This window comes from Billgrantia sp. NRB1 (assembly GCF_056921725.1).
This window is the reverse complement of record NZ_CM167783.1, coordinates 1,978,276-2,034,746: the sequence shown is the minus strand read 5'-3', so window position 1 is coordinate 2,034,746 and position 56,471 is coordinate 1,978,276. Positions and strand designations below refer to the sequence as shown.

At 67.1% G+C, this 56,471-nt stretch carries 52 protein-coding genes (2 of these 52 only partly in view); 14 read left to right on the top strand and 38 right to left on the bottom strand.

The window, feature by feature from the left end:
• Positions 1-421 carry the 5' portion of a diaminobutyrate acetyltransferase gene (gene ectA, locus ACZIYR_RS09285; protein ID WP_483528991.1) on the bottom strand. It extends 158 nt beyond the left edge of the window, so only the first 421 of its 579 coding nucleotides appear in the window; it begins with the start codon at positions 419-421; the stop codon falls past the left edge of the window.
• Positions 422-819: 398 nt separating this feature from the next.
• Positions 820-2,178, bottom strand: coding sequence for a glutathione-disulfide reductase (gene gorA / locus ACZIYR_RS09280; RefSeq protein ID WP_473033485.1), 1,359 nt, complete (start codon positions 2,176-2,178; stop codon positions 820-822).
• Between the two features lie 127 nt (positions 2,179-2,305).
• Between gorA and can the strand changes: the two genes are divergently transcribed.
• Both can and pepQ read left to right on the top strand, forming a co-directional pair.
• Positions 2,306-2,953, top strand: a complete 648-nt coding sequence (can, locus tag ACZIYR_RS09275; protein WP_473033483.1) for a carbonate dehydratase — start codon at positions 2,306-2,308, stop codon at positions 2,951-2,953.
• Between the two features lie 86 nt (positions 2,954-3,039).
• Complete coding sequence (gene pepQ, locus ACZIYR_RS09270) at positions 3,040-4,347, top strand: Xaa-Pro dipeptidase (RefSeq protein WP_483528990.1); 1,308 nt, start codon at positions 3,040-3,042, stop codon at positions 4,345-4,347.
• Here the strand turns inward: pepQ and msrA are convergent.
• The 6 genes from msrA to galU form a co-directional block, all read right to left on the bottom strand.
• Positions 4,322-4,942 (bottom strand): peptide-methionine (S)-S-oxide reductase MsrA, encoded by a 621-nt coding sequence (gene msrA, locus ACZIYR_RS09265; RefSeq protein ID WP_483528989.1) that lies wholly within the window; start codon positions 4,940-4,942, stop codon positions 4,322-4,324. The genes pepQ and msrA overlap by 26 nt on opposite strands.
• Positions 4,939-9,033: an autotransporter assembly complex protein TamB gene (gene tamB, locus ACZIYR_RS09260; protein WP_483528988.1), complete on the bottom strand. Its 4,095-nt coding sequence runs from the start codon at positions 9,031-9,033 to the stop codon at positions 4,939-4,941. The genes msrA and tamB overlap by 4 nt, the downstream gene beginning before the upstream one ends.
• Entirely contained in the window at positions 8,997-10,871 is a 1,875-nt protein-coding gene (tamA, locus tag ACZIYR_RS09255) for an autotransporter assembly complex protein TamA (protein ID WP_483528987.1), read from the bottom strand. Before tamA ends, tamB begins: the two co-directional genes overlap by 37 nt.
• A 105-nt stretch (positions 10,872-10,976) precedes the next feature.
• Positions 10,977-11,909, bottom strand: coding sequence for a coiled-coil domain-containing protein (locus ACZIYR_RS09250; RefSeq protein ID WP_473033474.1), 933 nt, complete (start codon positions 11,907-11,909; stop codon positions 10,977-10,979).
• A gap of 78 nt (positions 11,910-11,987) precedes the next feature.
• Positions 11,988-13,301, bottom strand: a complete 1,314-nt coding sequence (locus ACZIYR_RS09245; RefSeq protein WP_483528986.1) for a UDP binding domain-containing protein — start codon at positions 13,299-13,301, stop codon at positions 11,988-11,990.
• 5 nt (positions 13,302-13,306) lie between these two features.
• The gene (galU, locus tag ACZIYR_RS09240; protein ID WP_483528985.1) at positions 13,307-14,197 is read right to left on the bottom strand and encodes a UTP--glucose-1-phosphate uridylyltransferase GalU; all 891 of its coding nucleotides are present in this window, start codon (positions 14,195-14,197) and stop codon (positions 13,307-13,309) included.
• A 175-nt stretch (positions 14,198-14,372) separates the two neighbouring features.
• Between galU and ubiG the strand changes: the two genes are divergently transcribed.
• Both ubiG and ACZIYR_RS09230 read left to right on the top strand, forming a co-directional pair.
• Positions 14,373-15,113: a bifunctional 2-polyprenyl-6-hydroxyphenol methylase/3-demethylubiquinol 3-O-methyltransferase UbiG gene (ubiG, locus tag ACZIYR_RS09235; RefSeq protein WP_483528984.1), complete on the top strand. Its 741-nt coding sequence runs from the start codon at positions 14,373-14,375 to the stop codon at positions 15,111-15,113.
• Complete coding sequence (locus ACZIYR_RS09230) at positions 15,113-15,775, top strand: HAD-IA family hydrolase (RefSeq protein WP_473033472.1); 663 nt, start codon at positions 15,113-15,115, stop codon at positions 15,773-15,775. The genes ubiG and ACZIYR_RS09230 overlap by 1 nt, the downstream gene beginning before the upstream one ends.
• Positions 15,776-15,792: 17 nt before the next feature.
• Here the strand turns inward: ACZIYR_RS09230 and ACZIYR_RS09225 are convergent, their stop codons facing one another.
• The 13 genes from ACZIYR_RS09225 to ACZIYR_RS09165 form a co-directional block, all read right to left on the bottom strand.
• The gene (locus tag ACZIYR_RS09225) at positions 15,793-16,551 is read right to left on the bottom strand and encodes a YciK family oxidoreductase (RefSeq protein ID WP_483528983.1); all 759 of its coding nucleotides are present in this window, start codon (positions 16,549-16,551) and stop codon (positions 15,793-15,795) included.
• Positions 16,552-16,577: 26 nt separating this feature from the next.
• Positions 16,578-17,348, bottom strand: coding sequence for a tol-pal system protein YbgF (gene ybgF / locus ACZIYR_RS09220; protein WP_473033470.1), 771 nt, complete (start codon positions 17,346-17,348; stop codon positions 16,578-16,580).
• 35 nt (positions 17,349-17,383) lie between these two features.
• The gene (gene pal, locus ACZIYR_RS09215; RefSeq protein WP_473033469.1) at positions 17,384-17,923 is read right to left on the bottom strand and encodes a peptidoglycan-associated lipoprotein Pal; all 540 of its coding nucleotides are present in this window, start codon (positions 17,921-17,923) and stop codon (positions 17,384-17,386) included.
• Positions 17,924-17,967: 44 nt separating this feature from the next.
• On the bottom strand, positions 17,968-19,257 hold the full coding sequence (tolB, locus tag ACZIYR_RS09210) for a Tol-Pal system beta propeller repeat protein TolB (protein ID WP_473033468.1): 1,290 nt from the start codon (positions 19,255-19,257) through the stop codon (positions 17,968-17,970).
• Positions 19,257-20,507 carry a cell envelope integrity protein TolA gene (gene tolA / locus ACZIYR_RS09205; RefSeq protein WP_483528982.1) on the bottom strand — a complete coding sequence of 417 codons (1,251 nt, stop codon included), beginning with the start codon at positions 20,505-20,507 and terminating at the stop codon, positions 19,257-19,259. The genes tolB and tolA overlap by 1 nt, the downstream gene beginning before the upstream one ends.
• A 16-nt stretch (positions 20,508-20,523) precedes the next feature.
• Positions 20,524-20,961 (bottom strand): protein TolR, encoded by a 438-nt coding sequence (gene tolR, locus ACZIYR_RS09200; protein WP_483528981.1) that lies wholly within the window; start codon positions 20,959-20,961, stop codon positions 20,524-20,526.
• A gap of 11 nt (positions 20,962-20,972) precedes the next feature.
• Positions 20,973-21,662 (bottom strand): protein TolQ, encoded by a 690-nt coding sequence (gene tolQ, locus ACZIYR_RS09195; protein WP_483528980.1) that lies wholly within the window; start codon positions 21,660-21,662, stop codon positions 20,973-20,975.
• Positions 21,663-21,685: 23 nt separating this feature from the next.
• Positions 21,686-22,081: a tol-pal system-associated acyl-CoA thioesterase gene (gene ybgC, locus ACZIYR_RS09190; RefSeq protein ID WP_473033464.1), complete on the bottom strand. Its 396-nt coding sequence runs from the start codon at positions 22,079-22,081 to the stop codon at positions 21,686-21,688.
• A complete protein-coding gene (gene ruvB, locus ACZIYR_RS09185) occupies positions 22,078-23,115 on the bottom strand; it encodes a Holliday junction branch migration DNA helicase RuvB (RefSeq protein WP_483528979.1) in 1,038 nt (345 codons plus the stop codon). Before ruvB ends, ybgC begins: the two co-directional genes overlap by 4 nt.
• Positions 23,116-23,153: 38 nt before the next feature.
• The gene (gene ruvA / locus ACZIYR_RS09180) at positions 23,154-23,768 is read right to left on the bottom strand and encodes a Holliday junction branch migration protein RuvA (protein ID WP_473033461.1); all 615 of its coding nucleotides are present in this window, start codon (positions 23,766-23,768) and stop codon (positions 23,154-23,156) included.
• 144 nt (positions 23,769-23,912) lie between these two features.
• Positions 23,913-24,455 carry a crossover junction endodeoxyribonuclease RuvC gene (gene ruvC, locus ACZIYR_RS09175; RefSeq protein ID WP_473033460.1) on the bottom strand — a complete coding sequence of 181 codons (543 nt, stop codon included), beginning with the start codon at positions 24,453-24,455 and terminating at the stop codon, positions 23,913-23,915.
• 129 nt (positions 24,456-24,584) lie between these two features.
• Positions 24,585-26,366 carry an aspartate--tRNA ligase gene (aspS, locus tag ACZIYR_RS09170; RefSeq protein ID WP_483528978.1) on the bottom strand — a complete coding sequence of 594 codons (1,782 nt, stop codon included), beginning with the start codon at positions 26,364-26,366 and terminating at the stop codon, positions 24,585-24,587.
• A 51-nt stretch (positions 26,367-26,417) separates the two neighbouring features.
• Positions 26,418-26,696, bottom strand: coding sequence for an FmdB family zinc ribbon protein (locus ACZIYR_RS09165; protein WP_473033458.1), 279 nt, complete (start codon positions 26,694-26,696; stop codon positions 26,418-26,420).
• 153 nt (positions 26,697-26,849) lie between these two features.
• Here ACZIYR_RS09165 and ACZIYR_RS09160 point away from each other — a divergent pair, with 153 nt between their 5' ends.
• The 3 genes from ACZIYR_RS09160 to ACZIYR_RS09150 all read left to right on the top strand — a co-directional run bounded on the left by ACZIYR_RS09160 (position 26,850) and on the right by ACZIYR_RS09150 (position 29,885).
• Entirely contained in the window at positions 26,850-27,773 is a 924-nt protein-coding gene (locus ACZIYR_RS09160) for a D-2-hydroxyacid dehydrogenase (protein WP_483528977.1), read from the top strand.
• Positions 27,774-28,006: 233 nt separating this feature from the next.
• On the top strand, positions 28,007-28,912 hold the full coding sequence (locus tag ACZIYR_RS09155; RefSeq protein WP_483528976.1) for a ribokinase: 906 nt from the start codon (positions 28,007-28,009) through the stop codon (positions 28,910-28,912).
• 31 nt (positions 28,913-28,943) lie between these two features.
• Positions 28,944-29,885, top strand: a complete 942-nt coding sequence (locus ACZIYR_RS09150; protein ID WP_483528975.1) for a nucleoside hydrolase — start codon at positions 28,944-28,946, stop codon at positions 29,883-29,885.
• A gap of 25 nt (positions 29,886-29,910) precedes the next feature.
• On the opposite strand, the gene ACZIYR_RS09145 is transcribed toward ACZIYR_RS09150, so the two are convergent.
• Entirely contained in the window at positions 29,911-30,183 is a 273-nt protein-coding gene (locus tag ACZIYR_RS09145) for an acylphosphatase (RefSeq protein ID WP_473033455.1), read from the bottom strand.
• Between the two features lie 194 nt (positions 30,184-30,377).
• On the opposite strand from ACZIYR_RS09145, the gene ACZIYR_RS09140 reads away from it, so the two are divergent.
• Positions 30,378-31,418 (top strand): Glu/Leu/Phe/Val family dehydrogenase, encoded by a 1,041-nt coding sequence (locus ACZIYR_RS09140; protein WP_483528974.1) that lies wholly within the window; start codon positions 30,378-30,380, stop codon positions 31,416-31,418.
• A 43-nt stretch (positions 31,419-31,461) separates the two neighbouring features.
• On the opposite strand, the gene ACZIYR_RS09135 is transcribed toward ACZIYR_RS09140, so the two are convergent.
• Positions 31,462-32,391, bottom strand: a complete 930-nt coding sequence (locus ACZIYR_RS09135) for a YihY/virulence factor BrkB family protein (RefSeq protein ID WP_483528973.1) — start codon at positions 32,389-32,391, stop codon at positions 31,462-31,464.
• Between the two features lie 107 nt (positions 32,392-32,498).
• On the opposite strand from ACZIYR_RS09135, the gene ACZIYR_RS09130 reads away from it, so the two are divergent.
• Positions 32,499-33,575 (top strand): bifunctional nicotinamide-nucleotide adenylyltransferase/Nudix hydroxylase, encoded by a 1,077-nt coding sequence (locus tag ACZIYR_RS09130; protein ID WP_483528972.1) that lies wholly within the window; start codon positions 32,499-32,501, stop codon positions 33,573-33,575.
• 51 nt (positions 33,576-33,626) lie between these two features.
• Here the strand turns inward: ACZIYR_RS09130 and ACZIYR_RS09125 are convergent, their stop codons facing one another.
• From ACZIYR_RS09125 to ACZIYR_RS09095, 7 genes are all read right to left on the bottom strand, one after another.
• Positions 33,627-34,544 (bottom strand): LysR substrate-binding domain-containing protein, encoded by a 918-nt coding sequence (locus tag ACZIYR_RS09125; RefSeq protein ID WP_473033452.1) that lies wholly within the window; start codon positions 34,542-34,544, stop codon positions 33,627-33,629.
• Positions 34,545-34,668: 124 nt separating this feature from the next.
• Positions 34,669-36,087, bottom strand: a complete 1,419-nt coding sequence (cls, locus tag ACZIYR_RS09120; protein ID WP_483528971.1) for a cardiolipin synthase — start codon at positions 36,085-36,087, stop codon at positions 34,669-34,671.
• A gap of 151 nt (positions 36,088-36,238) precedes the next feature.
• The gene (locus ACZIYR_RS09115; protein ID WP_483528970.1) at positions 36,239-37,744 is read right to left on the bottom strand and encodes a fumarate hydratase; all 1,506 of its coding nucleotides are present in this window, start codon (positions 37,742-37,744) and stop codon (positions 36,239-36,241) included.
• Between the two features lie 177 nt (positions 37,745-37,921).
• Complete coding sequence (gene nei / locus ACZIYR_RS09110) at positions 37,922-38,746, bottom strand: endonuclease VIII (protein ID WP_483528969.1); 825 nt, start codon at positions 38,744-38,746, stop codon at positions 37,922-37,924.
• A 197-nt stretch (positions 38,747-38,943) separates the two neighbouring features.
• Positions 38,944-40,965: an excinuclease ABC subunit UvrB gene (uvrB, locus tag ACZIYR_RS09105; RefSeq protein ID WP_483528968.1), complete on the bottom strand. Its 2,022-nt coding sequence runs from the start codon at positions 40,963-40,965 to the stop codon at positions 38,944-38,946.
• A 39-nt stretch (positions 40,966-41,004) separates the two neighbouring features.
• Entirely contained in the window at positions 41,005-41,412 is a 408-nt protein-coding gene (locus ACZIYR_RS09100; RefSeq protein ID WP_483528967.1) for an OsmC family protein, read from the bottom strand.
• Entirely contained in the window at positions 41,413-41,610 is a 198-nt protein-coding gene (locus ACZIYR_RS09095; protein WP_483528966.1) for a hypothetical protein, read from the bottom strand.
• Positions 41,611-41,763: 153 nt separating this feature from the next.
• On the opposite strand from ACZIYR_RS09095, the gene ygfZ reads away from it, so the two are divergent.
• Complete coding sequence (gene ygfZ, locus ACZIYR_RS09090; protein ID WP_483528965.1) at positions 41,764-42,810, top strand: CAF17-like 4Fe-4S cluster assembly/insertion protein YgfZ; 1,047 nt, start codon at positions 41,764-41,766, stop codon at positions 42,808-42,810.
• A 5-nt stretch (positions 42,811-42,815) separates the two neighbouring features.
• Here the strand turns inward: ygfZ and ACZIYR_RS09085 are convergent, their stop codons facing one another.
• The 6 genes from ACZIYR_RS09085 to ACZIYR_RS09060 form a co-directional block, all read right to left on the bottom strand.
• A complete protein-coding gene (locus ACZIYR_RS09085) occupies positions 42,816-43,607 on the bottom strand; it encodes a TatD family hydrolase (RefSeq protein ID WP_483528964.1) in 792 nt (263 codons plus the stop codon).
• A 174-nt stretch (positions 43,608-43,781) separates the two neighbouring features.
• Positions 43,782-45,371 (bottom strand): peptide chain release factor 3, encoded by a 1,590-nt coding sequence (locus tag ACZIYR_RS09080; protein ID WP_483528963.1) that lies wholly within the window; start codon positions 45,369-45,371, stop codon positions 43,782-43,784.
• Between the two features lie 134 nt (positions 45,372-45,505).
• Positions 45,506-46,588, bottom strand: a complete 1,083-nt coding sequence (locus ACZIYR_RS09075) for a methylenetetrahydrofolate reductase (RefSeq protein WP_483528962.1) — start codon at positions 46,586-46,588, stop codon at positions 45,506-45,508.
• On the bottom strand, positions 46,585-47,067 hold the full coding sequence (locus ACZIYR_RS09070; RefSeq protein WP_483528961.1) for a methylenetetrahydrofolate reductase C-terminal domain-containing protein: 483 nt from the start codon (positions 47,065-47,067) through the stop codon (positions 46,585-46,587). The genes ACZIYR_RS09075 and ACZIYR_RS09070 overlap by 4 nt, the downstream gene beginning before the upstream one ends.
• Positions 47,068-47,232: 165 nt before the next feature.
• Positions 47,233-50,046 (bottom strand): formate dehydrogenase subunit alpha, encoded by a 2,814-nt coding sequence (fdhF, locus tag ACZIYR_RS09065; RefSeq protein WP_483528960.1) that lies wholly within the window; start codon positions 50,044-50,046, stop codon positions 47,233-47,235.
• Positions 50,047-50,050: 4 nt separating this feature from the next.
• The gene (locus ACZIYR_RS09060; protein ID WP_483528959.1) at positions 50,051-51,769 is read right to left on the bottom strand and encodes an NAD(P)H-dependent oxidoreductase subunit E; all 1,719 of its coding nucleotides are present in this window, start codon (positions 51,767-51,769) and stop codon (positions 50,051-50,053) included.
• A gap of 192 nt (positions 51,770-51,961) precedes the next feature.
• Between ACZIYR_RS09060 and ACZIYR_RS09055 the strand changes: the two genes are divergently transcribed.
• Both ACZIYR_RS09055 and ACZIYR_RS09050 read left to right on the top strand, forming a co-directional pair.
• A complete protein-coding gene (locus ACZIYR_RS09055; protein WP_483528958.1) occupies positions 51,962-53,224 on the top strand; it encodes an ATP-binding protein in 1,263 nt (420 codons plus the stop codon).
• Positions 53,225-53,248: 24 nt separating this feature from the next.
• Positions 53,249-53,788, top strand: a complete 540-nt coding sequence (locus ACZIYR_RS09050) for a response regulator transcription factor (RefSeq protein ID WP_473033435.1) — start codon at positions 53,249-53,251, stop codon at positions 53,786-53,788.
• A 95-nt stretch (positions 53,789-53,883) separates the two neighbouring features.
• Here ACZIYR_RS09050 and ACZIYR_RS09045 read toward each other — a convergent pair whose 3' ends face one another.
• On the bottom strand, positions 53,884-54,657 hold the full coding sequence (locus tag ACZIYR_RS09045) for a 3-hydroxybutyrate dehydrogenase (RefSeq protein WP_473033434.1): 774 nt from the start codon (positions 54,655-54,657) through the stop codon (positions 53,884-53,886).
• A gap of 92 nt (positions 54,658-54,749) precedes the next feature.
• A complete protein-coding gene (hybE, locus tag ACZIYR_RS09040; protein WP_473033433.1) occupies positions 54,750-55,184 on the bottom strand; it encodes a [NiFe]-hydrogenase assembly chaperone HybE in 435 nt (144 codons plus the stop codon).
• A 99-nt stretch (positions 55,185-55,283) separates the two neighbouring features.
• On the opposite strand from hybE, the gene ACZIYR_RS09035 reads away from it, so the two are divergent.
• Positions 55,284-56,105, top strand: coding sequence for an inositol monophosphatase family protein (locus ACZIYR_RS09035; RefSeq protein WP_483528957.1), 822 nt, complete (start codon positions 55,284-55,286; stop codon positions 56,103-56,105).
• A 106-nt stretch (positions 56,106-56,211) separates the two neighbouring features.
• Positions 56,212-56,471: the 5' portion of a GrxA family glutaredoxin gene (locus tag ACZIYR_RS09030; protein ID WP_473033432.1), read on the top strand. Its footprint extends 16 nt past the window's final position; the window shows 260 of its 276 coding nt (coding positions 1-260); the start codon lies at positions 56,212-56,214; its stop codon lies off the right edge, out of view.

The window sequence follows — 56,471 nt, the reverse complement described above, 5'->3', positions numbered from 1 at the left end:
GCGTGATGGTGGTCTCCAGGTGATGGACCTCGGCGAGTTCCGGGCGGCCCATGACGGCATCGACCAGCCGCCGGGCCAGGCCGGTGCCGCGCGCCTTCTCACCCACGGCAACCTGCCACAGGAAGTAGGTATCGGGGGCATTGCTCTTTACGTAGCCGGAAACGAAGCCGACGATTTCCCCCTCCTCGTTGGTCGCCACGGCGCAGGTATCACGAAACTGCGTGGCGAGCAGCAGATAGGCGTAGGCGGAATTCACGTCCAGCGGCGGACAAGACTTGACCAGCTCATAGATTCCCCAGCCATCATCCGGGTTGGGCTTGCGGATGAACAGCGGTGCGGCATCGCTGCCGACCACGGCATCGGCCACGCTGGGGCGTGCCAGGTCGGCAGAGGGGGTAAAAGGCTGCGGTGTCACGTTCATGATTAGGCTTCGCTGTAGCGATGTCGGTGAGCATGATATCAGGGGCTTGCGACCAAATCAAAATTGCCATTATGGCTGCTGCCCGCTTCCATAACGTCAGATTATGGAAGCGGGCTCGCCCCTGCCACATGATTAGTTTAGCCCAGTCTCGCCGGCACTCTGCCCCTCATCCTCAACGGGAACGGGCCCCCCGAAGGTGGCCCGTGACAACGGTACTGCTGGAAGACGCCGTCAATCCGCTGGCGCAGGACTCCCTTCGGCTCTGCCTGAAAACTGGCTGCGCTCGACCATACGGCGTTAAAAATCGGCTCAAAATACTCATTTACACCCCGTAAACTCCGTCTTTTCGCCGATTTTTGCCTTGTCTGGCCTTCTCTCGCCGACTTTTCGGACAAAGCCTAACGCGTCGGCGTTCGCAGGGTGACGAACTCTTCGGCACCGGTGGGGTGAATGCCCACGGTGGCATCGAAATCGGCCTTGGTGAGGCCGGCACGCACGGCGATGGCGATGCCTTGGATCACTTCGCCGGCCTCCTCGCCCACCATATGAGCGCCGACCACCACGTCGCTGGCATCGTCGACGATCAGCTTCATCAGGCAGCGCTCCTCGCTGCCGGAGAGCGTATGCTTCATGGGGCGAAAATCGGTGCGGTAGACGCGAATCGTTCCGTACTGCTCCCGGGCCTGCTCCTCGGAGAGCCCTACGGTGCCGATATTGGGATGGCAGAACACCGCGGTGGCGATCCTGGCGTAGTCCAATGGCGCCGGCTCGCACTGGCCGAAGTGGTATTCAACCATCTGCATGGCCTCGGCCAGGGCCACCGGGGTCAGCTCGGGCCCACCGGTGATATCGCCAAGGGCCAGGATCGAGGGCACCGACGTCTCGAACCGCTCATTGACCTGCACGCTCCCGTCGGCATTGAGGTCGACGCCCAGGGCGTCCAGCCCCAGCCCTGACAGGTTGGGTTTGCGCCCGGTGGCGGCGAGTACCGCATCCACCTCGAGCACCTCCCCACTGGTCAGGGTCACGCGCAGCGCTGTCTCGGTCTTATCGATGCGTTCGATATTGGTCCCGAAATGCAGCTTGACGCCCTTCTTGGCCATCTCATCGCGGGTGAATTCCCGCACCTCGTTGTCGAAACCGCGCAGGAAGAGATCGCCCCGATAGACCAGGTGGCTATCGCTACCCAGACCGTTGAAGATGCTGGCAAACTCCACGGCGATATAGCCGCCGCCCAGCACCAGGAATCGCGTCGGAAAGCGCTCCAGATCAAAGACTTCGTTGGAGGTCAGGGCGTGCTCGCTGCCGGGAAACGCCGGCACCCATGGCCAGCCGCCTACGGCAACGAGGATCTTCTCGGCCTTGATCGTCTCGCCAGCGATTTCCACACAATGAGCATCGACGACCCTGGCCCGACCGTTGATCAGGCGCACCCCGGCACCGTCGAGCAGTCGCGCATAGATCTGGTTGAGACGCTGAATCTCGCTGCTCTTGTTGTCGCGCAGCGTGGCCCAATCGAACGACGGCGGCGCCGGAAGCTGCCAGCCGAAGCCATTGGCATCCTCGAAGGCATCGTGGAAATGCGCGGCATAAGAGTAAAGCTTCTTGGGTACGCAGCCTACGTTCACGCAGGTACCACCCAGGTAGCGATCCTCGGCAATGGCTACGCGGGCCCCCGTGGCCGCCGCGGTACGGGCGGCGCGCACACCGCCGGAACCGGCGCCGATCACGAAGAGGTCATAGTCGAACTCGGACACGTCGTTCTCCTGAAGCCGTGGGTCTTTGGTGCAGCGATGGTACCATTACCGCAGCGTCGCAGCCGACCGCCTCCGCGGCGGCCGCGCTGCGGTCAACCGCCAATGCACGACACGACATGAGTGAGTCATGGAAGCAGAGATCGAGCAGCTCGTCACACGCAACCGCCAATGGGCCGAGGGCATTCGCCGCCAGGATCCGGCGTTCTTCGACCGCCTGGCCCAGCAGCAGAGCCCCAGCTACCTGTGGATCGGCTGCTCCGATAGCCGGGTGCCGGCCAACCAGATCATCGACTTGCCCCCCGGCGAGGTGTTCGTTCACCGCAACGTGGCTAACCTGCTTCACCACAATGACCTCAATGCCCTGTCAGTGGTGCAGTATGCGGTAGACGTGCTCAAGGTGCGCCATATCATGATCGTCGGCCACTACGGTTGCGGCGGGATTCGGGCCGCCGTGGCCGGTGGCGACAGCGGCATGGTCGATATCTGGCTGCATTCCGTGCGCGAACTCTATGCGCAGCACCGTGCCGAGCTGGACACCCTCGACCTGGATGAACGGGTCGACAGGATGTGCGAGCTCAACGTCAAGGCGCAGGTCACCACCCTCAGCCACACCAAGATCGTCCAGCATGCCTGGCAGCGCGGTCAGCCGCTGGCCATCCACGGTTGGGTCTTCGGGCTGCACGACGGCCATATCAAGGATCTGGACTGCACCATCGAGGGCCTGGAACAGACCACCGAACTCTACCGCATCGAGCGCCTGGCGCCGGGGGCCTGATCCCCTTCCCGTGCGCCATGGGCGTGACTCCTCGCGTTCCTTCCATGACTTTTGGGAAGGCACCACGGCGCCTTCCGGAGCCTTTTATGACCGACTTCTTCGCCGATGCTCAGGGGCATCATCTCGATGGTCTCGAAGAGGCATATGCACGCCTGCTCGAGGGCTTGGGCTACGACGGCGTGCTGCTCTACAGCGGCCACCCGCATCGCCACTTCGCCGACGACCAGGAGGCCAGCTTCGCCACCTACGGGCACTTTCTGCACTGGGTACCGCTGGCCGGGCTGTCCCGCAGCTGGCTGCTGGTACGTGCCGGGCAGCCTCCCACCCTCTATCTTCATGCCCCCCGGGACTTCTGGCATCTCGCCCCGCAGCTGCCTGACGAGGCCTGGGCCCAGCGGTTTGCCATCGTCCCCCGCGACACGGCATCGCCGCCGTCGCTGCCCCCAGGGCGCTTCGCCGTGCTGGGCGACGTGGACTCGGCCACGGCTCACGCCCTGGGCGCCGAGCTCAATCCGGCGCCGCTGACGGCGGTGCTGGATGAGCTGCGGGTGCGCAAGAGCGACTACGAGGTCGCCTGCCTGCGCGACGCCAACCGACTGGCCATGCGCGGCCACCGGGCGGCCCGCGATGCCTTCCTGGCCGGTGACAGCGAGCTCGACGTTCAGCTTGCCTACCTCAAGGCCTCACGCCAGCGGGAAAGCGAGGTCCCTTACGGCAATATCGTTGGCATCAACGCCCATGGCGGTGTGCTTCACTACCAGCACTATGATCGCGAGGCGCCCGAGCGTCAGCACAGCCTGCTGGTCGATGCCGGGCATCGGGTGCGTGGCTACTGCGCCGATATCACCCGCACCTGGTCCGGCCGGGATGCCGATGCCGCGTTCCTTCCGCTGGTCGAGGCTGTCACGGCCCTGCAGAAGCGTTTGATCGCCGCACTGCGCCCCGGCGTGAGCTATGTGGCGCTGCATCAGCGAATGCACGACGAACTGGGCGCGCTGCTCCTGGAGCACGGCCTGATACGCGGCTCGGCCGAGGCGGCGGTAGCCGGCGGCATCACGCGAGCCTTCTGCCCCCATGGTCTGGGCCATCTGCTGGGCCTGCAGGTGCACGACGTCGCCGGGCGCTGCAACCCCGACGGCAGCCCGCTGCCGCCACCCGACGCAGACCCCGCCCTGCGCCTGACCCGTGAGCTGGAAGCGGGCATGGTGATCACTATGGAACCGGGGCTCTATATCATCCCCATGCTGCTGGCGCCGCTGCGCGACCGGCCTGCCGGACGGGATATCGACTGGGGCCGAGTCGACCACCTGGCGCCCCACGGCGGCATTCGCATCGAGGATAACCTGCTAATCACCGCCACCGGGGCCGTCAACCTGACCCGATCGGACAGCTGACGCCGGTGCCCTTGAGGCCGCAGTAGCCCCCGGGATTCTTGTGCAGATACTGCTGGTGGTACTCCTCGGCGTAGTAGAAGGCCGTGAGCGGGGCGATCTCGGTCGTGATGGCCCCCTTCCCTGCCTGGGATAGCGAGCGCTGGTAAGCGTCACGGCTGCGCTCGGCCTCGGCCAGCTGGGCATCATCGTGGGTATAGATGGCCGAGCGGTACTGACTGCCCACGTCGTTGCCCTGCCGCATGCCCTGGGTCGGGTCATGGGCCTCCCAGAAGACCCGCAACAGGTCGGTGAGTGCCAGCTCGGCTGGGGCGTAGACCACCTGCACGACTTCGGCATGGCCGGTCCGGCCGCTACAGGTTTCTTCGTAAGTGGGGTTGGGCGTGGTGCCGCCGGCATAGCCGACGGCGGTCACGTAGACCCCAGGCAGCTGCCAGAACAGCCGCTCGGCACCCCAGAAACAGCCGAGTCCTAGCACGATGACGGCGTGTCCCGCCGGGAATGGCGGCAGCATCGAACGGCCGTTGACGGCATGCACCCCCGAGACGCTGAGCGGCGTGTCGCGGCCCGGCAGGGCACGGGAAGGATCGAGCCTCATGGTCTATCTCCTGTGGAAGTGGCGTCGGTCTGCGGGGGTCTTCCCGGCAGGCTGAAGGTATAGACCAGGTCGAGCGCCTGGGCCGCCCCGGAAACCGCCTGCAGGTAGAGGTTTCGCCACAGCGTATAGCGCAGGGTGAGCTCGGCGATGGGCGAGAAGATCCCCACTCCATAGCTTACCCGCAGATCCTCGGTGATATAGCCGCTGACCACCACCTGCTGGTCCTCGCCTGCGCCGGCGGTTTCCAGCGCCAGATCTTCGATGCCGAAGGCCTCGCCGATAGCTCCCACCGCACCACCGGTCTGCCCCAGGGTCAGGCCGATCAGTGCCGAGGTCAGAGCGCCGTCGGCGTCACCGTCACGAGGTGCCCGACCGCGTAGCAGGTAGGAAAGCGCCCGCGCCTCGTCCATGGCCGGCTCGGAGAAAATCTCCAGGCGCGGCTCGGCGGCGAAGCCCGAGACACGCAGCCCGGCGATCACCCCGTCCTCGGTGACATCGGGATTGCGGATGGCCTCGAAGTCCAGCAGCGGCTGATCCGGCGGCCCGCTGAAGAAGAGCTGCCCCTGGCGGATCAGCAGATCCTGCCCAAAGGCCCGGAAGCGCCCGTCCAGCAGATTGACGTCGCCAAACAGCTGAACCGGGCCGGCCTGCTGGCGCACCTCCAGAACGCCACGGAGCCCGGCCTGAAGGCCGTAGGCGTCCAGCTGCATATCGGGCCCCAGACGCAGATCGATGCGCACGTCCATGGCCATGCCCGCTTCGCGCAGGGCCGCCGCGGCCGTTTCGTCCATTCCAGCATCGTCATCGAGATCTGCCCGCTCGGCGGCGCGCAGTGCCCGCTCCTCGTCGCGGCGGGTGATGATGATCTCGTCGGGGCTCGGGCTGACCGCCGCGGCTGGGACCTCGCCCACCTCCAGCCGCGCCCAGGGCACCTGCACCGCACCGCGTACCTGCAGCAGGCTGGGGTCGATACGTACGCGAATATCCGGGGCTACCCGTAGCCGACCGAACTCCGGCGTGGTCACCAGCAGCGGCTGTCGGGTGCCGTCCAGATCGATGGCCAGCCGCCAGGCGTCCGGCGCCGGCCAGGCCGCATCGCCGACGATCTCCAGGCGGCCATCCTCGGTGACCAGCGTGCCGTCAATATCGCCGCGTTCGCCCGCCAGGCGGAGCCGAACCCGGCCATCCTCAACGCTAAGGGGAAGATCGAGACCGCTGGCGCGCAGCCCCTCCAGCGCGATGCTGCCGTCGAGCTGCGGCGCATCGCGGCTGCCGGTGATGCGTACGTCGCCGACCAAGCGCCCTTCCAGCACATCCATGCCGGTGACCATCGTCCGATAGCGCGATAGGCGAATATCCTCAAGGACCAGTCGGCCATCCAGGCCGCCACGCCCCAGGGGGTCGTCGAGGGCCAGCGCCAGGCCGATCCGCCCGGCGTCATCCAGCTGCAGTCCCAGGTCGAGATCGACGCGCGCCTGGCTGGCGTCCAGCTGTAGCGTCAGGCGGCTGTTCGGCAGCGTCCATGGCTGTCCGTAGGCGTCGAGTCCCTGCAACGACAGCGTGGTCACCAGATCCGCCTGGGCCCCCCACTGGGCCCCGCTCTGGCGCCACTCGGCGGTCAGGGAGAGACGCGTCTCCCCCTCGGCGCGCCACTCCGGTGGCAGCCACTGCTCGAGGATCTCCATGGACAAATCGCTGACGGAGAGCACCGCCCGGCCCTGCTCGGCGCTTGCCTGGAGGGGCTCATCGAGACACACCCTGCCTCCCTGCTCGCGACGTAGACAGAAGGGCTGCACCTGGGCGCTGCCGGCGCCGATATCGGCATCGAATGCCAGGGGCGCCTCGAGGCGGATATCACCGGCCTCGCTGTCCACCTCCAGCGGCGACAGCTGCCCGGCATAACGCTGGCGATCCGCGGAGAGCCCCGCCTCCAGTGCCAAGGCCGCCCGCGTCAGCGGCATGCCACGCCCGGCCACCGCCTCGAGGGTCAGGCGGTGTGCCGAGAGGCGACCATCGAGGGCCAGGGTCACGTCGCTGAAGCGCTGGCCAGCGGCGTCGAGCCCTGCGATGGCCAGGTTCAGGTCGAGGTCGGGGTCGTCGATGCCGCTGACGCGGCCCGAGAGCTCGAGGCTGCTGAGCCGATCCTCGGCAAACGCCAGGCCCTCGCCGCTCAGTGACAGATCGAGCTGCGGCGCCTCCAGGCTGCCGGCGGCGCTAAAGCGCCCCGCCAGGGTGCCGCCAAGCGCATCGTGAAGCGTGTCCAGGGCCGGCAGGTCGAGCTCGCCATCGAGGGCCAGCCGGGTCTCTGAGACCCGGCCTCGGGCGGTCAGGCGGTTATCCCCCTGGCGAACATCGAGCTCGTCGATGTCCCAGCGCATCTCGCTATCCCCCGCCAGTCGCGCCTGTAGCGAAAGTGGCAACGACTGCAGTTCACCGCCGATGGCAAGCCTTGGAACCCTCAGGTCCCACCCCTCGGGCGACTGGGAAAAGGCCAGGTCGACATCGCCGCTGAGCCGCCCCTGCACTGCATCGGTGAAGTCCCCGGGATCGAGGTTGTCCAGCCGCAGCACGGCTTCGACATCGAGCCCCTCGGCCCAGCTGGCCCGACCACGGCTGACCACCGAGGCGCGGCCCAGCGAGAGGGACAACGGTGTCCAGGTGAAGTGCTCGAAGTCGCCGCTCCCAGACAGCGCCACCCGGGTCAAGGGTACCTCCGGCCCCTCCACGCGCAGCGACAGCGCGGCCCGATAGGCCAGCAGGCTGCCTTCCAGGCGCAGGGCCAGATCCTCGGCCAGGTAGGGGACGGCCGGTGCCGTCTGCTCTTCCGGCGCGATGCTATCGTCGCCGCGCCGCGGCAGCGGCCACTGCAGCAGCTCGCTGGTCAACGAGGCCGTAAACGGCAGGGTCGGGTCCAGCGCATCCAGCTCGGCCGTCAGCTGGGCATCGACGGGGCCCCGGGCCTGCAAGGCCACCTCCAATGCCCCCAGGCTACCGTTCAGCCGCAGATCCAGGCGCTCGCCGGCCAGCTCCGGGAAGCGTTCGGGTAGCCACAGGGCCGCCTGGAGGTGAGCCTCCAGGGGGTAGTCGTCGCGCAGCGCTACCCGAGCCGACAGGCTGGCATCGGTATCGAGCGTGGCCAGTTCGAGAGGCGAGATCTCGACCACATGCCCCTGGGCCTCGAGGCTCACCGACAGGCGTTGAATGGCGTAGTCCAAGGGGCCAGCCACGGCCGCGTCCTCGACGATCAATTCCGGCACCCGCAGGTGCAGCGGCAGCTCGATCTCGGGGAGGACGAAGCGGTCGCGCTCCTCCAGCGGCACCGCGGCGAGGCCCTCCAGCTCTGCGGCGGCCACCGCCGGCAGCGGCGACTGCACGGCAATGGCGGCATCGATCGCCTCGGCCTCAAGCCTGGCTCCCTCATGCTCGGCCTCGCTGAGGGCGAGCCGCGCCCCGGCGGAGAGCGGCAGCTGGATGCCCAGGCCGCGAAGCCGCGTGGGGAGCAGGGTGACGGTCGACTCGCGGGCCTCGGCCCCGCTGCTGAAATCGTCGAAGACGATGCGGGTGCCGTCGGCCAGCCGCAGGTCGACGTCCACCAGCGACAGGGCACGAACCGCCACGGGAAAGGGCAGGCGAATCGCCTCCAGCGGCTCCTCCGCGGCCGGCGCCTCGACCGTTTCCTCGGGCTCACCGGCGCCGAGACGCAGTCGCGCGCCCTCCACGGCCAGCCGCTCGATGCACAGCTGCCCCCTCAACAGGCAGTCATCCGCCCAGGCCAGCTCCAGACGCTGCAGGCGCAGCGAGGCGGGACCGGCTTCGACGGCAAAATCGTGGAGCACCAGTCGGTCCAGCGGCGCCCCCTCGGCATCGGCCAGCTCATAGAAGCCGCGCTTGGCCCCCTCCTCCAGCAGCAGCCCGCTGCCCCAGGGCGACAGCGCGAGACCGAGGACCAGCAACACTAGCCCCAAACACCAGAGCGGCACGGCCACCAGCAGCCACAGCAGGGCCCGTAACAGGGCCCAGCTGCGGGGAAAGCGCACGCAGGGAAAGCGAGCTCTCAGAACTCCGGTCCAATGGCGAAATGAAGGCGCCACGCATTCTCCTCGTCGTCGAAGGGATGAGCCACGTCGAAACGTACCGGCCCGACCGGTGAGATCCAGCGAACGCCGAGACCAGCCCCGGTGTTGAGCGAGTCGGGGGCCCAGTCATCGAAGGCGTCACCGGTATCGACGAAGGCCGCGCCCCACCAGTCGCCGGTCACCCGCCGCTGAATCTCCGCGCTGGCAGTGAGCAGCTGTTGACCGCCTCGCAGCCGCCCCTCCTCGTTTCGCGGGGCCAGGCTCTCGTAGGCGTAGCCGCGTACGCTGCGATCCCCACCGGTGAAGAAGCGTAGCGAGGGCGGCACCTTGGAAAAATCATCGGTCTCGATCGCCCCCAGCCCAAGTCGAGTCAGGAAGCGATGGTTGTCGCCCAGCATGCGGATCCACTCGGTGTCACCGGTCATGCGCAGGAAGTCGGCGTCGGACCCCCACAGCGAGTCGGAATACTCGAAGGCGATTCGCTGGCGATCGCCCCAGGTGGGGAAACGCGGGTCGCGAGTCCGTGTGCGCGACCAGCTGACGCCGGGGTAATAGATCAGGACGCTATCGGACTCCCCCCCTTGGGTGAAGTCCTCGAAGGTAGCGCGAACGAACAGCGTCTGGACCCAGCGGTTGTCGAACTCCCAGCGCCGGGCCAGTTCCACGCTGCTTTCGAGAGTGCGCGTATCGTCACTATCACGATGCCGCAGGCCGTACTGGAGGCGGTACTGATCGCGCAGTGGATTGTCCAGCGGCATCAGGTAGGTGCCCGTGAGCTGCTGCTCCGGCTGGGAGATAAAGAGATCATGGTCGAGGCTGTGGCCGTAGCGGTTGATCCAGGGCTGATCCCAACCAAAGCGCAGCCGGGGCCCAACGTCGGTGGCGTAGCCAACCCCCACCTCGAACTGATGGCGGTCGGCCGGGGTGACGACCACGTCGATCGGCATCTCCGGGCGTTGCGGTGGGCGCAGCGCCGCCGCCGTTGCCAGGGCATCCGGGGTCAATCGTGGAGTGGATATCGACGGGGCCGTGTCGGGACCAGGCGCCGACTCGCCTGACACACCTACCTCATTCCACCAGCTCAGGCGCGGCGGCGGCAGGGCCAGTTCCCGACGCGCATCGAGCCTCGGGCGCACGCTGACCGAGCCAAACCAGCCGGCCTGCCCCAAGCGCTGGTTGTAGAGGGCAACATCGCCAGCCAGGTAAGGGTCGCCGGGCGTAAAGGGCGTCATCCGCCGCAGCCGGTCTTCGACAATATGGCTGCCGCGAATGGACACTTGGCCGAAGCGATAGCGTGGCCCGCTGTCCAGGGCCAGATAAAGCCGGGCGCTCTCATCGAAGGGTCGCACCTCCATACGCCGGTCGATGAAGCGCCAGTCGAAGTAGCCGCGCTCAAGCGACAAAGCGGCGAGGCGATTGCGCAGGCGATCCCAAGGGGCATGGCGAAGCGGGTCGCCCAGGGCCAGCGGAAAATCGTCCACGGCCCGTCGAAAGGGCCGATCGTCGGCGGCGTCGCCATCGAGACGGATGTCCAGCACCTCGATGCGCACCTGTGGCCCCGGCTCGATGGTGAGGGTCACCCGGCGTGGCGGGTCGCGACCGTCCAATTCCTTTTCGATCACGGGCTCGTAGTAGCCGTAGACGCGCATCGCCTCGCGGGTGCGCCGCAGGATTTCACTCTCGAGGCGAGCCCGGCCATACTGCGCGGCATCCAGGCCATCGAGGTAATGGCGTACATTGTCGGCCACATCGCCTTCCAGCCCGCGAATACGGGCATCGAGGGCGAACACAGCATGAGTCATGCCAAGACACAAGGCCGCTGCCACCAGGCGTGATATCACGCGTCTTCCCATATCAACGGCTTCCTGACTGACTCCTGTTTCCCGGCGGCACGTCCCTCCGGCCGGGTGACTCGGCTTCGTTGCCCCCGGCCTGCCGGAGCGAGGCGAGAGACGAAGCTACTGCCGCAGGGCCTCCAGCCCCGCGCTGAGGGCCAGCTGCGCCTGTCGCAGTTCGCGCAGCTCGGCCTCCAAGGCCGTGAGCCGCCCCTGCAGACCGACGACGCCCTCCTGCTCATCTTCACGGCTCGCCGCCAGGGCTTCAAGCTCCTCGGCCAACTCACGCTGCTGGGCCGACAGCGCCTCGAGCCGCTCCTCCCGCTCGCCCTGGTGCTGGTCGGCGCGCTCCTGGACGCGACGCATGTCCTCCTGCAGTGCCTCCTGAGACCGCCGCGACTGCGCCAGGTCATCGGCCATCTCACGCTGGGCCTCGGTCAGCCGCTCGAGGCGGGATTGCCACGCCTCACGTTCGGCGCTGAGCTCGCTCTCCAGCCGCTGAGCACGCCGCTCGCCCGCCTCGTCCAAGGTCTCCAGGCGCATGGCCAATGCCTCTCGCCCCTCCTCCCCGGCGCGCTCCAAGGCATCCAGCGACACCTGCAGCGCCGCCAGCATGGCGTCACGCGTCTCGGCCTGGTCGGCAAGGTCGTCTACACGCTCGGTCAGCGCCTCGAGCCGGGCATGATCCCCCACGGCCGACTGCTGCAGCTCGACCTCCAGGTCGGCGGTACGCGTGGCGAGACTGTCTCCGCGCGCCTCCACCGCGTCGAGCCTGGACGCTATGCCGTCCAAGCGCTCCCCTCGGCCCTCTTCTACATCGAAGCGCGCATGTACGTTGGATATCTCGCCGGCCAGCCGCTCCCACTGACTCTCCAGGCGCTGGCTCTCCTGCCAGCCAAACCAGCCCAGCGCCCCCACCGCGCCCGACAGCAAGAGCAGCAGGACATACAGCGGCCAGAGCCGCGGGGCCGGCGGTCGCGTCCTGTGCAGGCGCGACACGCTGGCATCCGGGTCCGGCACGATCGGGCGCCGCTCAGGCGGACGCGCTTCGGACATGGCTAACTCCTTGTCTCCATGGGCGGCAGGCGCTTGCCCATTGTAGGCGGGCGGCCCCGCGAGACGCACGCCATCGTCTCAACGCGATGCGTCTCGTGTGCCGGCATCGGCTCGGCGTCCGATACCGCGGTAGGTCAGTCCCCAGCTCGCCACATGGTCCGGGTCATAGATATTGCGGCCATCGAGCAGCAGTCGTTCGCGAAGCTGGCCGGCCAGGCGCGCCCAGTCCGGGTTCCAGTAGTGTTTCCACTCGGTGACCAGCATGAGGGCATCGGCCCCCTCACTGGCGGCATAGGGGTCGCCATCGAACAGCTCCAGCAGCGGGTGGTCACCAAGCTCGGCCCGCAGCGACGGGGTCGCGGCCGGGTCATGCAGCCGAACGTGCACGCCCTGTGCCCACAGCGCCCGAAGCAGGGTCAAGACCGGCGCATGGTCGATGCGCGCGGAGCCCGGCTTGAAGGCGGCGCCCCAGATCGCCAGGGTCCGGCCCTCGAGGCGGCCCCTGAAGTGCGCCCAGAGCTTGCGGAACAGGGTCTCCTTTTTTTGCTCGTTGATGTCGAGCACCTGCTCGAGCAGTGCCGAGTGGCGGCCGCTGGCCTCCTGGACGTCGGCCAGGCGCATCAGGTCGCGAGAGAAGTGGGGCCCGCCGAAACCGCAGCCTGGATAGAGATACTCGTAGCCGATTCGCGAATCGGCCCCCATGCCCTGGCGCACGTACTCCACGTCGACGCCGAGGGTGTCGGCGAGGCCGGCGATCTCGTTCATGTAGCTGATCCGGGTTGCCAGCATCCCGATGGTGGCCAGCTTGGTGAGTTCGGCAGCGCGTCGGGGCATGCGCTGAAAGGCGTCGCGACGGCGGTTGAAGGCGCGCAACAGCTCGCGCACCTGGGCCTCGGCGCGGCCGTCGTCGCAGCCCAGCAACCAGCGCGAGGGTCGCGTGAAGGTCTGCCAGGCGCGCCCCTCCTCGAGCATGTCGACCAGCGTCACCGCACGACGCTCGGCACCGTTCAGGCAGGCTTCGAGCCGCTCGGTCTCACCGACCGGAAACGTCGAGTTGTTGACCAGCACCAGCGGGCCATCATGGGCCGCGGCAGCGGAGGCGACCCGCTCGCCCGCCTCGGTGCGCTGCTCGGGCGAGAGGGCAAGCCACAGGATCTCGACTCGCCCCGGTTCGCGTCGGTCGCCACTGCCCTCCAGCGTCAGCGCCCCCTGCTGCCGCCCCTCTGCCAGTCGAGCCATGAGCTCGGGCTCGCGCTGCAGCCAGTCGGCCTCAACCAGCGATGACCAGGGCATGTCGACATGGGGCACCCAGTGCACCCGATGCCCCACCCAGGAGAGCGCGGCGGCCGCCGTTGCTGCCGCCAGCTCACTGCCATGAATTTCCACGCGCATGGCGCTCACTCCATCCGGCCGTAACGGTCGATCAGTTCGCGAACCCCTTCCCCGAGGCGGGGATGTCGACGACCGTAGGCGAGGATCGCCTCCAGATAGCCCAGGGGATGGCCGCAATCGTAGGTCGTGCCGTGCATCCGCCAGGCGTCGACGCCGTCACTCTGGCGCAGAGAGTCGATGGCATCGGTGAGCTGGATCTCGTTGCCGGCACCCGGTGGGGTGTCGGCCAGCAGGGCAAAGATCCGTCCGGGCAGTACGTAGCGGCCGATCACCGCCAGGTTGGAGGGTGCCCGGTCGCGCGACGGTTTCTCGACGACCCCGGCCAGGGGGCAGCCTTCGCCGGGGCCGGGCGCTGCGCCCTTGGGGGCCACGATACCGTAGCTGTCGACTCGCTCCCAGGGCACCTCCTCCACCATCAGCTGCGCACAGCCACGCGTCTCATAGGCTTCGATCATGCGTGCCAGATCGTTGGAGGCGCCCGCTTCGCCAGCCACCAGCACGTCGGGGAGCAGCACCGCAAACGGCTCGCTGTCGCCCACCACCGGACGCGCGCAGAGCACCGCATGCCCCAGGCCAAGCGGCTGTGCCTGCCGCACGCTGATGATGTTGACGTCGTCGGGCACGATGGCGCTGAGCTCCTCGAGCAGCGCCTGCTTGCCCTTCGCCTCCAGGCTGGCCTCGAGCTCGTAGTGCGTGTCGAAGTGGTTCTCGATGGCGCTCTTGCTGGCATGGGTCACCAGCACGATATCGCGAATCCCGGCCGCCACCGCTTCTTCCACCACGTATTGGATCACCGGGCGGTCGACGATGGTGATCATCTCCTTGGGAATTGCCTTCGATGCCGGCAAGCAGCGAGTGCCGAAGCCGGCCACGGGGAGAACGGCCTTACGAATCATGACGCCTTCCTTGTCGGGATAAACGGCGGTTGAATGCGGCCGCCGCGGGCATGGTGTCCGGGCCAGGGTGCGCTCGGGCATGGGAAAGCGGCGGCGGCTACGGGTAGAATGGGCACCATGATACCGAAGGCGCCGGTTGATGCCACGTGCGCCGCCCCTTACACGGAGAGATCAGATGAGCGCAACCCTCCAGGATGGTGCTTCCCCCCACCGCCACAATGTCGACCGGGCCGAAGTGGCGAAGTTCGAGGCGCTGGCCGGACGCTGGTGGGATCCGCAAAGCGAGTTCAAGCCCCTCCACGACATCAACCCGCTGCGCCTGGATTTCATCGATGCCCGCTGCGGCCTGGCCGGTCGCCAGGTGATCGACGTCGGCTGCGGCGGCGGCATTCTCGCCGAGGCCATGGCCCATCGCGGCGCCCGGGTGACCGGCATCGACATGGGCGAGGCGCCGCTGGGCGTAGCGCGCCTGCACGCCCAGGAAAGCGGCGTAGAGGTGGATTACCGGCAGGCCAGCGCCGAGGAGATGGCCGACGCCCATCCCGGCGAGTACGACGTGGTCACCTGCCTGGAGATGCTCGAGCATGTCCCCGATCCAGGCTCGGTGATTCGCGCCTGCGCGACCCTGGTAAAACCCGGCGGCCATGTCTTCTTCTCCACGCTCAATCGCAACCCCAAGGCCTATGCCCTGGCGATCCTTGGCGCCGAATACCTGCTCAATATGTTGCCCCGGGGCACCCATGACTACCGCAAGTTCATTCGCCCCTCGGAGCTGGCCGGCTGGTGCCGCGAGGCGGGGTTAGCGGTGCATGAGCAGAACGGACTGGTCTACAATCCTTTGACACGCCGCTACCGGCTATCGGCACACGACGTCTCGGTCAACTATCTGATGCACTGCCGCCGGGAGCCGCAGTAATGGAGCACCCCCGGGCCCTGCTCTTCGACCTCGATGGCACCCTGGTCGACACCGCGCCCGACCTGGCTCGCGCCACCAACGCGCTGCGCCACCACCACGGGCTGGACCCGCTGCCCTACCCGGTAATCCGCGCCCAGGTCTCCAACGGGGGCAGCGCCTTGGTGGCGCTGGCCCTGGGCCTGGATGTCACCCACCCGGGGCATGCCGATGCCAGGCAGTATCTCCTCGAGGCCTACGGCCAAGCCGTGGCCGCCGAGAGCCGGATATTCTCGCCGCTGGAAGGTCTGCTGACTCACTGGGAGGCGCAGCAACGGCCCTGGGGAATCGTCACCAACAAGCCGCGTGCCTTTGCCGCACCGCTGATTGAAGCGCTGGGCATGACCCCCGGCGCCCTGCTCTGCGCCGATGACCTGCCGGTCAAGAAACCGGCGCCGGAACCGCTTTGGGCCGCGGCCCGCCAGCTGGGGGTAGAGGCCGGCGCGTGCTGGTACATCGGTGACCACCTGCGCGACATCCAGGCGGCTCGCGCCGCCGGGATGGCTGCTATTGCGGTAGGTTACGGCTATATCGAGGAGGGCGAGGACTATCGCGGCTGGCCGGCGGACCGCTGGTTCGATACCGGCGAGGCGCTGGTTGAGGCCCTACTGGGCAGTGACCTCTAAGGTGGCGTAGGCTCTCGTCACTTCGGCGGCTGGGCGTCGAAGCGCTCGCCGTTATGCCCGCGGCTGTCGGGCCCCATCAACCACAGGTAGGTGGGCATGATCGATTCGGGCGTCGGCAGGCTATCGGGATCTTCACCTGGATAGGCGGTGGCCCGCATGCGGGTGCGCGTCGCGCCGGGATTCAGGCTGTTGACACGAATCATGCCGCGATGCTCGACCTCGTCGGCAAGCACTTCCATGAAGCCTTCGGTGGCGAACTTGGAGACGGCATAGGCTCCCCAGTAGGCACGCCCCTTGCGCCCGACGCTGGACGAGGTAAAGACCACCGAGGCATCCTTGGACGCCTCCAGCAGCGGCAGCAGCGCCTGAGTCATCCACACCGGACCGTTGAGGTTGACCTGCATCACCTGCTCCCACAGCTCCGGATTGTACTGCTCGAAGGGGGTGATACGGCCCAGCAGGCCGGCGTTGTGCAGGATACCGTCGAGCCGCCCGAACTCCTTGTCCAGGGTCTCGGCCATGTCATGGTAGTCCTTCAGGGTCGCCCCCTCGAAGTTGAGCGGCACGATAGCCGGCTGCGGCCCGCCGGCCGCCTCGATTTCATCGTAGACCTTGTCCAGCTTACTGGTGGTGCGCCCTAGCAGGATCACGGTGGCACCACAGCCGGCAAAGGCCAGGGCAGCGGCCCGGCCGATTCCGTCACCGGCGCCGGTGACGAGAATGATGCGGTCCTTCAGCAGATCGGCCGGTGCCTGGTAGTCGATCTTGCAGCTCATGGTGGCTCCTTGGTCGGTGGCCAGCCTCACAGGGACTGGCGAAGAAAGTCGTTGGCAAGGCTGGCGGCACTGCTGTCAGGGAAGTCCTCGCGGACCCGCTCCAGCAGGGCACGACTGGTGTCCGGCTCCCCCTGGCGCGCCTTGACCAGGCCCAGCTTGTAAAGGGCGTCGGGCACCTTGCTGCTTTGCGGATACTCCTCGATGACCCGCTGGAAGGCCGATTCCGCCTGCTCCAGATCGCCCTGCGCCGAGTGCAGCTCGCCGAGCCAGTAGTGGCCGTTGGCCGTCAGGCTGTTGTCGGGGTGTTCGACCACGAAGGTCTCGAAGGCATTGATCGCCGCCTCGAACTCCCGGGCCTGGACCCGCGCAAAGGCCGCCTGGTAGGCCGCCTGGGCATCGGCGCTTACGCCGCTGGGCGACGGAGCCTCGGCGACCTGGCGGGCGGCGTCGGCATCCACCTCGGGCGCCGCCTCGATGCCGGCACTGCCGGCCATCAGGCGCTCATCGAGATCCAGATACTGCTGGCGGGTCTGGTTGCGTAGCTGCTGGAGCTGGTGGCGCAGCTCCTCGATCTCGCCACGCAGCTGCTGAATCTCGCGCTGATGCTCCTGGACCTGGTTGAAGATCACCAGGCTGCCTCCGGCCTCCTCGCGCACTTCCGTATGGTCGAGGAAGCTGCGCGACTGGGCCGTGAGGTCTTCCACTATCGGGCGCTGCTGCGCCATTGTCGGGCTCACTACGAGCAGCGGGAGCACCAGGGCTCCCGCGCCGCACAGCCCTTTCAGACCGTGTCTCATGCATGTCTCCATCGGCGCAGGCTGCGCCCGTTTCCTCAGTAGGCGAAGACCACCCGACGATTCTGGGCATAGGCCTCGTCATTGTGACCGCGAACGGCCGGGCGCTCCTCACCGTAGCTGACGATTTCCAGCTGCGAGGGCGAAACGCCTTGCACGCCCAGGAAGCGCTCGACGGAACGCGCCCGGCGCTCGCCCAGTGCCATGTTGTACTCGCGGGTGCCACGCTCGTCGGTATGCCCCTGGAGCACGACACGCGCATTGGGGTTGGAGCGCAGATAGCGGGCATGGGCAATCAGCACCGACTCGAACTCGGAGCGAATGTTGTCACGGTCGAAGTCGAAGTAGATGGTGCGCACTTCCGGGATGCGGCCGTCGGCCTGCTGGCCGGCACGCGCGCCGTTGGTGCCCACGCCGGTACCGCTCACCTGGCCGGTGCCGGCCACGCCGGTCCCCGCAGCGCCGTCACGGGCACGATCCACGGTCCCGTCCTGTGTTCCGCCGGTGCTGGAACAGCCGGCCACGACCGCCAGCGACAGGGCGATGGCCAGGGTTCTGGCATGCGACTTGAATAGCATCGTCAAACTCCTTGAAGGATTCGAATGACAGGGTTCATCGAGCATTAGTTTAAGAACGGCGACCAGGCGGGTTCGCGCACATCACCCTGTGCCGAGGGTAGCCGGTAAGAGGAACGCCCGTCGGCCGATACGGCACTCAGCACCCCGCTGTTTCCTGCCTGGGTGGCGAAGATTACCATGGTCCCGTTGGGCGCAACACTGGGAGATTCGTCCCAGCGCGATTCGCTGAGTACTACCAGGCGCCCCGACTCCAGGTCCTGGCGCGCCACCTGGTAGCCGTTGCTCGAGCGGTGGATCAAGAAGATCGCCTCGCCGTCCGGTGAGAAGCGCCCCCGAGCGTTATAGTTGCCGGTAAAGGTCAAGCGCTCGACCTGGCCACCGCTCAGGTCGTGGCGATAGAGCTGAGGACCACCGCTGCGATCGGAGGTAAACAGCAGGCTGCGGCCGTCCGGGGACCAGGCCGGCTCGGTATCGATGCTGGAGCTGTTGGTAATGCGTTCGACGCTGCGTGCGCCGACATCCATCACGTAGATCTCCGGCTGGCCGTCCTTGGAGAGCGACATGGCCAGCTTGCGGCCGTCGGGCGACCAGGCCGGCGCCCCGTTGATCCCCTCGAAGGAGGTCGCCCGCACCCGCTGGCCAGTGGCCAACTCCTGGATGTAGATGGCCGGACGCTCGGTCTCGAAGGAGACGTAGGCCAGCTTGCGACCGTCGGGTGACCAGGCGGGCGAGAGGATGGGCTCACGGGAGCTGAGCACCTGCTGGCTGTTGCGGCCGTCGGCATCGGCGACATAGAGGCCGAACTGCATGTCGTCACCGACCCCCTGGGCCGTGACGTAGGCAATACGCGTGGCGAAGGCGCCGCGAATGCCGGTAATCGCCTCGAAGATCTGGTCACTGATGTAGTGCGCCCCGCCACGCAGCTCACCGCTGCTCGCTGTCACCGTTTCGCCCAGCATGCGACGGGCGCCGCTAACGTCCATCAGCTCATAGCGAATCCGATAGCCGTCTCCCTCGCGAGCGACGCGCCCTACCACCAGATAGCGCACGTCCAGGGCGCGCCACTCACCGAAGCTGACGTCATCGCCGGTCGCCGGCCGGTCGAACATGGCGCTTCGCGGCAGTGGCTCGAAGTAGCCGCTGCGTTCCAGGTTGTCGCTGATCACGCGCGCGACGTCCTCGGGCAGACTCTCCCCGTCCTCGGCAAAGGGCACCACGGCAATGGGCGTGGCGCGGTCGCTGCCGCGGGTAATCTCGATGGTCAGATTGGCATGGGCCAGGGTGCCAAACATCAGCAGCATGGCGCCGAACCAGGCGGTCATCAGGGCTCTCATCAGCGTACATCCCCCGGTCTGAATCGCAGGTTGAATTGTCGGAAGTCACGTTGCGCCGCGGCAGGTAGCTGGCGCAGTTCCCCGAACGGGGCGGCGGCCTCCACGGCTTGAAGGGCCGAACGGTCGAAAGCGCTGTCCCCGCTACTCTGAGTAATGCTAGCGCCAAACAGTTCGCCTGAGGGCCCAAGCTGCACCTGCACGGTGGATTCCAGTCCACCGCCGGCCCCCGGGGGAATCACCCAGGCCTGCTCCACGGCACGCCGCACCAGGTTGATGAAGCTGTTGGCCGCCTCCTGGGCCTGGCGGGCATTGGCCACCGCCTCGGACTCCCCCTCGATGGCACGGTCGAGGCCCTGGCTGGCGGCCTCGGCCGCACGCCGGGCCTCCTCCTCCGCCTGACGGCGACGCTCGGCCTCCTCCTCGGCGCGGCGGCGCTCTTCGGCTTCGCGCTGGCGGCGGGCTTCTTCCTCGGCCTGACGGCGACGCTCGGCCTCCTCCTCGGCGCGGCGGCGCTCCTCGGCCTCCTGCTGACGGCGAGCCTCTTCCTCGGCCTGGCGCTGGCGTTCGGCCTCCTCCTCGGCGCGGCGGCGCTCCTCGGCCTCCTGCTGACGGCGGGCCTCTTCCTCGGCCTGGCGCTGGCGTTCGGCCTCCTCCTCGGCGCGGCGGCGCTCCTCGGCCTCCTGCTGACGGCGGGCCTCTTCCTCGGCCTGGCGCTGGCGCTCGGCCTCCTCCTCCGCTCGTTGCTGCGCCTCGAGCTGTCGCTGCCGTTCGGCCTCGGCGGCCGCTTCCCGCTGGCGCTCACGCTCTGCCTCCTGCTGCTCACGCAGTTCGGCCTGTCGCTCGGCCTCCTCGGCGCGTCGCGCCGCCTCCGCCTCGGCGGCCTGGCGCGCCTCTTCACGTGCCAGCGCCTCCGCTTCCCGGGCGGCCTCTTGTTCGGCCTCGCGCTGCGCCGCTTCCGCGGCGGCCTGTTCGGCCTCGCGCTCGGCATCGGCTTCTGCCTCCGCCTCCTGGCGTGCCGCGGCCCTCGCACGGGCCTCCTCGGCGCGCTGGGCCTGGTCGGTGGTGGTCTCGGTGCTTACCAGGGTGGCCTGGACGATAGAGCTCGTCTGGTGTTCCGGCTCGCGCTGGGGAAGGGTAACCACGCTGAGCACCACCACCACCAGATGCAAGCCCACTGCCAGCACCGTAGGCAGGCCGTAGCCGACCGGCCGATCATCCCGAGAGTGTCCCTGCCGCTGCTGTCGCACCATGCCGTCTGCTCGCTCCTCAGTCACGCGGGGGAGGCTCGGAAATCAGCCCGACATTGGCCACGCCAGACACCTGCAGGGTACTCATCAGGGTCACGACCTCGCCGTAGGGCACGCTGCGGTCGCCGCGGACCATCACCGGCGTGCCCGGCTGTCGATCCAGCAGAATGATCACCCGCTCGGCGAGCTCATCGAGATCGACGCGGCGCTCATCGCCGCCCAGCTGCAGGAAGTAGCCACCCTCGCGGTCCACCGAGACCACGATGGGTTCGTTATCTTCCTGGGCATCCATGGGCTCGGAGGTCACCTGGGGAAGATCCACCTGGACCCCTTGGGTGAGCATCGGCGCGGTGATCATGAAGATCACCAGCAGTACCAGCATGACGTCGATGAAGGGCACGACATTGATCTCGCCCATCGGCTTGCGCCGTCCGCCGCGATTGAAAGGTCCGTTCATGTGCGACTCCCTCAGGCGGCGCCGGCTTCGCTGCGACCCTGCAGATTGCGGTGCAGGATGGAGTGGAACTCCTCGGCGAAATCTTCGTATTTGCCCAGCAGCCGGCCCGACTCGGCGGAGAGACGGTTATAGAAGATCACCGCCGGAATCGCCGCAAACAGTCCCATGGCCGTGGCGATCAACGCCTCGGCGATCCATGGCGCCACCGTGGCCAGGGTGGCCTGCTGCGCCATGGAGAGCGACTGGAAAGACCCCATGATGCCCCAGACGGTACCGAACAGGCCGATATAGGGGCTGGCGGATGCCACCGTGGCCAGGAATACCAGGTGCAGGGTGAGGCGATCCTCCTCCCGAGACCAGGCCACCCGCATGCTGCGCTGGACGCCGTCGAGGATCGCCTCGGGACTCTTGGTCTTGGTCAACAGGCGGTTGAACTCACGAAAGCCGGCGCGAAAGACATGCTCGGCGCCCTGGGTCTCCTGCTCGGCGGGCGTCTCCCGATACAGCTCGTTGAGGTCGACGCCGGACCAGAAGCGTTCCTCGAAGGCCTGATGGGTACGCCGCGCGCGGCGCATCACGAAGGTGCGCTGAAAGATCACTACCCAGGAGAGAATCGAACCGATCACCAGGATCAGCATGACCAGCTGCACCACGGTGCTGGCGCTCATGATCAGGTGGGGAATGGACATGGAGTCGTTCACGGGCATCCTCGTCAATCTTGCAGTTAACCGGTAAGGACCGCGGCGAGCGCCGGCGGCCATGGCGTGGGCCTGAGGCGGGCAGCATCCAGACAGGCGATGTCGACCCTGGCATCGCACAAGGGTTCCCCGCCTCGCCGCACCGTCTGTGCAAAGCTCAGGCGACAGCGGCCATGGGACTGAATGGCGGCACTGACCTCCAGGCCATCATCCAGGCGGGCAGGCCTGGCGTAGCGGCACTCCAGCCGATGGACCACCAGCTGAATGCCGGCATCGAACAGCTCGCGCTGAGTGATGCCGTGGCTGCGCAGCCACTCGCTGCGAGCCCGCTCCATGTATTTGAGATAGTTGACGTAATAAACGATGCCACCGGCGTCGGTATCTTCGATGTAAACGCGCACCGGTAGGCGGAACTCGCTCACGGCCGCACCTCGCCGCTGGCATCCTGGGCCTGGTCATGGGGCGCCAGGCCGAAGTGCTGCCAGGCCTGACGGGTGACGACCCGGCCCCGGGCCGTCCGCATCATCAGCCCCTGCTGAATCAGGTAGGGCTCGATCACATCCTCGATGGTGTCGCGCTCCTCGCCGATGGCCGCCGACAGCGAGTCGACGCCCACCGGCCCCCCGTCGAACTTCTCGATCATCGCCAACAGCAGGCGTCGATCCATATGGTCGAGCCCGTGATGATCGACGTGGAGCATGTTGAGCGCCTGGTCGGCCACCTCGGCATCGATGCGCCCGCCGGCGCGCACCTCGGCGTAGTCGCGCACCCGGCGCAGCAGGCGATTGGCGATACGCGGGGTGCCCCGGGAGCGGCGCGCCACCTCCAGCGCGCCTGCCCGGTCGGTCGCGACCCCCAAAAGCCCGGCGGAGCGCGACACGATCTCGGTCAGATCATCGATGCCGTAGAATTCCAGGCGCTGTACGATGCCGAAGCGATCGCGCAGCGGCGAGGTCAGCAGGCCGGCCCGGGTTGTCGCGCCTACCAGCGTGAAGCGCGGCAGGTCGAGCTTGATCGACCGTGCCGCCGGCCCCTCGCCGATCACGATATCGAGCTGGAAGTCCTCCATGGCCGGATAGAGGATCTCCTCCACCACCGGGGAGAGGCGATGAATCTCGTCGATGAACAGCACATCGCCAGGCTGCAGGTTGGTGAGCATGGCGGCGAGATCCCCGGCGCGCTCCAGCACCGGGCCGGAGGTCGACTTGAGCCCCACGTCCATCTCGGCGGCGATGATGTTGGCCAGCGTGGTCTTGCCAAGCCCCGGCGGGCCGAACACCAGGGTATGGTCGAGGCTCTCGTTGCGTCCGCGGGCCGCGCTGATGAAGATGTCCAGCTGCTCGCGCACGCGGGGCTGACCGATGTACTCGGCCAGCCGCTTGGGGCGAATGGCGTAATCGACGCCCGTTTCGCCCTCTCGCTCATCGGCGGCGATCAATCGGTCGGTCTCAAGCATCCCGGCAACTCGCCTCCACGTTTAGGGCCCCTCCCCGCTCAACCCGCTAGCCGACGCGTCAGCGCCGCCTTGATCAACGCCTCGGTGGCCAGCGTCTCGTCCAGGCCGGAGAGCATCCGAGTCGCTTCGGCCGGCTTGTAGCCCAGGCTGACCAGGGCCGCCTCGGCATCGGCCAGGGCATTCCCCGACGCCGTCTGATCGCCGGGCGCGACCGGCCGATCCAGGCCCACCGCGCCCTGACTGGCCTCCCAGTGGGGAAAGCGGTCGCGCATCTCGATGATCAGCCGCTCGGCCGTCTTCTTACCCACCCCCGGCAAGCGCGTCAACGACTTGACGTCATCATCCATCACGCAGCGGATGAAGGCGTCCTCGTCCATCCCCGACAGAATCGCCAGGGCCAGCTTGGGGCCGATACCGTTGACCTTGATCAGGGCACGAAACAGTGCCCGCTCCTGCTCCCGGGCAAAGCCGTAGAGCAAGTGGGCGTCGTCGCGCACGCTGAGGTGGGTATACAGCGACACGCTCTCCCCGTTACCCGGCAGGGCCACCAGGGTCGTCATGGAGGCTTCCAGTTCGTAACCGACACCGGCCACGTCTACCACCAGCCAGGGGGGTTGCTTGTCGAGAAGGGTGCCACGCAGGCGTCCAATCATGGGGCTTATCAATCCTGCCAGGGGTGAACGGCGGCCAACGCCACCGTGCCATCATGGGCCACTATACTGGTCGCTTGGGCGGCTGACCAGCCTGCCATAAAACACTGTTCGACAATCGCAAGGCGTTGCCAAAAGGCGACGCTGTCATGGCCGGAAATCCCGCCACGAGGCCCCCTTCCGCCGGGCTCGATGGCCGCCAAAACTGCCCGTGGTGAGCAGCCCGAGACGGGCGTGGGCGTGGGTCAGCGCAATTGCCAGGGCGTCGGCAGCATCCGCCTGGGGCGTGCCGGACAGCCCCAGGATTGCGGCCACCATATGCTGCACCTGGGCCTTGTCGGCGCCGCCGCTGCCGGTCACCGCCTGCTTGATCTGGCGCGGCCCATACTCGCTGACCGCCAGACCGTGATTGGCCGCGCAGACGATGGCCGCCCCGCGGGCCTGGCCGAGTTTGAGCGCCGAGTCGGCGTTCTTCGACATGAACACCTGCTCGATGGCGAACTCGCCCGGCCCGTGCACAGCCACCAGCTCACTGATGCCGGCGTAGACCTGGGCCAGGCGCTGGGCCACTGGCTGGGCCACGTCGATACGGATGCAGCCGCAGGTCACGTAGCGCGGCGCGGGACGCGACACGTCCAGCACCCCGTACCCGGTGATACGCGAGCCGGGGTCGATCCCCAGGATCAGCATGGCAGGCAGGCCACGATGGCCCGGAGACGCGGTGGCATGAGGCTCTCCTCGGCAGAGATCGAGATGTCGCCAGCATACGACACCGGCGCCCTTGGGGCGCCGGTGTCGTGCTTCAGGCTATGGCGGCGCTTACGTCTGGGGCTCTTCCACCTTGACCTTCTGGCGCAGGCGGATATTGAGCTCGCGGAGCTGATCCTGGCTGACCTCCCCCGGGGCGTCGGTCATCAGGCAGCCGGCGCTCTGGGTCTTGGGGAAGGCGATAACTTCGCGGATGGTGCGGGCACCGGCCATCAGCATCACCAGGCGGTCGAGGCCGAAGGCCAAACCGCCGTGGGGCGGCGCACCGTACTGCAGGGCATCGAGCAGGAAGCCGAACTTCTCGCGCGCCTCCTCCTCGCCGATGCCGAGGATCTCGAACACCGTGCGCTGCATGGCCTGGTCGTGGATACGAATCGACCCGCCGCCCAGCTCGGTACCGTTGATGACCATGTCATAGGCGCGGGAGAGTGCGGCGGCCGGGTTTTCGCGCAGCGCCTCCGGCGAGCAGGACGGCGCCGTGAAGGGGTGATGCAGGGGCGTCAGGCCGCCCTTGTCGTCATCCTCGAACATCGGGAAGTCCACCACCCAGAGCGGAGCCCACGCCTGGGTATAGAGGTCGAGATCCTCGCCCAGCTTGACTCGCAGCGCACCGATCGCCTCGTTGACGATGCGCGCCTTGTCGGCGCCGAAGAAGATGATGTCGCCATCCTCGGCCCCCACCCGGTCGAGCAGCGCCTCGACCACGTTCTCCATGAACTTGACGATGGGCGACTGCAGGCCCTCGAGCCCCTTGGCACGCTCATTGACCTTGATCCAGGCCAGGCCCTTGGCGCCGTAGATGCCGACAAACTTGGTGTACTCGTCGATCTCCTTGCGCGAGAGCTTGGCGCCGCCGGGCACGCGCAGGGCGGCCACGCGGCCATCCTCGGCGCTGGCGGGGCCGGAAAACACCTTGAAATCCACCTGCTGCATCAGGTCGTCGACGTCGGTCAGCTCGAGCGGAATGCGCAGGTCGGGCTTGTCGGAGCCGAAGCGCGCCATGGCCTCGGCATAGGTCATGCGCGGGAAGTCGGGCAGCGCCACCTGCAGCACTTCCTGGAACAGCTGGCGAATCATCGCCTCGGTGACGCCCATGATGTCGTCCTCGGAGACGAAGGAAGCCTCCAGGTCGATCTGGGTAAATTCGGGCTGGCGGTCGGCGCGCAGGTCCTCGTCGCGGAAGCACTTGGCGATCTGATAGTAGCGATCGAAGCCTGCCACCATCAGCAGCTGCTTGAACAGCTGGGGCGACTGCGGCAGGGCGAAGAAGCTGCCGGCATGGGTGCGGCTCGGCACCAGGTAGTCGCGGGCACCCTCGGGGGTGGCGCGGGTGAGCACCGGGGTCTCGATGTCCAGGAAGCCCTGCCCTTCGAGGAAGGCGCGAACGCTGTGGGAGATCCGCGAACGCAGGCGCAGCTTGTCGATCATATCGGGGCGACGCAGGTCGATGTAGCGGTACTTGAGCCGTACCTCCTCACCCACCTTGCCATGCTCATCGAGCTGAAACGGCGGCGTGGCGGCGGTATTGAGGACCTCCACCTCCTTGGCCAATACCTCGATCATGCCGGTGGGCATGTTGGGGTTCTGGGTGCCTTCCGGGCGCAGCCGTACACGGCCCTGGATGCGCAGTACGTATTCGCTGCGGGCGCGGTCGGCGTTGGCGAAGGCCTCGGCGGTGTCGGGATCGACCACGACCTGGGCGATGCCATCGCGATCGCGCATATCGAGGAAGATCACGCCCCCATGGTCACGGCGACGGTGTACCCAGCCGCACAGGGTGACCGTCTGGTCCACCAGGGTCTCGTTCAGCTGGCCGCAATAATGGCTGCGCATGTCGTATCCTGTTCTGTTGCGTTGATCGTAGGGTGCTACGACGGGCGGCCCTCAGGCCGCCGCGCCATCTTTCTTGGGCGACGCTTTGCTGTCCTTGGAGGCGCTCTTGGCGTCGCTTGATGAATCGCCGGCAAGATTCTTCTTGCTGCCGGACTTGAAGTCGGTCTCGTACCAGCCGCCGCCGGCCAGGCGGAAGCCTGCGGCGGAAACCAGCCGCTGGAGTTCGCTGGCTTGACAGGCGGGACAGTCGGTCAGAGGGGCGGCGCTGATCTTCTGCAACTTTTCCAGACGATGGCCGCAGGCCTTGCACTGATACTCGTAGATGGGCATGGTTCTACTCACTCCTGAATTCGACGGCACATTACCTGCAGCGATATAGGGCCGGCCGACGCGGATTCCAAGCCTGCCGCAAAAGCCAAGTATTATACCTGCCTGGCACGACCTGTCCCAGTCCGGCTGCACCGTCACCTAGAAGGATTCCCCATGAAAGCCGTGATTCTCGACGCCGCCAGCCTCGGCAACCAGATCGACCTCTCGCCAATCCGCCATCGGGTGGATGACCTGGAGGTCCACCAGCACAGCACCACCGCCCAGGTGGCCGAGCACCTGGCCGATGCCGAGGTCGCCATCGTCAACAAGGTGGTGCTGGACGCCGCCACCCTGGAAGCGCTGCCTCAGCTGCGGCGCATCTGCGTGCTGGCAACCGGAACCAATAACATCGACATGACGGCCGCCGAGCGACTCGGCATCAGGGTGCGCAATGTCACCGCCTACGGTACCGCCAGCGTCGCCCAGCATACCCTGATGCTGATGCTGGCCCTGGCCAATCGCCTGCCACTCTATCAGCGTGACGTGGCCTCGGGACGCTGGAACCAGAGCCCCTTTTTCTGCTTGATGGATCACGCCACACTGCAGCTCGAGGGCAAGCACCTGGTCATCGTCGGCCAGGGCGAGCTCGGCTCCCGGGTGGGCCGACTGGCCGAGGCCTTCGGCATGGCGATAAGCTTTGCGGCACGCCCGGGAAACGAGGCCGCCGACCCGCGCCCCTCCCTGGCGGAGCTGGCCCCCCAAGCCGATGTCATCAGCCTGCACTGTCCGCTGAGCGATGCCACCCACCACCTGGTCGACGCCTCCTTGCTGGCCAGCGTCAAGCCCGGCGCCCTGCTGATCAACTGCGCCCGCGGCGGCATCATCGACGAATCGGCGGCATTGGCCGCGCTGCGCGAGGGCCGCTTAGGCGGTCTCGGCGTCGATGTCCTGCCGGTAGAGCCGCCCCGGGACGGCCACGCCCTGCTCGATGCGCTGGACGAGTCACTCAACCTTATCGTCACACCGCACAACGCCTGGATCACCCCGGAAGCGCGACAGCGCATCGTGGACCTTACCGCCGACAATCTAAGCGACTAATCGCTAGTCGCGATGCAAAGTCGGGGCGCCGAACCGAGCGCTCCTACAAGGCCAGCAAGCAGTTAGCTCCGGTCCGACGCCTAGGTGACTGGAGGCGCCCCCAGCTCGAGGAACGGGTCGTTCGGGCTTGTCATATTGTAGTAAAAGATAACGGTATAAATATCGGCAAGGTTGCAGCTCACGGCCGACGCTTCGATACTCAGGGCACTGTTTCGCTCACCGCAGGGCCGACCATGTTCTACAACTTCGGGTCCATCAACCTAGACCATGTCTACCGGGTGCCGCATCTGGTGCACCCCGGCGAGACCTTGACCAGCCGCGATTACCGTGTGGGGCTGGGCGGCAAGGGGGCCAACCAGTCGCTGGCCATGGCGCTGGCGGGTGGAAGCGTCACCCACTGGGGCCGCCTGGGCCGCCAGGACGCCTGGGCAAGAGAAACCCTAGCCGGGGCCGGCGTGGATGTCTCTCACCTGGAGCTGGTGGACGAGCCCAGCGGCCACGCCATCATTCAGGTCGATGATCGCGGCGAGAACGCCATCATCCTTCACCCCGGCGCCAACCACGGCTTCGATGCCGCCCGCCTCGCCCAGCGGATCGAGACGGCTCGCCCCGGCGAGTGGCTGCTGACCCAGAACGAATGCAATGCGCTGCCCGAGCTGATGGCGCACGCCCGCTCGCACGGGCTCAACATCGCCTTCAATCCGGCGCCGATGACCGATGCCGTGCAGGCGCTGCCGCTGGAGGCCTGTCGACTACTGTTCGTCAACCGCGGCGAGGCCGCACGGCTGGCGGACATCGACGAGGCCGCCGATGCCGAGGTGCTGCTGACCCGGCTAGGCCAGCGGCTGCCCGACACCGCCACGGTCCTGACCCTGGGCGGCGAAGGCGCCTGGTACCAGGCCGGCGAGGAGCGCTGCTATCAGCCGGCCATTCCGGTTCGCCCCGTCGACACCACCGGAGCAGGCGACACCTTCATCGGCTACTTCATGGCCACCCTGCAGGCCGGCGGCTCGATGTCCGCCTGCCTGGAGCGCGCCGCCATGGCCGCGGCGCTCGGCGTCCAGCAAGCAGGCGCCGCCGAGAGCATACCAACCCGCGACGCCGTCGATGACGCCCTGCGCGACGGCCTGTCGGCCTGACCTCCCTTCCGAGCCACTTCAAGGAGCCAACGTGTCTCATCCGATTCTCTTCGATACCGACCCCGGCGTGGACGACGCCCAGGCCATCGCCATCGCCCTGCGCCACCCGGAGATCGAGCTGCTGGGCCTGACCACCACCTTCGGCAACGTCGACGTAGAAACCGCCACCCACAACGCCCTGCTGCTGTGCCAGCTCGCGGAGCGAGCGGTGCCGGTGGCCCAGGGCGCCGCCGCTCCTATGGTCAAACCCAGGCATCCGGCGCCCGCCCATATTCATGGCGACAACGGGCTCGGCAACATCGCCCTGCCGGCGGTCACGGGCTCGCCCGATCCGCGCAGCGCACCGCAGTTCATCGTCGATACCGTCAACGCCAGGCCCGGCGAGGTGACCCTGGTCAGCGTCGGACCGGTGGGCAATCTGGCCGCAGCGCTGCAGCTCGATCCGCAGCTGGTCGACAAGGTCAAGCGAGTGGTGGTAATGGGAGGCTCGATCCGGGAAGGCGGCAACGTGACGCCGGTGGCCGAGGCCAACATGTTCAACGACCCCCATGCCGCGTCGCGTGTGCTCACCGCCGGCTGGCCGCTGACCCTGGTGGGGCTGGATGTCACGCACCGCTGCGTGCTGGGGCCCGCCCACATGACGCGCATCGCCAAGGCCCAGGGCGCTCTCGGTGAGGTGCTGGCCGGCAGCTATGCCTTTTACCGGGACTTCTATCGCGATTTCCTGGGCATCGACGGCTGCTGCCCCCATGATAGCTGCGCCCTGGCCTGGCTGCTGCGTCCCGATCTCTTCACCACGGCTCCCGGCCACCTGACGGTGGCGACCGAGGGGGACGCCGAGGGGCAGACCGTCTTTGCCCCCGAAGGACGCGCCTTCATCGAATCGCGCTGGGCGCGCACCCCGGTGGTGGAGGCCTGCCTCGAGGCGGACGGCCCCGCCGTGGTGGAGTGGATCGCCGACACCCTCGGCTAGCCGTGGGCGTCTCGCTTAGGACGCCTCACAGCGTGACAAAGTTATCCGGGTCCCGGGGCTCGATCGACTCGAGCTCCACGTGGGTGACCCGGGCGTTCGGCGGTCCCTGCCAGAGCCAGGCCGCCACCTGATTGACCGCCTGGCCATCCCCGCAGAGCAGCACCTCCACCCGGCCGTCGGGCAAGTTCTTGGCATGCCCGGTGACCCCGTGCTGCAAGGCCTGCTCCTGCACGGCCCGGCGGTACCAGACGCCCTGCACCTTGCCCACCACCAATGCCTTCACGCAGCGCTTGCTCATTGTCTCTCCCTCCAATGTCTCCATGGCACATCGCTCCCGGCCCCAGCCCCCCCGGGCGCCCCCTGCCCAGGGTTCCCGTGGCATGCGGAATGCTCTAACCTGAACAGTAGGGCGCGTCACCGCCACAAGCAACGGCCGCCCACCAACGCCCTGATCGGGCACAACAACAAGCGTCCTCACAAGGGAGACACGCCATGCTGGTCTTCGACCACCCCGAATTCGATCACCATGAGCAGATCGTATTCGGCAGCGACGAGGCGAGCGGTCTGCGCGCCATCATCGCCATTCACGATACCCGACGCGGCCCCTCACTGGGCGGCCTGCGCATTTTCCCGTATGCCAGCGAAGCCGAGGCCCTCACCGACGTGCTGCGCCTGTCCCGCGGCATGACCTACAAGTCGGCCCTGGCCGACCTGCCGCTGGGGGGCGGCAAGGCGGTGATCATCGCCGACCCGCGCCGCGACAAGACCCCCGAGCTGCTGCGCGCCATGGGCCGACTGGTCGACTCGCTAGGCGGTCGCTACATCACCGCCGAGGATTCCGGCACCAGCGAAGCGGACATGCGCTTCATCCACGAGGCCACCGACCACGTCAGCGGCCTGGGCCGCCGCCCAGGCGAATCCGGCGACCCCTCCCCTTATACCGCCCACGGCGTCTTCTGCGCCCTGCGCAGCGCTGTACGTCATGGACTGAAGCGAGATGATCTGGATGGCCTGCGCGTCGCCGTCCAGGGCGTTGGCCACGTCGGCGCCTATCTGGCCCGCCAGCTGCATGCCGCCGGCGCCCGCCTGGTGCTGACCGACATCGACCGCGACGCCCTCGGGGCGCTGGCCGAAGAGCTTGGCGCCGAGATCACTGCTCCAGAGGCGATCATCGACGCCGAGGTGGATGTCTTCGCCCCCTGCGCCATGGGGGCGGTCCTCACCCCCTCAGTGGTAGACCGACTGAAGGCCGGCGTGGTCTGCGGGGCGGCCAACAATCAGCTGGCCACCCCGGAGGTCGCCGAGCAGCTGCATGACCGCGGCATTCTCTATGCGCCGGACTACGTCGCCAACGCGGGCGGGGTCATCGAGGTGGAGTGGCAGCGCCGCGAGGATTACTCCCGCGACGCCGTGATGGCCCACGTGGAGCGGATCGCCGACACCCTGGACGAGATCTTCGTTCGCGCCATCGCCGAGGGGACCAGCCCGGCGGTGATCGCCGACCAGCTGGCACGCGAACGCCTGGCGGGCTGATCCCGCACTCGCACCTTCGGGCGGCAGGCGCCGCCCGAAGTCGTCACTCTCCCAGCAGCTCGCGACGGACCACCACCGCAGTACTGCGGGGGACGATCTCACGCCCCCGGGCCAGCAGGTGGCTGCGGGTAAAGGCCGCGCCAAACAGGAGAATGAGGGACGAATAGTAGACCCACAGCAGCACCATCACCACCGACCCCGCCGCCCCGTAGGCGGACGCCGTGGCCGTATAGGCCAGGTAGGCGGCGATCACGCTGCGCCCCACGGAAAACAGCAGCGCCGTTACCACCGCCCCCACCAAAACGTCTCGCCAGCCCAGCACCACATCGGGCAACACCTTGAAGATGGTGGCGAACAGCAGTGCCACCATAAGCAGCGAAATCAGAAACTCGGCACCGGTGCCAAGCAGGCCGATGAAGGGCACCAGCTCATCGCCAGCATGGAGCATAGCGCGCACCAGCACGCCGAGCACCAGCGACACCAGCAGGATGAAACCGATCGCCAGCACCACGGCCAGAGACAGCAGGCGATTCTTGAGAAAGACCAGCAGGCTGTTGCTGCTGGGCTTGGCGGTCACTCCCCAGAGGGTATTGAGCGAGAACTGCATCTGGGCAAAGACCGTGGTGGCCCCCACCACCAGAGCCCCGACCCCGAGCAGCGTCGGCAGCAGACCGCTCTCCTCGATCCGTGACGCCGCCACGGTCTGCTCGATGGCCCGGGCCGCCTCTTCGCCCAGCGTCCCCTGGAGCTGGGCAACGATCTGCCCCTGGGCCGCATCCTCGCCCAGCACCACGCCAATCACCGTGACCGCAATGATGATGGTGGGAGCCAGCGAGAAGAGGGTGTAGAACGCCAGCGAACCGGCATAGCTGAAGGCGTTGCGCTCCAGCCACTGATTCACGGCATCGCGCGTCACCTGCCACCAGAATTGCCATCCACGCTTTCGCACACCACCTCCCTGTTCGTTAAGCATCCCGTCTGAGCATATGCGATTCAGGCGCGAGCTGCTTGTCCTGGATTGCAGCCCCACAGAGCCCCGCCCATAATGGGCACCCCGAGCCGCCAGCGAAGGATCCGCCGATGCCCGCCCCCACGCCCGATTTCGACTGCCTGGTCTTCATCGGCCGTTTTCAGCCGCCCCACCTTGGACACCTGGCGGTCATCAACGAAGCACTGCGCCATGCCCGCCAGGTCATCGTGCTGGTCGGCTCCGCCTGGCAGGCGCGCTCGCTGCGCAACCCCTGGCGCTTCGACGAGCGCCAGACCATGCTGCGCGGCTGCTTCGACGAGGAAGAGAATGCGCGCCTGGCGATCGTGCCGCTGCTCGACGCCCTCTACAACGACGATGTCTGGGTACGCGACGTGCAGCGCAAGGTGCGCGACATCGCCGGCCACCATCATGCCCGCCTGCCGCGCATCGGCCTGATCGGCGCCAGTCGCGGCCAGTCGAGCTACTACCTGTCGCTGTTCCCCCAGTGGGAGTCGGCAAGCGTGCCGCTGGTCGAGGGTATCTCCGCCAGCCAGATTCGCGAACGGCTGTTTCGCTCCGCTTCATCGGCCGCCGACTACCTGAGCACCGGGGCGACTCACGATTTACCGCCCGGTGTCTGCACCGCGCTACGTCAGTTCGTCGATGGCGATGCCCATCGCCAGCTGCTGGAAGAGCAGCAGCTGCTGGAACAGTACCGCCAGGCCTGGGCCCAGGCACCCTACCCGCCCATCTTCGTGACCGTCAACGCGGTGGTCGTGCAGTCGGGCCATGTGCTGCTGGTGCGGCGCAAGGCAGCCCCCGGCAAGGGACTGCTCGCCCTACCCGGCGGCTTCATCAATCCCCATGAGCGGCTGCTGGATGCATGCCTGCGCGAGCTGCGTGAACGGGTGCGCCTCAAGGTGCCGGAGCCAGTACTCAAGGGGTCGCTGCGCGGTCAGCGGCTGTTCGACGAGCCCCACCGCAGCTGGCGGGGCCGAACCCTGGCCGAAGCTTTCTACTTCGCCCTGCGACCCGACCAGCAGCTCCCCCGACTCAAGCCGGTCAAGGGGGGCGATCACGCCCGCTGGGTGCCCCTCGCAGAGCTCGAACCCGAGAGCCTGTTCGAGGACCACTTCTTCATCATTCAGAACTTCCTCGGCCTGCCGGCCGATTTCGGCGGGATATAGCACGGCAAAAGAAGGAGCCTGTATCGCGAGCACAGCAAGAGCCCCTTCTTTTTACGCTTGGAGAAAATCGCGCGGCAGCTTCTGCATCTGTCGCCACAGCTTCTCGACGCCCGGCTTGTGCACCAGCGAACAGCGATACAGACGGATCTCCAGCGGCACGTCCCACTTCTCGTCGCCGGCCCGGACCAGCCGGCCGCTGTTGAGCTCCTCGCGTATGCAGAAGTCGGGAATCCAGGCCAGCCCCACCCCCTGCATCACCATTCCCTTCAGCCCCTCAGCCATGGCCGTTTCGTAGACGGTACGCAGTCGGAGCCGCAGCGGATCGTTCTTCAGCACCATGCGCACGCTACGCCCCAGGAAGGCCCCCTGGGTATAGGCGAGGTAGGGAATCGGCGCCTGGCTGTCGAGGCTGAAACGGGGGCGCCCGCTGTCGTCCGGCAGGCTGACCGGCAGCATCTTGACCTGGCCGATGGAGAAAGAGGGGAAGACCTCGGCATCGAGCTGCATGGTGGCGTGCTGGTCGTGATAGGCGAGCATCAGGTCGCAGTTGCCTTCGCGTAGCACATGGATGGCTTCGCCGACGTTCATCGCCACCAGGCGCGTCGGCAACTCCCCCAGCCCCTCCTGGAGACGCGAGATCCACTGCGGATAAAAGCTCAATGCCAGGGAGTGCGCCGCGACGATATCCAGCGCTTCACGGGCCATGGAGACACCGCGCAGATGGCCCAGACACTCGTTGAGCTGCTCCACCAGATTACGCGCGGTGATCAAAAACAGCTGCCCTTCCGGCGTGAGATTGATGGGGGTGGTGGAGCGATCCACCAGGGTTACCCCCACCGCCTGCTCCAGCGAGCGGATGCGACGGCTAAAGGCCGGCTGGGTGACATGTCGCTGGCGGGCCGAAGCCGAAAAACTGCGCGTATTGGCCAGGGCAACGAAGTCTTCCAGCCATTTGGTCTCGAGGTTCACCGCAGCTCCCGATGACAGGCGTTGATTCACAGCAAGACCGTGCTTGGCGTGCCAATCGATGGCAGCAGAACGGTCCGTTTTGGCAGGCACTAATGTACCCCAGCGACGATGCGAACCCAAGCGGCTACTGGATCGGCGAGGTCAGATAGGCCGCTCGGGAGACCAGCTTGCGCCACAGGGCACGATTTTGCAGCTCGTCATAGCCGATCCGGCGACACGCGGCAAAATCCCGCTCGAGCATCAGCCTCACTTCGGCGGCAAAGCGACGGTCGGGAATGAAGGCGGTGATCTCGAAATTGAGCCGGAAAGAGCGGTTGTCCAGATTCACCGTGCCAACGCTGGCGGCGCTGTCATCGATCAGCATCACTTTCTGGTGCAAAAAGCCCGGCTGGTAGCGGTACACCTTAACCCCGGCCCGCACCATATCCGGCAGGAAGGAGAACGCCGAGAGATAGACCAGCAGGTGGTCCGGGTGCTCGGGAATCATGATGCGCACGTCGACGCCGCGCATGGCGGCCAGCCGCAGGGCATCCTGCACCCCCTGGTCGGGCACGAAGTAGGGGCTGGTCACCCACAGCCGCTCATGGGCGCTGTGAATGGCGTGCTGCACCAGCAAGCTCGCCGTCTCCTGCCGATCGGCAGGACCGGAGGGCACGATCACTACGTTCTGACACTCCACGCAGGTCGTCTGAGGCTCCCAGCAGAGCCAGATCACCTCGCCAGTCGCCCAGTGCCAATCCTCCCAGAAGGCCTCCTGCAGGCCTAGCACGCTAGGCCCGGTGAGTTTCAGGTGAGTGTCGCGCCAGGGGCCATGGCGAGGATGCTGACCAAGATATTCGACACCCACGTTGAAACCGCCGAGCCAGCCCTCCTTGCCGTCCACCACCAGCACCTTGCGGTGGTTGCGGAAATTGAGCTGAAAGCGATGCTTGAAGCCCCGGGACGAGCGAAACGCGGTCACTTCCACACCGACCTCGGCGAGATCGCGCAGATAGCCTTCCGGCAGCTTGCGGCTTCCCACCTCGTCGTAAAGGAAGTAGACCCGCACCCCGCGCTCGGCGGCCCGCGACAGACGCTCCTTGAGGCGCATGCCCAGGGCGTCATTGCGCACGATGAAGAACTGCACGAGCACATAGTCCTCGGCGGCGTCGATGCCGGCGAAGATACTGTCGAAGGTTGCTTGCCCGTCGATCAGCAGCTGGGCGCGATTGCCGCTGGTCAGCGGCATCATCGCCAGCTGCTCGACGGCGCGAATATCCGGGTCCCGGGCATCCGCCAGGTAGGGCTCGATCAGCTCGCGGTAGCGCGCCAGAACCCGGCGCAGCACGGTGTCACGCTCGCCTCGAGCGGAGACGTAACCATAGAAGCGCGGCCGGCCGAAGATCCAGTAGGCCGGCACCGCCAGGTAGGGAAGCGTCACCAGGGAAATGATCCAGGCCACGGCGCCCTGGGAGGTACGACTGGACATCAGCGCCAATCCCGCCGAGATGAAACCCAAAACGTGAACCAGGAAAATCACCAGGCCGAACAGCCAGGATGCCATGTTCTCTCCCTGAAAAAACAGCGTTCTACAGCATACCCCAAACCGCCACGGCCCCGCCAGATGGCGGGGCCGTTCAGTCGACTATCAGCGTTACGGAAAGCGAGGGACAAGTCGCAGAGGAGGTCCTTCTCCTCGCAGACTGGTCGCCAGATCAGGCCCGCTCGGCGATGATCTCCTTCCACTTGGCCGGGCCGGTCTGGTGCACCGACGTGCCCTGGCTATCCACGGCCACGGTCACCGGCATGTCCTCCACCTCGAACTCGTAGATCGCCTCCATACCGAGGTCCTCGAAGCCCACCACCCGGGACTTCTTGATCGCCTGGGCCACCAGGTAGGCGGAGCCGCCCACGGCCATCAGATAGACCGCCTTGTTGTCGCGGATCGCCTCGATGGCCGCCGGGCCGCGCTCGGCCTTGCCCACCATGCCCAGCAGGCCGGTCTCTTCCAGCATGGTGCGGGTGAACTTGTCCATGCGGGTGGCGGTGGTGGGACCGGCCGGGCCCACCACCTCGTCGCCCACCGGGTCCACCGGACCCACGTAGTAGATGAAGCGACCCTTCATGTCCACGGGCAGCGGCTCGCCCTTGGCAATCATGTCCACCATGCGCTTGTGGGCGGCGTCGCGGCCGGTCAGCAGCTTGCCGTTGAGCAGCAGGGTGTCGCCGGGCTGCCAGCTCTGCACTTCTTCAGGCGTCACGCTGTCGAGGTTGACGCGCTTGACGTTATCCCCCGCTTCACGGGTGATCTCCGGCCAGTCTTCCAGCTTCGGCGCCGGCAGGGCCGCAGGGCCGGAACCGTCCAGGGTGAAGTGGGCGTGGCGGGTGGCCGCGCAGTTGGGGATGATCGCCACCGGCTTGTTGGCGGCGTGGGTCGGGTAGTCCTTGACCTTGATATCGAGCACCGTGGTCAGCCCGCCCAGGCCCTGGGCGCCGATGCCGCTCTTGTTGACCTTGTCGAACAGCTCCAGGCGCAGCTCCTCGGCACGATTGGACGCCCCGCGGGCCTGGAGTTCCTGGATGTCGATGGGGTCGAGCAGCGCCTCCTTGGCGATCTCCATGGCCTTCTCGGCGGTACCGCCGATGCCGATGCCGAGCATGCCGGGCGGGCACCAACCGGCGCCCATCTTGGGCAGCTGCTCCAGCACCCAGTCGACCACGTTGTCGGAGGGGTTGAGCATGGCGAACTTGGACTTCGCCTCGCTGCCGCCCCCCTTGGCAGCCACATGGACCTCGACGGTGTCGCCGGGGACGATCTTGTGATGGATCACCGCCGGGGTGTTGTCGCCGGTGTTCTTGCGGGCGCCGTCCGGGTCGGCCAGTACCGAGGCACGCAGCACGTTGTCAGGCAGCTGGTAGGCGCGACGCACCCCCTCGTTGATCATATCGTCGAGGCTCATGTCCGCTTCGAAGCGCACGTTCATCCCCACGTGCACGAAGACGGTGACGATACCGGTGTCCTGGCAGATCGGGCGGTGCCCCGTGGCACACATCCGCGAGTTGATCAGGATCTGGGCAATGGCGTCCTTGGCCGCAGGATTCTCTTCGCGCTCATAGGCGGCCGCCATGGCGTCGATGAAGTCCTTGGGATGGTAGTAGGAGATGTACTGCAGCGCATCGGCGACGCTGTCGATCAGATCGTCCTGGCGGATCACGGTCATGGGCAAGGAACTCCTCGGCATTGTCGGCATGCCCGCTCTCGAGGCGACTTCACGGCCAGCACGGCGGGCTCGAACGGGGGCGGATTATACCCTATCCCCTCTTTGTCGACAGCGTCTTGCCGCCAAGGTCGTATGCGTAGCGATTTGCCCGGGATAGATAACGGTATAAAAACACCGCTAGCAGCCTGGCTGACAGACCGGGCAGCGATACAGCCACCGCGACGCGACCCTTCGCCGCTCGATGGCGGCTCCGCAGGCGTGGCAAGGCAGGCCATCGCGTTCGAACACGGCGAAGCGCCAGCGCCGGAAAGACGCGCCCCGCGCCCGCTCGGCCTTGGCCCAGTCGCCACGATTGGTCACCCCCGCCTGTTCGTAGGCCTGCCGGGTAATCCCAAGCAGGCTGCGGGCCAGCCGGGCAAGCGCCGCCTCGTCCAGCTCGAGGGGTCGTGCCTTATGGTGGAGGCCGGCGAAGAAGAGAATCTCGGAGCGCAGATAGTTGCCGACCCCGGCAAACAGCGCCTGATCCAGGAGCAGCCCGCCCAGGCCTCGGCGCTGGAACCTCGGTTGCTGGAGGCGTACCATGGCCTGCTCTACCGTGACGCCGTGGGTGAGCAGGTCGGGGCCGAGACGGGAGAGAAATGGATGCTCCGACAGCCGCTCGGCCTGCCACAGCGAAACGTCCGAGGCGCTATAGAGACTTGCCGCCCTGCCCTCGGCCACCAGCCGGACCCGCAGCGAGCGCTCGGTATCCGGCTCGCGCTCGGCGTCGTGGAGCTTCCAGACGCCGTAGAGCTGGTTGTGGGAGTAGAGCACCCGACCGTCGTCGAAGCGAGTCAGCAGCGCCTTGCCCCAGCTGTCCACCGCCGTGACCTCGCGCCCCACCAGCCCGGCCGCCTCCGGCGCCAGCTCGGGAAAGGCGAACCAGACATGGTCCAGACGGCGGCCGGCCAACTGTTCGTGCACCCGGTCGGCGGCACGGCGGATCTCAGGGCCTTCGGGCATCCCTTTTCCTTACGTTCTCAGCAACGAATCCGGCGATCATGGCCCGCTCGGGGCTGATCCGCGGACAGGCCTATGAGGAGGCGCTGTAAATACTTCCCTGTACGCTACCGATTTCCTTCCCTGGAATCGGACCTCCTCTTCGGCCTGCCCCCGGCGCCCCTCGCTCCGTGGCGAGCGCAGCAGACAATCAACGATGCCTACCCCAGCGCCAGCTGCCGCTCCTTGAGCTCATGCAGCCGGTCGCGCAGCCTGGCCGCCTCCTCGAACTCCAGGTTCTGGGCCGCCTCGAACATGGCATCCTCCACCCGCGACAGTTCCTTGGCCAGGTCGGCGGGGGACAGCGAGGCGGGGTCGTAGACGGCGGCCCCCTCGGCCACCTTGCGCTCGCTGCGCCGCCCCTTGCCCTTCTTCCCCGGGGCCTGGGCGGCTTCCATGATATCGGCCACCGAACGGGTCACGGTGGTCGGGGTGATGCCGTGCTTCTCATTGTGGGCAATCTGCTTGGCGCGGCGCCGCTCGGTCTCGTCCATGGCGCGACGCATGGAGTCGGTCACCCGATCGCCGTAGAGAATCGCCTTGCCGTGGGCGTTACGCGCCGCCCGGCCGATGGTCTGGATCAGCGAGCGCTCGTTGCGCAGGAAGCCCTCCTTGTCGGCGTCGAGGATCGCCACCAGCGAGACCTCGGGAATATCGAGCCCCTCGCGCAGCAGGTTGATGCCCACCAGCACGTCGAACTTGCCCAGGCGAAGGTCGCGGATGATCTCCACCCGCTCCACGGTATCGATATCGGAGTGCAGGTAGCGCACGCGCACATCGTGCTCATCCAGGTACTCGGTGAGGTCCTCCGCCATGCGCTTGGTCAGCGTCGTCACCAGCACCCGTTCGCCCACCTCCGCACGCAGGCGAATCTCGGAGAGCAGGTCGTCCACCTGGGTGCTGGCCGGGCGAACCTCGAGCTCGGGGTCGAGCAGCCCGGTGGGCCGTACTACCTGCTCCACCACCTGACCGGCATGCTCGGCCTCGTAGGGGCCCGGCGTCGCGGAGACGAAGATCGTCTGGGGAGAGATGCGCTCCCACTCCTGGAAGGTCATGGGGCGGTTGTCCAGGGCCGACGGCAGGCGGAAGCCGTACTCCACTAGGGTCTCCTTGCGGGAGCGGTCGCCCTTGTACATGCCACCCACCTGGGGAACGCTGACGTGGCTCTCGTCGATGAACAGCAGGGCATCGTCAGGCAGGTAGTCGAAGAAGGTGGGCGGCGGCTCGCCGGGATTGCGGCCGGAGAGATAGCGCGAGTAGTTCTCGATGCCGTTGCAGTAGCCCAGCTCCAGCATCATCTCGATATCGTAGAGGGTCCGCTGCTCCAGGCGCTGGGCCTCCACCAGTCGCTCGTGTTGGCGCAGCCAGGCCAGGCGGTCCGCCAGTTCCGCCTTGATCTCATCGATCGCCCCCAGGATCGTCTCCCGCGGCGTGACGTAGTGCGACTTGGGGTAGATGGTCATCCGCGGCACCTTGCCCCGCACCTCGCCGGTCAACGGATCGAAGAGGCTGATCCCGTCGATCTCGTCGTCGAAGAGCTCGACGCGAACCGCCTCCTCGTCGGAGTCCGCCGGGTAGATGTCGATGACATCGCCCCGCACCCGATAGGTGCCGCGCTTGAAGTCCATGTCGTTGCGGATGTACTGCAGCTCCGCCAGGCGGCGCAGGAAGGCGCGTTGGTCGATCAGCTCGCCGCGGGTGAAGTGCAGGCGCATCTTCAGGTACTGGTCGGGGTCGCCCAGGCCGTAGATCGCCGACACCGAGACCACGATCAGCGCATCGCGACGCTCCAGCAGCGCCTTGGTGGCCGACAGGCGCATCTGCTCGATATGGTCGTTGATGGAGGCGTCCTTCTCGATGAAGGTGTCCGACGAGGGGACATAGGCCTCGGGCTGGTAGTAATCGTAGTAGGAGACGAAATACTCCACGGCGTTGTCGGGGAAGAACGCCTTGAACTCGCCGTAGAGCTGGGCCGCCAGGGTCTTGTTGGGCGCCATGACGATGGTCGGGCGCTGCAGGCTCTGCACCACGTTGGCCATGGTGAAGGTCTTGCCCGAGCCGGTCACCCCCAGCAGCGTCTGATGCGCGAGCCCCGACTCAAGGCCGCCGACCAAGCCGGCAATGGCGTCGGGCTGGTCGCCGGCCGGCTGAAAGTTCGACTGCAGGCGAAAGGGCTTGCTCATGGTGGCTCCTGGATGGGTCAGAGGCCGGCAGCGGCGCGCTCAGCCCAGGTCGCTGCGCGTGGTGATCTCCACCGTGGAGGTGGTCATCAGGCGATGAATCGGACACTTGTGGCTGATCTCCTCGAGTCGCGCGCACTGGGCCGGGTCATCGATGCCGTGGAAGATCATGTGCACCTCGAGACGATAGACGCCTTTGGCCTCGTCGCGTTCATCACGCTTCACGGTGACGCTGACCCCGTCCAGCGGCCACTCCTTGCGTCGGGCATACATCTGGGCGGTGATCGCCTTGCAAGCCCCCAAGGAGAGATCGAAATAGTCATGTGGGTCCGGCGCCGTGCCGTCGCCGCCGTAGGGCTTGGGCACGTCGACGAACAGATCCTCGAAGCCCTCGATGTCCACCCGCTGGCGATAGCGGCCGTTATGCTCCGTGACGATCCGAATGGTCACCTATTCCACCTCGATGCCGAGTTTCAGGGACTTCACCGCCTCGATCAGCGCCGCTCGGCGCACCCGGCCCTCCACTTCGGCGCCGTGACGCCCCACTTCGGCACTCTCGACGCCGTCGAGCATCATCAGGGCGGTGGTAATGCGATTGACCTGATCGGCATTCTCGACCCCCCGAAAACTGAGCGACTGATGGGCCATGCGGGCCTCCTGATCTGGCAAACCAATAAAGCAGCGAGTCTAGCACGGGCATGGCGAGTGAGGCAGCCGCTTGCAATCCCCGCCCACCGCCCGCATAACAGTCATTGATAACGATTCCCCTTATCCCAAAGCGAACCAGCTGGAGCCAACGGTATGAGTGACTGGATTGACGCCCTGGGCGGCCGGCGCGTGGATGATCGCGTCGAATTCCCGACTGCCCAGGAAGGCAGCAGCCCGGCCCGACAGGCCCTCGAGGGCACCGTGGTCGCTCCCCTCGTTCACCTCGGTGTTCTCGACGTGATCGGCACCGATGCGGCACGCTTCCTCCAAGGCCAGGCCAGCGCCCAGGTCGATCTCGCCGACGGAGACTTCGCCCCTCTGACCTGCTTCTGCACCCCCAAGGGGCGCATGCTCGCCAACGCCCAGCTGATGCGGGTGGCACCGGAGCACTACCGGCTGCTGATGCATCGTGGACTGGTGGCCCCCCTGGCCGAGCACCTGGGCAAGTTTGCCGCCTTCTACAAGACTGAACTCAAGGTCCGCGACGACCTCGCGCTCATCGGCCTGATCGGCCGCGAAGCGTTGGCGCTGGGCGAGGTGCGCTTCGACGCCGTGCCACCGGCAATCTGGCACCAGATCAGCCAGGGTGACATTCAGCTGCTGGCCCATCCTGGCACCCGCCCACGCCTGCTGGCCTGCCTGCCAAGCGAGCGTGCCATCGAGGCCTTCAGCCAGCTCACCGCTCAGGCAGCCCCAGTGGGCAACGCCGTCTGGTGCCTGCACGACATCCAGGCCGGCCTGGCCTGGCTGACGCCTCATTATCGCGATGCGCTGCTCCCGCAGATGCTCAACTGGGAGGCGCTAGGCGGGATCAGCTTCAAGAAGGGGTGCTACACCGGCCAGGAGGTCGTGGCCCGTGCCCACTTCCGCGGCCAGGTCAAGAAACGCCTGGTGCGGGCCCAGCTGGAGGGCGACACCCTGCCCGTCCTGGGGGCCGCGGTGACTGACGAAAATGACAAGTCCCGAGGTGAGGTAGTCGCCGCCGAGCTCGACGCCTATGGTCAACCCGAGATCCTTGCCGTCCTGACGCAGAAGGACGACACCGGCCCCCTCCAGGTCGCTGGCCAGCAGCTCAAGCAACTGAAGCTGCCCTACCCCATCGAGCGCCTGGATCCGGAGCAGCTGGCGACCTCGAGGTAACGCGCCTAGCGCGACGCCTCGCCCTCGACCCCGAACAGCCGTCGGGCCGTGGCGGTGCTATGCGCCGCCACGTCCTCCACTGCCTGGCCGCGATGTGCCGCCACCACCCGGGCCACCTCGGCGATCCTGGCGGGCTCATTGCGCTCGCCACGGCGGCCGGCCAGCGGCATGTCGGGGCTATCGGTCTCCAGCACATAGCCGTCGTCGGGCAGCGCGGCCACCGCGCGATGCAGCCGCCTCGCGCGCTCGTGGGTCACCGCGCCCCCCAGCCCGACCGTGAAGCCCAGATCGAGAAAGCGAAGCGCCTGCTCGGGCGAGCCGGCGAAGGCGTGGATCAGCCCGCCGGCCGGCAGGTCGAGCTGGCGCAGCCGCTTGGTCACCGGGTCGTTGGCGCGCACGCAGTGAATCACCACCGGCAGGCGGTAGACCTTGGCCAGGCGCAGCTGGGCATCGAAATAGTCCCACTGGGCGTCCAGGCTCGCCTCGAGGCGGGCGTCAATCCCACACTCGCCGACCGCCACGACCCTGGGTGAGACGCCCCCGCAGTGAGCCGCCAGGGCCTGCTCAAGGGCGTCCAGGTCGCCCTCTACGTGGGTATCCATGAAATAGGGATGCAGTCCCAGGCAGACGCTGACATCGTCGCGCCTGCCCAATGCCAGCACCCCCGGCCAGCGCTCACGGGTGGTGCCCGGCACCACGAAGTGGACGACGCCCACCGCCCGGGCCCGCTCGAACATCGCCTCGCGGTCGGCGTCGAAATCGGGGAAATCCAGATGGCAGTGGGCGTCGATAAGCACCTTGCAACTCCGCAATGAGGCTTCGAGTCGCGGCTGTTCCGGCAACAGGCCTGTTCGGGGGCGCTGTAAATACCTCCCTGTACGCTACTTTTTCCTTCCCTGGAAAAAGACCCCCTTCAGGCCTGTCCCCGGCGCCGCTTGCCTGGATGCCATTCTACGTGGTTGACGGGTGGCTCAATGCTCCCGGGTGGCGGCAAAGCGAATCTCCGGCCAGCGCTCCTGGGTCATCTGCAGATTGACCCGGGTCGGGGCGATGTAGGTCAGGTAGCCGCCGCCGTCCATGGCCAGGTTGGCGCTGGCCTTGCGCTTGAACTCCTCGAGCTTCTTGACATCGTCGCAGTAGATCCAGCGGGCGGTATTGACGTTGACCGGCTCGTAGACGCAGTCGACCTTATACTCCTCCTTGAGGCGGTGGGCCACCACGTCGAACTGCAGGGTCCCCACGGCGCCGAGGATCAGGTCGTTGTTGTCCAACGGCATGAACAGCTGGGTCGCGCCCTCCTCGGAGAGCTGCTGCAGGCCCTTCTGCAGCGCCTTGAGCTTGAGCGGGTCCTTGAGCTGGACCCGCTTGAACAGCTCCGGCGCGAAGTGGGGAATGCCGGTGAAGCGCATGTCCTCGCCCAGGGTGAAGGTGTCGCCGATCTGGATGGTGCCGTGGTTGTGCAGCCCGATGATATCGCCCGGCCAGGCCTCCTCGACGTGGGAGCGGTCGGACGCCATGAAGGTCAGCGCATCGGCGATCTTGACGTCCTTGCCGATCCGCACATGGCGCATCTTCATGTTTTTCTCGTACTTGCCGGAACAAACCCGCAGGAAGGCGATGCGGTCGCGGTGGCGCGGGTCCATGTTGGCCTGGATCTTGAAGACGAAGCCGGTGAAGCGCTCGTCGGTGGCCTCGACGCTGCGGGTGTCGGTCTCCCGCGGCTGGGGCGGCGGCGCATATTCGACGAAGCCGTCGAGCATCTCGCGCACGCCGAAGTTGCCCATGGCGGTCCCGAAGTAGACCGGGGTGAGCTCGCCGCGCCGGTAGGCCGCCAGGTCGAACTCGTGGGAAGCGCCGCGCACCAGCTCCACTTCCATGCGCAGCTCCTCGGCGGCCTCCTCGCCGAGTAGCGCATCGACCTCGGGATTGTCGAGCCCCTCGATGCGCTTGTCATCGGGAATCCGGCTCCCCTGCCCCTGGGTATAGAGGTGGATCACGTCATTATAGAGGTGATAGACCCCCTTGAAGTGGCGCCCCATGCCGATGGGCCAGGTCATGGGCGCGCACTGGATGTCGAGCACCGTCTCCACCTCGTCCATCACCTCGATGGGGTCACGGATATCGCGGTCCATCTTGTTGACGAAGGTGAGGATCGGCGTGGTGCGCAGGCGGCACACCTCCATCAGTTTGATGGTGCGCGCCTCGACGCCCTTGGCGCCGTCGATCACCATCAGCGCCGAATCCACCGCGGTAAGGGTGCGGTAGGTGTCCTCGGAGAAGTCCTCGTGGCCCGGGGTGTCGAGCAGGTTGACGATGCGGCCGCCGTAGGGGAACTGCATCACCGAGGTGGTCACCGAGATGCCCCGCTCCTGCTCCATCTTCATCCAGTCGGAGGTGGCGTGGCGGTCATCGCGCTTGCTCTTCACCGAGCCGGCCAGCTGAATCGCATTGCCGAACAGCAGCATCTTCTCGGTGATGGTGGTCTTGCCCGCGTCGGGGTGGGAGATGATCGCGAAGGTTCTACGCAGCCCGACTTCCCGGGCCAGGGAGGATTCCGACATGAAGTCTGTGTCGCCGTCAGTGCGGTCCCGGCCCGGCCGGCACCGCGCGTGAATGAAGGATTGCGCGCATTCTAAGCCTTCCCGGCCGGCAGTTGTAGGGCCGAGTCGAGCGCAAGCGCAGCGACAATGCCCGCTCAGGAGACCCCTTCGGTATCCTGGGGCTGATCGGGCGGCGCCTCGCAGGCGGACGCCGGGGATTCGGGGTTACGCTGAGCGGGGTCGTCGCGCCCGGGATACCAGGGGGTGCGCCCCTCGAGAACGCCGGTGGCGTCGATGATCTCGGCCACCGTATGCTCCTGGCGGTAGGCCATGATATGCGCGCCGCTGACCCCGGGGATCTCGCGGATCTGCTGCAGCAGTTCGATGCACAGCCGCTTGCCTTCGGCCCGCTGATCCCGGGCCCCCTCCAGGCGGGCGATCACCGCATCGGGAATATACACTCCCGGCACATGGCGGCGAATCCAGCGGGCGCTGCGTGCCGAGGCCAGCGGGCCGATCCCCGGCAGGACAAAGACTCGCCGAGGGCCCTCCAGCAGGCCCAGGTCCCCCAGCCGGGCCATGAAATCCCACAGTCGCGGCACATCAAAACAGTACTGGGTCTGGATGAACTGCGCCCCGGCGGCGGCCTTTTTGGCCACGCGTCCGGCCCGCCAATCGTGGGGTGGCACGAAGGGGTTCTCCGCCGCGCCGAGAAACAGCCGCGGGGGCGTCTCGATCGGACGACCGCTCTGGAAGCGGTGCTCGTCGCGCATGGTACGGGCGATCTCCAGCAGCGACATCGAATCCAGGTCGAATACCGGCTTGGCCTGGGGGTGGTCGCCTGCCTGAACGCCGTCGCCGGTCAGACAGAGCACGTTGCAGGCGCCCATGGCGGCGGCCCCCAGCAGTTCGCCCTGGATGGCGATGCGATTCCGGTCGCGGCACGACATCTGCAGGATGGTGGCATAGCCCACCCGGGTCAGCAGCGAGCAGACGCCGACGCTCGACATATGGCAGTTGGCACCGGAGCCGTCGGTGGCGTTGATGGCATCCACGTAGCCGTCGAAGATAGCGGCTCGCTTGAGCACCTCGGCCGGGTCGGCGGAGTCCGGCGGGTCGATCTCGCTGGTAACGGCAAACTTCCCCGCCCGCAGCACCCGCTCGAAGCGCCCCGGCGAGTCATGCCCCGGCAGGATCGGCAGCGAATAGCCGGGGACCGGCTCGTCGTCGAACTTCATAGCCGGCTCCCCACGTCTGTGTCGTGCGGCCGCTCTCGGGCGCGTTCACGGATCACGCCCAGCCAGGAGGAGCGGCCGATCAAGCGGTGATCCACCGGGGCCTGGACCACCTGGATGCGGTCACCGTACTGCATGTGCCGGCTGCCCTCCCACGCCTCGACCCAGACGCACTTCATTTCCGGCACCACCTCGCAGTGGCCGTCACTGCGCACCCCGCCACAGGGCCCGTTACGCATCTGCTTGGGGCAGTTCATGGGGCATGCCATCCCCGTGTCGCTGAGTACGCAGTGGCCGCACATCTGGCAGTCGAACAGCGCCCCCTTGACGACCTTTTCGACGCCACGAACCGGCGGCTCCAGGCGCCGGTAGCCCACGCCTCGGCACAGCGGCTCGAGCCGCAACAGCAGCGGTTCGAAGCGCCGGTACAAACGCTCGAAGAGACGGGAGTGGCGGACCACCCACTGACGGAGCCGATACATGGCGCTCCTCCTCTTACGCGGCCGCGCCAGGCAAGCCACCCAGCCAATCAGCTGCCCCACCAAGGCGCTGGTTAGCCGCAGAATAGGCAGCGGCCACCCCGCCAACATCGGTGAGAGCGACGCCGAGATGTCGCTGGGCGTCTCACCCGGCGCGTCAGGGCGCCGCTAGGCCTTGGCCAGCCGCGCCGCGGCATACTTGAACTCTGGAATCTTGCCGAAGGGGTCCAGCGCCGGGTTGGTCAGCACGTTGGCCGCCGCTTCGGCGTAGCAGAATGGCACGAAGACCATGCCCTCGGGCATCGCCGGGTCGACCCGGGCGGCCAGGGTGATGGCGCCGCGGCGGGTGGTGATGGTGATCGCCTCGCCGGGCGTCACGCCCAGGCGCCGCAGCTCCCCCGGCGCCAGGGTCGCCACCGCTTCGGGCTCCAGGTCGTCGAGCACCCGGGCACGTCGGGTCATGGCCCCGGTGTGCCAGTGCTCCAGCTGTCGCCCGGTGGTGAGCACTACCGGGTAATCGGCGTCGATCGGCTCGTCCGGGGGCAGCGGCAGCGTCGGCGAGAACGTCGCCCGGCCACTCGCGGTGGGGAAGGCATCGCTGAAGACGATATCGTCTCCCGGCGCGTCGTCGGCCGCGCAGGGATAGGTCACCGAGGTCTCGCACACCAGGCGCTCCCAGCTGATGTGATCCAGCGACGCCATACCCCGCTTCATTTCAGCGAACACCTCCCGGGGGTGCCCATAGTCCCAGGCCAAGCCCAGGCGACGGGCGATTTCCTGAATGATCCACCAGTCCGGCTTGGCCTCACCGGGCAGCGGCACCGCCGCGCGGCCGAGCTGCACCTGGCGATTGGTGTTGGTCACGGTGCCGTCCTTCTCCGGCCAGGCGGAAGCCGGCAAGATGACGTCGGCGAACTGGGCGGTTTCGGTTACGAAGAGGTCCTGCACCACCAGGTGCTCGAGCTTGCCCAGAGCGGCGCGAGCATGTTCCAGGTCCGGGTCGGACATGGCCGGGTTCTCGCCGAGGATGTACATCCCGCGCACGGTGCCCTCGTGAATGGCGTGGACGATCTCCACCACGGTGAGCCCCGGCGTCTCATCGAGGAGGGTGTTCCATAACGCCTCGAACGCGGCACGCAGCTGGGCATCGCCAACGGGTTGATAGTCGGGCAGCACCATCGGGATCAGCCCGGCATCGGAGGCCCCCTGGACATTGTTCTGACCGCGCAGCGGATGCAGGCCGGTACCGGGGCGCCCGGTGTGGCCGCAGGCCAGCGCCAGCGAGATCAGGCAGCGGGCGTTGTCGGTGCCGTGGGTGTGCTGGGAGATCCCCATGCCCCAGAAGATCATGGCCCGCTCGGCGGTGGCATAGAGCCGTGCCACCTCGCGAATCGTGGCCGGGTCGACGCCGCACACCGGCGCCATGGCCTCGGGTGTCATCTCCGCCACATGGGCCTTGAGGGCCGCGAAGCCCTCGGTATGCTCGGCGATATAGGCGTCGTCCTGCAGCCCTTCGGTGACGACGACATTGAGCATGGCATTGAACAGCGAGACATCGGTGCCGGGAGTGAAGCGCAGGCGGCGGTGCGCATAGGCATCCATCGCCTGGCCGCGGGGATCGATGACGATGAACTTCGTACCGCGCTTGGCCGCCTGCTTGAAGAAGGTCGCCGCCACCGGGTGATTGATGGCCGGGTTGCAGCCGGTGAGGATTACCACCTCGGCGTTGGCCGCCTGCATGAAGGAGGCGGTCACCGCCCCCGAGCCGATGCACTCCATCAGCGCCGCCACCGAGCTGGCATGGCAGAGCCGGGTGCAGTGGTCGACGTTATTGGAACCGAAGCCGGTGCGCACCAGTTTCTGGAACAGCCAGGCCTCCTCGTTGGAGCACTTGGCGCTGCCGAAGCCGGCCAGGGCGGCGGGCCCATGGGCGGCCTTGAGCGAGGCCAGCCCATGGGCGGCGAGGGCCAGCGCCTCCTCCCAGCTCGCCTCACGGAAGTGGGTAAGCGGCTCGGCCGGGGCGAAGGCCGGGTCGAGCCGCTTGGGCACGCCGTCGCGGCGGATCAGCGGGCGAGTCAGGCGCGCCGGATGGTTGGGATAATCGAAGCCGAAGCGCCCCTTCACGCAGAGTCGCCCCTGGTTGGCCGGGCCGTTCTTGCCCGTGACGAAGCGGATGCGGTTATCCTTCACGTGGTAGCTGAGCTGGCAGCCCACCCCACAGTAGGGGCACACCGAGTCGACCTGACGGTCGGCCACGGCGGCGTCGCCTCGGCCTTGCGCATCCACCAGGGTGGCCGGCATCAGCGCGCCCGTGGGGCAGGCCTGGACGCACTCGCCGCAGGCCACGCAGGTGCTCTCCCCCATGGGGTCATCGAAGTCGAAGACAATCTTCGATGCCGCGCCGCGGTGGGCCAGGCCGATGACGTCGTTGACCTGCACCTCACGACAGGCCCGCACGCAGAGGTTGCACTCGATGCAGGCCTCGAGGTTGACCGCCATAGCGGTGTGCGAGCGGTCCCGGACCGGGGAGCCCTCGCGGGGCGCCACATGGTGTACGGTCGGCGCGGCGCGTTCGTCGCGGCCGGGCAGCCACCGGCGCACCGTCGAGGCATCCACGGCGAGCCTGTCGGCCATGGCCCAGAAGTGGCTCAAGCGGTCGGGGCTCGCGTCGCGCTCGGGCTGATCCACGGCGAGCAGTTCCATCACCCCTTCACGGGCCACCCGGGCGCGCTCGGAACTGGCGCTCTTGACCACCATATCGGGGACTGCCTCCCGCAGGCAGCTGGCGGCCAGCACCCGCTCGCCTTCGATCTCCACCATGCAGGCGCGGCAGTTGCCGTCGGCCCGGTAGCCGGGAGCGTCGTTGAAACAGAGGTGCGGGATGGTCTCGCCGGCGCGCTTGGCCACCTGCCAAAGGGTCTCCCCGCGGCGAGCGGCGACCTCGACACCGTCAAGGGTCAGGGTAAAGCGTTCTTGGGTCATGACATCACCCCTTGACGATCACGTTCTGGGCGGCGAGCTCGCCGCGGAAATCCTTGAGCAGCCCCAGCACCGGGTTGGGCGCCGCCTGGCCAAGGCCGCAGATGGAGGCATCCATCATCACCTGGGCAAGGCGCTCGAGGGCCGCGGCGTCCCAGCTCTCGCGCTCGAGGAGCGCCAGCATCTTCTCGCTGCCGACCCGGCAGGGCGTGCACTGGCCGCAGGACTCGTCGGCGAAGAAGGCCAGCAGGTTGGTGGCCACCGCCCGCAGGTCGTCGCGATCCGAGAGCACGATCACCGCCGCGGAGCCGATGAAACAGCCGTGGGGCTGCAGGGTGTCGAAATCGAGCGGAATGTCCGCCTTGGTCGCCGGCAGAATGCCTCCCGAGGCGCCGCCGGGCAGATAGCCCACCAGGCGATGTCCCTCGGCCATGCCGCCGCCATACTCCTCAATCAGCTCGTTGAGGGTGATGCCGGCCGGCGCCAGGTGCACGCCCGGGCGCTTGACCCGTCCCGACACCGAGAAGCTGCGCAGGCCCTTCCGCCCCTGACGCCCCTGGCCGGCGAACCACTCGGCTCCCCTCTCATGAATCAGCGGAATCCAGTAGACGGTCTCCACATTATTGACCAGGGTCGGCCGATCGAAGAGCCCCTTCTGGGCGACGAAGGGCGGACGGTGGCGGGGCTTGCCGGGCTTTCCCTCCAGCGATTCGATCAGCGCCGACTCCTCGCCGCAGATGTAGGCGCCGGCGCCGCGGCGCAGCACCACGAAGCCAGGCGCGACCAGGCCGGCCGCTTCCAGCTCGACAATCGCCTGGTGTAACACCCGGTGCAGACCGGGATATTCGTCCCGCAAGTAGATATAGAGGACGCAGGCCTCCACCGCCCAGGCGCTGACCAGCGCACCTTCGAGGAAACGATGCGGCTCGCGCTCAAGGAAATAGCGATCCTTGAAGGTGCCGGGCTCTCCCTCGTCGGCGTTGATCACGCAGTAGCGGGGGCCCGCCTCCTGGCGCACGAAGTGCCACTTCTTGAAGGTGGGAAATCCCGCGCCACCCAAGCCGCGCAGGTTGGCCCGTTCCAGCTCGGCCATCAGCGCCGCGACCGTCACCTCTCCCGCCCGACAGGCTTCCAGCAGGCGATACCCCCCCGCTTCGCGGTAGGCCGCCAGACGCGGCCAGGCGATGGCTTCGGGGTGCCGTTCGCCATCCTCAAGCAGCGTCGCCACCGCCTCGGGGGTGGCGCTTCCCAGGTGGCGATGCCCCACCTCCACCACCGGCGCCGTGTCACAGCGCCCCATGCAGGGGGCCCGCACCACCCGCACCTCGGCCGGGTCCACTTCGGCCTCCAGCGCCCTCTTCAAGGCCGCCGCGCCGGCCAGTTGGCAGGAGAGCGAGTCGCAGACGCGCACGGTGGTGGCCGGCGGCGGCACCTGCTCGTCGTGAATGACATCGAAATGGGCGTAGAAGGTCGCCGTCTCGTAGACCGCCGCCATGGGCAGGTTCATGTAGGCGGCCAGGGCGCGCAGTGCCGACAGCGGCAGATGTCCACGGGCATCCTGAACGGCATGCAGGTGCTCGATCAGAAGGTCGCGCCGGCGAAGGTCGGGCTGGGTGCGCTCATCACCCAGCAGGGTGCGCAGCGCGGCGAGCTCGTCGAGATCGAGCTCACGGCCACGGGGCCTGCCACGCAGGCGGCGTTGGGGGGGCGGAGTCTGGGCGCTCATGAGGGGGTCTCGCTATCCGCTGGCTGTCACAGTGAGCGTGGCACGCCACGCCGGGGCTGGCCAGCAGAGTGCGCCACCCGACCGGGCCAGGCACCTGACGACGTCGCGAATCGTCAGCAGATCGGCGTTAAGCCCGAGGGGCTCCTGGGGTTATCATGTCGCCAACCCGCCACTCGGAACCAGGACGCCAGTATGCCCGCCGCCCCGCCCCTGCCGCTGTCGACACCCAGTCGCAACCTGGTCCGCCTGACCCTGGTACGCGGCATCACCTGGACCGGTTTTCTGATCGCCACCATCGTCGGGGTGGAACTGCTCGATTTCGCCCTACAGCTGGCGGCGGTGATCGCGGTCATCGTCGGCATGGGCCTGATCAATCTCTTCACCTGGTGGCGCCTCGGTCGCCAATGGGTCGTGACCGACACGGAATACGTCTTTCACCTGCTTGCCGACGTGCTGGGCCTGACGCTGCTGTTCTATTTCACCGGCGGCTCTACCAACCCCTTCATCAACTACTATCTGGTGCCGGTGACCATCGCCGCCGCCACCCTGCCCTGGCGACACGCCTGGGTCATCGCCGCCACCGCCATGGCCGCCTACACCCTGCTGATGGTGACCTACCATCCGGTCCCCCAGCTGACCCATCAAGGCAACTCGCCATTTGACCTGCATATCCTCGGCATGTGGATCAACTTCGGCCTGTCGGCCGGGCTGGTGACCTTCTTCATCTACAAGATGGCCCATGCGCTGCGCAACCGCGACCAGGCGCTGTCGCGCACCCGGGAGGCGGCCCTGCGCAACGAACAGGTGGTCGCAGTGGCCACCCAGGCGGCCGGCACCGCCCATGAGCTGGGCACGCCGCTGTCCACCATGGCGGTACTGCTCAGCGAGATGCGCGAGGATGCCCGCGGCGACCCGGCGCTCGAGAAGGACATCGACCTGCTGCGCCAGCAGGTCGATGTCTGCAAGTCGCGACTCCGCCATCTGGTGGAGCACGCCGATCGGCGCCGCATGGCCGAGCCAGAGCGGCGTGACGCCCGCGACTGGCTGGCCAGCGTGGTACAGCGCTGGCTGGTACTGCGCCCGGACGTCAGCCACCGTCTTGAGATCGTCGGCCAGCGAGGCATCCCTTGGCTGACGGTGGACACCACCCTGGAGCAGGCCATGACCAATCTGCTCAACAACGCCGCTGACGCCAATCCCGACGACATCAGCATTCGTTTGGACTGGACCGCCGACGAGGTGACCATCGATATCCGCGATCATGGGCCGGGCGTCGCCATGGCCATTGCCGACCAGCTAGGCGAGACCTTCGTCTCCACCAAGAGCAAGGGGCTGGGCATCGGGCTGTTTCTCACCCACGCCACGATCAACCGATTCGGCGGCGGCGTGAGCCTGTATAATCATCCTGAGGGGGGTACGCTGACGGAAGTGACGCTCCCCCACAGTGCCGCCTGAGCCACTCAAACCGACGAGGATGCCATGCAAGATGCCGATTCACGCCTGCTGATCATCGACGACGACGAGATGTTCTGCCATGTGCTGTCGCGAGCCATGGCCAGACGCGGGTTCGAAGTGCTGGTGGCACACGACGCCGAGCAGGCGCTGGCCCTGGCCCGCCGCCATCGCCCCGGGCTCGCGACCCTGGATCTCAAGCTGGAGCACAGCTCGGGGCTCAAACTACTGCCGGAGCTACTGCAAGCGGTCCCCAACTGCCGCGTGGTGGTGCTGACCGGCTACTCAAGCATCGCCACCGCCGTCGAGGCCATCAAGCTAGGCGCCGTCAACTACCTGTGCAAGCCGGCCGACGCCGAGGAGATCCTGGTCGCCCTGGGCCGCGAAGGAGGCGACCCGGATGCCGAAGTCGCCGACAATCCGCCTTCGATCAACCGCATCGCCTGGGAGCATATCCAGAAGGTGCTGCAGGAGCACGACGGCAATATCTCCGCCACGGCCCGCGCCCTGGGGATGCACCGGCGCACACTGCAGCGCAAGCTGCAGAAGCGACCGGTGCGGCGGTAAGCCGTAAGCCGTAAGCCGAGAAGTTGCCACCGGCCTGGCCAGTGACGTCGGTTTTTTCTTACAGCTTAAAGCTTATAGCTCCCGGCGAAGCCGGGTCATTGGGCCGTCCAGCCAAGGTCGATATTGAAGCTCGAGCCGGTCACTGCACCGGCGGCGTCAGAGGCGAGATAGGCCACCAGTTCGGCCACCTCATGGGGCTGGATCAGCCGCTTGACGGCGGCGTTCTTCAGCATGATCTGCTCGACCACCGCCTGCTCCTCCATACCGTGGAGCTTCGCCTGATCGGCGATCTGGTTGTCGACCAGAGGCGTCTTCACATAGGCCGGGCAGACGGCATTGGCAGTGATACCCTGGGGCCCACCCTCCAGAGCAGCCGTCTTGGTCAGCCCGATCATGCCGTGCTTGGCGCTGATGTAGGCCGATTTGCCGGGCGATGCCACCTGGGCGTGCACCGAGGCGATATTAATGATGCGGCCCCAGCCGTTGGCGCGCATCGACGGCCAGGCGGCCTGGCTGAGCAGGAAGGGGGCAGTGAGCATCAGGTCGAGAATCTGGCGCCACTTGGCCTCAGGGAAGTCCTCGATGGGCGACACGTGCTGGATGCCGGCGTTGTTGACCAGGATATCCACGCGCTCGAAGCGCTTGATTGCCTCCGCCACCGCAGCCTTGCAGGCGTCACCGTCGGTCAGGTCGGCTTGAAAGAAGGCCGCGCCAACGGCGTCCGCCTTCTCGCGGGCCTGTTCATTGAAGTCCACCGCCAGCACCTGATACCCCAGTTCGCGAAAATGGCCCACCACGGCTTCTCCGATGCCGCTGGCAGTGCCGGTTACCAGGGCAACTCGCGGCGCGGCGGTCGTTGCATTCGACATTGACACCTCCTCGTGCTCACCGATGAGTCAGGGCCGCTCCCAGCCCTGCAGAACAGAGCCAGCATAAGCCCAGGTCGGCGATGACACCAGCCTCATTGCGCGGGCGCTGGCGCCATCACTCGGTCCATCAGACGCTGAGCCAGTCGGCTCGCCTCCTGGCGTGAGCCCAGATCGGAGAGGTCGTCCAACAGCTCGCAGCGCCACAGCCACAGCGACGACTCGAGTCTTTCCACCAGGAACTCGTAACGACCCGAGGGCAGTGCAAAGCGCCTGCGCTCATCGCTGAGTGGCGCCGGGCTTCCCGGGTCCACCGGCACCAGCACCAGCGATAGCGACACCGGTGCGACCAGGGCGCCGACCAGGTAGTCGTCCACGTCCGTGAACGACCAGCGCTGAAAGCAGAGCGCGTCGACGCTGAGCCTCGGGTTATAGTGCGGCGCCGCTTTCATGTCGCGCCCCTGCTGGCGCTGCCAGGCCGCGGCGAGTTCGCGTAGCCGTTCGTACTGCTCTGGGCTCGGGGCCTGCATGACGCCTCCTCTGATGACTGACAATTGTCGAGCGCCCCTTCCGGCAAGGCCGCCTCGCGACTGCTATTCTGGCAGTTCCCCCCGCGACGAGGAATGCCCATGACACCGCAACAGCGCCTCGAGCTTGCCGTCACGATTGCCAGGGAAGCCGGCGAGCGCATCATCGACGCCCGTCACCGCCAGGTCTTCGGCCACCGCTACAAGCACGGCCAGGAGCTGGTCACCGACGTGGACATGGAGGTCGACACCCTGATCGGTGAACGGCTGGACGCCCACCTGCCCGGCGAGACGCGACTGAGCGAGGAGCTTGCGCCGGATCGCGAGGTGCTGAGCCGGGGCGACGATCTCTGGGTGATCGACCCGATCGACGGCACCGTCAACTTCGCTCATGGACTGCACCATGTCGCGGTCTCCATCGCCTGGTTCAGCGAGGGCAAGACGCGACTGGGCGTGGTGCATGCCCCCTTCCTCGGCGAAACCTTCAGCGCCCTGCTCGGGCAAGGTGCCTGGTGCAACGATCAACCGATCCACGCCAGCCGCACCACCGATCTGCAGCGCTGTCTCATCGGCACCGGCTTCCCCTATCGCCGCGACAGCCGCCCCCCGCTCATGCGCCGACTGATGGCGGTGCTCGCCCACTGCCAGGATGTACGACGCAACGGCTCCGCCGCCTTGGACCTGTGCGACGTGGCCTGCGGACGCCTCGATGCCTACTATGAAAGTGTGTCTCCATGGGACTTCGCCGCCGGCTGGCTGATCGCCCGCGAAGCCGGGGCCCGCGCCGGCCATCTCTACCCCTGCCCCAAGGGCATCCCCGACGATCTCTACGGGGAGAACCTGCTGGTCGGGGGACCCGAAATTCATGCCGAGCTGGGTGAGCTGCTGCGCGCTGCCGATGCCAACGAGCTGGCCGACCTCTGAGGCCCACCGCATAGCCCACCGCAATGGCCGCGCTAGCGTGCCGCTATTGGCGGCGGCTGGCGCGATCGGTCACAATGCGGCGAATGAATTCGCAAGGAGAACCGCCATGTTCGTCGTGATCTTCGGCCGTCCCGGCTGCCCCTTCTGCGTCCGTGCCCAGGCGCTGGCCGAACGACTGGAAGGCGCCGGTGCCATTCAGGGCCACCGCTACGTGGACATCCATGCCGAGGGCATCACCAAGGCCGACATGGAGAAAACCATCGGCAAGCCGGTGACGACGGTGCCGCAGATCTTCGTCGACCAGACCCATGTGGGCGGCTTTACCGAATTCGATCAGTACGTCCGCGAGCAGGCCCTGCTGGCCCC

What these genes read in the sequence shown, in the direction of transcription:
- ybgF (WP_473033470.1), bottom strand. Translation starts at nt 17,348, where the DNA reads ATGAGACACGGTCTGAAAGGGCTGTGCGGCGCGGGAGCCCTGGTGCTC.
- ACZIYR_RS09060 (WP_483528959.1), bottom strand. Translation starts at nt 51,769, where the DNA reads ATGAGCGCCCAGACTCCGCCCCCCCAACGCCGCCTGCGTGGCAGGCCC.
- fdhF (WP_483528960.1), bottom strand. Translation starts at nt 50,046, where the DNA reads ATGACCCAAGAACGCTTTACCCTGACCCTTGACGGTGTCGAGGTCGCC.
- ubiG (WP_483528984.1), top strand. Translation starts at nt 14,373, where the DNA reads ATGAGCGCAACCCTCCAGGATGGTGCTTCCCCCCACCGCCACAATGTC.
- ACZIYR_RS09165 (WP_473033458.1), bottom strand. Translation starts at nt 26,696, where the DNA reads ATGCCCATCTACGAGTATCAGTGCAAGGCCTGCGGCCATCGTCTGGAA.
- nei (WP_483528969.1), bottom strand. Translation starts at nt 38,746, where the DNA reads ATGCCCGAAGGCCCTGAGATCCGCCGTGCCGCCGACCGGGTGCACGAA.
- ruvB (WP_483528979.1), bottom strand. Translation starts at nt 23,115, where the DNA reads ATGCTTGAGACCGACCGATTGATCGCCGCCGATGAGCGAGAGGGCGAA.
- pal (WP_473033469.1), bottom strand. Translation starts at nt 17,923, where the DNA reads ATGCTATTCAAGTCGCATGCCAGAACCCTGGCCATCGCCCTGTCGCTG.
- ACZIYR_RS09080 (WP_483528963.1), bottom strand. Translation starts at nt 45,371, where the DNA reads ATGTCGGAATCCTCCCTGGCCCGGGAAGTCGGGCTGCGTAGAACCTTC.
- ACZIYR_RS09250 (WP_473033474.1), bottom strand. Translation starts at nt 11,909, where the DNA reads ATGTCCGAAGCGCGTCCGCCTGAGCGGCGCCCGATCGTGCCGGACCCG.
- ACZIYR_RS09045 (WP_473033434.1), bottom strand. Translation starts at nt 54,657, where the DNA reads ATGTCGAATGCAACGACCGCCGCGCCGCGAGTTGCCCTGGTAACCGGC.
- ACZIYR_RS09135 (WP_483528973.1), bottom strand. Translation starts at nt 32,391, where the DNA reads ATGCTTAACGAACAGGGAGGTGGTGTGCGAAAGCGTGGATGGCAATTC.
- ACZIYR_RS09160 (WP_483528977.1), top strand. Translation starts at nt 26,850, where the DNA reads ATGAAAGCCGTGATTCTCGACGCCGCCAGCCTCGGCAACCAGATCGAC.
- uvrB (WP_483528968.1), bottom strand. Translation starts at nt 40,965, where the DNA reads ATGAGCAAGCCCTTTCGCCTGCAGTCGAACTTTCAGCCGGCCGGCGAC.
- ruvA (WP_473033461.1), bottom strand. Translation starts at nt 23,768, where the DNA reads ATGATTGGACGCCTGCGTGGCACCCTTCTCGACAAGCAACCCCCCTGG.
- galU (WP_483528985.1), bottom strand. Translation starts at nt 14,197, where the DNA reads ATGATTCGTAAGGCCGTTCTCCCCGTGGCCGGCTTCGGCACTCGCTGC.
- ACZIYR_RS09145 (WP_473033455.1), bottom strand. Translation starts at nt 30,183, where the DNA reads ATGAGCAAGCGCTGCGTGAAGGCATTGGTGGTGGGCAAGGTGCAGGGC.
- ACZIYR_RS09055 (WP_483528958.1), top strand. Translation starts at nt 51,962, where the DNA reads ATGCCCGCCGCCCCGCCCCTGCCGCTGTCGACACCCAGTCGCAACCTG.
- ruvC (WP_473033460.1), bottom strand. Translation starts at nt 24,455, where the DNA reads ATGCTGATCCTGGGGATCGACCCCGGCTCGCGTATCACCGGGTACGGG.
- aspS (WP_483528978.1), bottom strand. Translation starts at nt 26,366, where the DNA reads ATGCGCAGCCATTATTGCGGCCAGCTGAACGAGACCCTGGTGGACCAG.
- tolA (WP_483528982.1), bottom strand. Translation starts at nt 20,507, where the DNA reads ATGGTGCGACAGCAGCGGCAGGGACACTCTCGGGATGATCGGCCGGTC.
- ACZIYR_RS09230 (WP_473033472.1), top strand. Translation starts at nt 15,113, where the DNA reads ATGGAGCACCCCCGGGCCCTGCTCTTCGACCTCGATGGCACCCTGGTC.
- ACZIYR_RS09245 (WP_483528986.1), bottom strand. Translation starts at nt 13,301, where the DNA reads ATGCGCGTGGAAATTCATGGCAGTGAGCTGGCGGCAGCAACGGCGGCC.
- ACZIYR_RS09115 (WP_483528970.1), bottom strand. Translation starts at nt 37,744, where the DNA reads ATGACCGTGATCCGCCAGGACGATCTGATCGACAGCGTCGCCGATGCG.
- msrA (WP_483528989.1), bottom strand. Translation starts at nt 4,942, where the DNA reads ATGAGGCTCGATCCTTCCCGTGCCCTGCCGGGCCGCGACACGCCGCTC.
- tolR (WP_483528981.1), bottom strand. Translation starts at nt 20,961, where the DNA reads ATGAACGGACCTTTCAATCGCGGCGGACGGCGCAAGCCGATGGGCGAG.
- ACZIYR_RS09050 (WP_473033435.1), top strand. Translation starts at nt 53,249, where the DNA reads ATGCAAGATGCCGATTCACGCCTGCTGATCATCGACGACGACGAGATG.
- ACZIYR_RS09225 (WP_483528983.1), bottom strand. Translation starts at nt 16,551, where the DNA reads ATGAGCTGCAAGATCGACTACCAGGCACCGGCCGATCTGCTGAAGGAC.
- tamA (WP_483528987.1), bottom strand. Translation starts at nt 10,871, where the DNA reads ATGGGAAGACGCGTGATATCACGCCTGGTGGCAGCGGCCTTGTGTCTT.
- ACZIYR_RS09075 (WP_483528962.1), bottom strand. Translation starts at nt 46,588, where the DNA reads ATGAAGTTCGACGACGAGCCGGTCCCCGGCTATTCGCTGCCGATCCTG.
- ACZIYR_RS09155 (WP_483528976.1), top strand. Translation starts at nt 28,007, where the DNA reads ATGTTCTACAACTTCGGGTCCATCAACCTAGACCATGTCTACCGGGTG.
- ACZIYR_RS09140 (WP_483528974.1), top strand. Translation starts at nt 30,378, where the DNA reads ATGCTGGTCTTCGACCACCCCGAATTCGATCACCATGAGCAGATCGTA.
- ygfZ (WP_483528965.1), top strand. Translation starts at nt 41,764, where the DNA reads ATGAGTGACTGGATTGACGCCCTGGGCGGCCGGCGCGTGGATGATCGC.
- can (WP_473033483.1), top strand. Translation starts at nt 2,306, where the DNA reads ATGGAAGCAGAGATCGAGCAGCTCGTCACACGCAACCGCCAATGGGCC.
- ACZIYR_RS09035 (WP_483528957.1), top strand. Translation starts at nt 55,284, where the DNA reads ATGACACCGCAACAGCGCCTCGAGCTTGCCGTCACGATTGCCAGGGAA.
- ACZIYR_RS09095 (WP_483528966.1), bottom strand. Translation starts at nt 41,610, where the DNA reads ATGGCCCATCAGTCGCTCAGTTTTCGGGGGGTCGAGAATGCCGATCAG.
- hybE (WP_473033433.1), bottom strand. Translation starts at nt 55,184, where the DNA reads ATGCAGGCCCCGAGCCCAGAGCAGTACGAACGGCTACGCGAACTCGCC.
- cls (WP_483528971.1), bottom strand. Translation starts at nt 36,087, where the DNA reads ATGGCATCCTGGCTGTTCGGCCTGGTGATTTTCCTGGTTCACGTTTTG.
- tolB (WP_473033468.1), bottom strand. Translation starts at nt 19,257, where the DNA reads ATGAGAGCCCTGATGACCGCCTGGTTCGGCGCCATGCTGCTGATGTTT.
- ACZIYR_RS09130 (WP_483528972.1), top strand. Translation starts at nt 32,499, where the DNA reads ATGCCCGCCCCCACGCCCGATTTCGACTGCCTGGTCTTCATCGGCCGT.
- ACZIYR_RS09070 (WP_483528961.1), bottom strand. Translation starts at nt 47,067, where the DNA reads ATGTATCGGCTCCGTCAGTGGGTGGTCCGCCACTCCCGTCTCTTCGAG.
- pepQ (WP_483528990.1), top strand. Translation starts at nt 3,040, where the DNA reads ATGACCGACTTCTTCGCCGATGCTCAGGGGCATCATCTCGATGGTCTC.